This window comes from Micromonospora sp. NBRC 107095, assembly GCF_030269705.1.
Classification (GTDB): Bacteria; Actinomycetota; Actinomycetes; order Mycobacteriales; family Micromonosporaceae; genus Micromonospora; species Micromonospora parva.
On record NZ_BSTU01000004.1, the window covers coordinates 114,735 to 171,377 of the forward strand.

Sequence of the window (56,643 nt, forward strand, 5' to 3'; positions counted from 1 at the left end):
TCAGAGACGTCGTTGGAGAGCACGTACCCGGCGATGTGCGCGAGGGCGTCGGCCGGCGAGGCGAGGTAGCGGGCCCGCCTGCCGATCACCACCGCCAGCTCCACCTCCCAGTCCGTCTTCGTCGAGCCACGCGGGATCAGGACCTCGTCGTACGGGCCGACGACGGTGTTGGGCGCCTTGTAGAAGATGATCGGGTCGGTCGGCGGGGCGGCGCCCGACTCGGCGGCGTGCGCCGCGTAGTTCTGCCCCACGCAGAGCACCACCCCGGGCCGGGCGATCGGCGCGCCGACCCGCTGACCGGTGATGTCGATCTCGGGCAGGTCGGTGGCCTCGCGGACCCGTCGGACGCCGTCACCGGCGAGGAACTCGCTGTCGATGTCGGCGGTGAGCGACGACAGGTCGAGGTGCCTACCGTCGACGAACAGCACGGGACGTTCCCGCCCCACGGGCCCGACGCGCATGAATCTCACGAACCAACCTCCAGTGCGTAGGTGCGAATTGCGGTGCCGGCCAGGACGGCTGCTCGCTCGACGGACGACAGCTCCCCCAGGCAGGCGTCGAGCGCCGACCACGCCTCGGCGTATGAGGCGACGAGGTCGCAGACCGGCCAGTCCGAGCCGGCCATCAGCCGGTGCGGGCCGAACAGCTCCAGCGCGGTGTCGACGTACGGCCGGATGTCGGCCACCTGCCATCCGGGGCCGACCTCGGTGAGCAGGCCGGAGAGTTTCGCGACCACGTTGTCGCAGCCCGCCAGGTCGCGGACCGCCGTGCGCCACTCGGCGAGGCCGTCGCTGGTGATCCTCGGCTTGCCCAGGTGGTCGAGGACGAAGGTGGTACCGGGTGTGGCCCGGGCCGCCTCGGCGCAGCTGGGCAGCTGCCCGGCGTGGACGACCAGGTCGAAGGTGAGGTCGGCGGCCCCGATCGCCGCGAGGGTGGCACGCACGTCGGGGCGGGCCAGGTGCCCGGGGTCGGTGACGCCCTGCACCTGGTCGCGGAGCCCGACAAGCTTGGTCGCGCCGGGCAGCTCGCGGTAGCCGGCGAGGGTGGCGGAGATGGCCGGGTCGGTGAGCGACGCCCAACCGACCACGCCGGCGATCCGCGGCGTGCCGGCGGCGTGGGCCAGGAACTCGGCGGTCTCCTCGGCGTCGCAACGGCCCGCCTCGACCAGCACTGTCGCCGTCACGTTCGACTCGTCCAGCCGGGGTACGAGGTCGGCGACCGTGTAGTCGCGGCGGATCGACTCCAGGCCCGGCTCGGTGAGCCACTGGTAGTCGGTGGTCCACAGGTGGTGGTGCGCGTCGATGATCACGGCGTGGGCACCTCCCTCGGCAGCAGCCCCTCGGCCTTCAGGTCCGTCCACAACGCCTCGGGCACCTCCCACTCGACCATCGCGACGTTGTCGGCGACCTGCTCCGGAGTCCGGGCGCCGACCACCACGCTGGCGACCGCCGGGTGACCGAACGGGAACTGGATCGCCGCCGCCCGCAGCGGCACGCCGTGCCGCTCGCACACCGACCGGATCGCGGTGGCCCGGTCGAGCAGCGCCTGGTCGGCCGGGGCGTAGTCGTAGGGTGCGCCCGGTCTCGGGTCGGCCAGCAGTCCCGAGTTGTAGACCCCGGCGGCCAGGACCGAGATGCCTCTCTCCTGACACAGTGGCAGCAGCTCGTCGAGGCCGGACTGGTCCAGCAGCGTGTACCGGCCAGCGAGCATGAAGCAGTCGAAGTCGCCGGCGTGGGCCAGCTCGACCAGCGCCGGGGCCTGGTTCATGCCGGCGCCCACCGCGCCGATCTCGCCGGCCGCCCGCAGCCGCGCGAGCGCCGGGTACGCCCCGGCGACCGCCTCGGCCAGGTGGTCGTCCGGGTCGTGGATGTGCGCGATGTCGATCCGGTCCAGCCCCATTCGGGCCAGGCTCTCCGCGTGCGAGCGGCGCACCCCGGCGGCGGAGAAGTCGAACCGGGGCGTGAGGTCGGTGGGCTCGGCCCAGAACTCCTGCCGGTCACCACCGTCGGGGACGAGCAGCCGGCCAACCTTGGTGGAGACGGTGAACGCGTCGCGCGGCTTGCCGGCGAGGACCGCCCCGGCGCGTCGCTCGGAGAGGCCGCAACCGTAGAGCGGGGCGGTGTCGAAGTAGCGCAGCCCGAGATCCCAGGCCGCCGCGACGGTGGCGTGGGCGACGTCGTCACCGACGGCGGCGATCATCCCACCGATCGGGGCGAGCCCGAGCCCGAGCCGGGTCACCGCCACGTCGGTACGCCCCACTGTCACTCGTTCGGTGGCCTTCACGCGACGACCCCCTGCCCGTCATGGATGAACCGGATCACCGACTGGCTCATCCGCTCGTAGTCGTGGTCGTTGTCCAGTTCACCAACGATGGCGAACTCTCGCATCACCGCGATCCGGTCGGCGAGGGTGACCATCTCCGGCAGGTCCGACGAGATCAGCAAAATGGCCATTCCGCGCGCGGCCAGGCCGGCGATCAACTCGTGGAAGGCCGCCTTGGTGCGCACGTCGATGCCGACGGTGGGCTCGTCGATGATGAGCACGTCGCAGTCGGCCGCCAGCCACTTGGCCAGGCTGACCTTCTGCTGGTTGCCGCCGGAGAGCTGACCGGCGTGCTGGTCGGGCGAGGCGAGTCGGATGCCCAGCCGGTCGGCGTACTCGTCGACCAGCATTCGCTCGGAGCGGTCGCGGACCAGCCCCAGCCGGGCCAGCCGGCGCCACACGGTCACCGCTGTGTTGCGGGCCACGGTCTGGTCGAGGAAGAGGCCCTCCTCCTTGCGGTTCTCGGTGACGTAGCCGATCCGGTACCGGTGCAGGGCGTCGCCCACGTCCCGGATCCGGGCCGGCCGCCCGTGCACCCGCACCTCACCGGCGGTGATCCGGTCGAGGCCGAGCAGCGCCTTGGCCAGTTCGCTGCGACCCGCGCCGACGAGCCCGTACAGGCCGACGATCTCGCCGGGGCGGACGGTGAGGCTGACGTCGTGGTGACCGGCGGTGGTGGCGACGTGGTCGAGCGCCAACGCCGGTTCGACGTCCGCCGCGACGGTCCGGGCGGCGAGGTGCACCTGCTGGTACGCCCGGCCGACCATCAGGTCGACGATCTCCTCGCGGCTGTGCTGGGCGAGGGGTTCCGCCTCGGCGACGCTGCGCCCGTCGCGCAGCACCGTCACCGTGTCGGCGATCGCGAAGACCTCCTCCAGTTTGTGGCTGACCAGCACCGTGGCGTGACCCCGCATGGACAGTCGACGCACGATGCCGTAGAGCCGGTCGGCCTCGTCGTTGGTCAGTGACGCGGTCGGCTCGTCGAGCAGCAGCACCGTCGAGTCGGCCGACAGCGCCTTGGCGATCTCCACCAACTGCATCTGGGCCACCGACAACCGGGACACCGGCAGGTCGGGGTCCAGGTCCAGGTCGAGCAGGTCCAGGCACCGCCGGGCCTCGACACGCAGTGCCGCCCGGTCGACCAGGCCGGCACGGCGGGGCAGATGTTGCAGGCAGATGTTCTCGGCGACGCTGAACGCCGGGATCAGGTTCCGTTCCTGGTGCACCACGCCGATGCCGGCCCGCTGGGCGTCCTGCGGGTTGCCGAGCTGCACCGTACGCGGCTGCCCGTCCGGTCCGGGCAGCCGCAGCTGCCCACCGTCCGGCCGGTACACCCCGGTCAGGATCTTGATCAGGGTGCTCTTGCCGGCCCCGTTCTCGCCGAGCAGCGCGTGCACGCTCCCGGCGGTCAGGGTCAGCGTCGCCTCGTCCAGGGCGCGCACCCCGGGGAACGTCTTGACCAGTTTCTTCGCGGCCAGCACGACGCTCATCGGGTACCTCCGGAGAGCTTGTCGCGGAACTGCCCGAGCAGCACCGCGCCGAGGACCACCGCGCCGATGATGAGATCCACCCACCGCCGGTTGATGTCGAACTGCGACTGGCTCACGTCGACGAGCCGTACCAGGAAGGCCGCGAGCACCGTGCCGGTCACGCTGATCATGCCGCCGGCCAACGCCACACCGCCGATGATCGGCGCGGCGAAGCTGGGCAGCAGCAGGTCGTCGCCGATCGAGGCGTTCACCGAGCCGAAGGCGGCCACCACGATCACTGCGGCGAAGCCGGCCAGCAGCCCTGACAGGGTGTGGGCCAGCACCAGCGCCCGGTCGTTGGAGATGCCCGACAGTCGGGCGGCGAACGGGTTGCCGCCGGAGGCGAGCAGGTGCCGGCCGGGCACGGTACGACGGAAGAAGAGGGCGACCGCGACCGCGATCACGACCGCCAGCAGGAAGACCACTGGCACGCCGGCCAGCGACGCCTGCCCGAACTCCCGCAGGCCGGGCGAGTAGCCCTGGTAGGTGCCGGTGCCGTTCACCCCGTACCGCAGCCCTTCGAGGATCGTCATGGTGGCGAGGGTGACGATGAACCCGTTGATCCGGGTGAAGATCACCAACAGGCCGTTGACCAGCCCGACGACGGCGCCGAGAGCCAGCGCGGCGAGCACCGCGACCGGGGCGGGCAGCCCGGCGTCGATCATCAGCCAGCCCGAGGCCACCGCGCAGAACCCGGTGAGCACGCCCACCGAGAGGTTCATCTGACCGACGGCGAGCACCACCATCTGAGCCAGACCGATGACGATCGGCAGGGCGAGGAAGCGCAGGAACGCGTCGAGCGTGCCGGCGGTGAGCAGGTTGAAGTCGGTGGCGACCGCGAGCGCCGCGAATCCGACGGCCGCGATCACCGCCAGGGTGAACTCGTTGGTCCGGATCAGGCTCCTCATGATGGTGACACCGCCCTTCGCTCGGCGAGCACGGCCCGCAGCCGGTCCAGCGACAGCGCCGCGAGCAGCACCAGTCCGATGTAGAGCTTCAGCTCCTCCAAGGAGAACTGGAGCAGGTTGAGTCCCTTGTAGATGACCTGGGTGAGGGTCGCCCCGAGCGCGGTGCCGAGGACGCTGACCGCGCCACCGGCGAGCAGCGTCCCACCGAGCACCGGGGCCAGGAACGACGGCAGCAGGAACGACTCCCCGATGTTGGCGGAGAAGGCGCCGTTGTTGGCGGCGAGCAGGAACCCGGCCAGCGCGGCGAGCAGCCCGCTCAGCGCGTGCGCGGCGACCACCCGGCGGTGCGTGGGGATGCCGGACAGCTCGGCGGCGACCGAGTTGGAGCCGGTCATCAGGATCTCCCGGCCCAGCCGGGCACGCCGGAACAACAGCCCGACACCGAGCGCCGCGGCCACCGCGATCGGCACGACGAGCGGGATCCGGGGTCCGCAGGTGTCGCCCATGCAGTAGTCGGCGAAGGTGTCGAAGCGCAGCGCGGAGAGCCCACTCGGCTGCACCGCGAACGACACCCCGCCGGTCGCCCAGGTGTAGAGAATGGTGACCAGGCCCAGCAACCCGAAGTCGAGCGCGAGGGTCACCACGAAGGAGTTCACGCCGGTCTTGGCGATGAGCAGGCCGGCGAGCGCGCCGATGCCCGCTCCGACGACGAGACCCACGACCAGCCCGACCAGCAGCGGTACGCCGAGCCGGTCGTAGGCCAGGCCCATCGCGAAGGTGGACAGCGCGGCCATCCGGCCGACGGCCATGTTCATGTGCCCGAGCGAGAGCACGGCGAGTTGGGCGAGACCGACCACGACGTACACGCTGATGTCGGCCTGCAACGGTGCCAGCGTGAGGCGGGGGTCGAGGAACGCGGGGGTGAGCGACGAGAAGAGCACGACCAGCACGGCGATGACGATGAGCAGGCCGAGCCGGGGGTTCGCCCAGACCGGCAGGGCCCCGGTCGGGGGCCTGGGGTCCGCGACCGGGGGCACCGCCGACGCCTGCGGCGCTGTTTCCGTCTTCACGCCACCCTCCTGTCCTCGATCGCGTCGCGGTCCCAGTCGATGCCGAGGCCCGGCTCGCCGGGGGCGAGCGCGTGGCCGTCGACGATCGCGATCTCGGTCCGGGTGATCGCGCGCAGTTGCGGGATGTGCTCGACGTAGCGGCTGTTCGGCACGGCCGCGCAGAGGCTCACGTGCAGTTCCATCAGGAAGTGCGGGCAGACCACCACGTTGCAGGCCTCGGCCAGGTGGGCGACCTTCAACCACGGGGTGATGCCACCGATCCGCGCGACGTCCACCTGGACGACGCCGGCGGCCTGCCGCCGCAGGTACTCGGCGAACTGGCCGATCGAGTACATCGACTCCCCCACCGCGACCGGGATGCTGGTCGCGCGGGCCAACAGCTCGTGTCCGGCGACGTCGTCGGCCGGCAGCGGCTCCTCGAACCAGGTGAGCTGGTGTGGTTCGAGCAGCCGGGCCCGGCGGATCGCCTCGGCGGCGGTCAGGGACTGGTTGGCGTCGACCATCACGTCGACGTGGTCGCCGAGGGCGGCCCGGACCGCCCCGATGCGGGCGGCGTCCTCGGCCGGGTTCGGCTTGCCGACCTTCAGCTTGACGCCGGGCCAGCCGGCCGCCTGGGACGCCTTCGCGCCGGCGACCAGCTCGTCCTCGGTGAGGTGCAGCCAGCCGCCCTCCGTGTCGTACAGCGGGATCCGCTCCTTGGCGCCGCCGGCGAGCACCCAGAGCGGCAGGCCGGCGGCGCGGGCGCGCAGGTCCCACAGCGCGGTGTCGATCGCGGCGAGCGCCAACGAGGTGATGGCCCCGACGGCGGTGGCCCGGGTGGCAGCATGCAGGTCACGCCAGATCGCTTCCACCCGGGCGGCGTCGCGGCCGACCAGGTGCGGCAGCAGGTAGTCGCGCAGCAGTGCGAGCACGGCGGTGCCGCCGGTCCCGATCGTGTACGAGTACCCGGTGCCGTGCCCCCCGTCGGCCGTCCGCACCTCGACGAAGAGCGTCTCCTGCTTGAGGAACGCCTGGACCGCGTCGGTGCGGACGGTCTCCACGGGAATGTCGACGAGGTACGCCTCGGCCGTGGTGATGGTCGACATCAGTTGCACTTGAGCAGATCGCCGTCGAACTTCTTCCGCAGCGCCTCGGTGGTCGCGGTGCGGTCGGCCTCGTAGCCGTCCAGGTTGTCAGCGGTCACCACGAACGAGCCCGAGTCGATGGTCACCCCGGGTTCGGCCATGGTGCAGCCTCCGCTGAGCTTCATCAGGGCGTACGAGCCGACCTGGGCCTGACCGACGGGGTTCTGCAGGACGGTGGCGGCCACCGAGCCGCCGCGCAGCCCGTCGAGGACCGTTGGGTCGTCGTCGATGGCGATGACCTTGATGGGCAGCTTCGACTGGCGGACACCCTCGGCCGAGGCGACCGCCGGGTTGTAGGCGGTGTTCACGATCCCCTGGATCTGACGGCCCTTCGCGGCGAGGAGGTCGGCCACGGCCTTCTGCGCGCTCTGCAGGTCCTTGTCGATGTCGGTGACGCTCTGGATCAGGGTCACCTTGCCGCCGGTCTCGGCGACCGCCTTCTCCACGCCCGCGATCCGGCGTTGGGTGTTGGAGTCGACCTTGTTTCCGGTCAGGTGGACCAGGTTGCCCTGACCGCCCATCGCGTCGATGGCGGCCTTGGCGCCCTTGTACGCGGCGACCTCAACGTCGGTGGAGAGGCAGAAGTCGGCCTTGTTGGCGCCGGCCGGGCAGGAGGCCAGCGAGCCGACGGGGAAGCCCTGCCGTTTGAGGTCCTCGAAGGTGGAGTTGATGTTGTCGGGTGAGACGCCGAAGACCCCGAAGGCGTTGTAGCCCTGCGCGGCCAGGGACTTGAGCACGTCGTTCTGCTTGGTCTGGTCCCAGCCCGCGGTCTCGTTGAAGGTGACGTCGCCGAGCGCCAGCTCGGTCTTGGCCTTGGCTCCGGCGTCCTTCCACGGCTGGAAGTACGGGTGTGAGCCGCCGGGCACGAGCGCGACCTTGACCTGCGCCGGTTCCCGACCACCGGCCTCGGCGGTGGTGTCGCTCTTCTTCGTGCAGGCCGCAGTGGTCGTGGCGAGGGCCACGACGGTGAGGCCCGAGCCGATTCGGGACAGCATTCTGCGCGACATGTTCGTCTCCTCGGGGGTGGTGGTGCGAGACGGCGGCGAGCGAGCCTATTTCCTATAGGATGTTGCTTTGCTAGTGTGTACTCGCTCACACCGGCACAGTCAAGGGGTTGTTGAGGAGACGAGATGGCCCAGCAGGAAGCTCGCGAGGGCAAACTCCGTCCCGCCCGTCGACTCACCCTCGCCGACGACGTCTACGAGTCGATAAAGACCCTGGTCATGGACCACATCCTGCCGCCGGGCGAGCGGGTCAACATCGACGCGCTGGCCCGGGAGCTGGACGTCTCCCCCACCCCTGTGCGCGAGGCGCTCGCCCGGTTGGAAGCCGACGGCCTGGTCCGTAAACGCCCGCTGTCCGGCTACACCACCACGCCGCTGCTGACCCGTGCCGAGTTCGACGACCTGTTCGAGGTCCGGCTGCTGTTGGAGGGTGCCACCGCCGGCCGGGCCGCCGCCCACGCCTCCACCGAGGAGCGGCAGCGGATCAGCACCGAGGCGGCGGCGACGATCGACGTGGAGGCCGGCGACGGCTACCGCCGACATGCCGCGTTCACCGCGCTCGACGCCACCTTCCACGACCTGATCGCCGAGGTGGCCGGCAGCCCACTGCTGCGGGAGAGCATCACCCGGCTGCACTCCCACCTGCACCTGCACCGGCTGTACTTCCCGGTCACCGGCGCTCCGGACACCAACACCGAGCACCAACGCATCGCCGCCGCCATCGCCGCCGGTGACTCCGACGCCGCCGCCGAGGCGATGCGGGCGCACCTGACCGCCGCCCGGGAGCGCCACCTGCCCGCCTTCGACCAGCTTCCCGCAGCCGGAGCACCGCGCGACCCGGCGTGACCACCCCCGACCCGTCCGAGGAGCCGCCGTGCGCATAGCCCTCTTCATCACCTGCGTGAACGACCTCGCTTACCCGGGCACCGGCATCGCTGTCACCCGCATCCTGCGGCGACTCGGCCACACCGTCGAGTTCCCCGACCGGCAGACCTGTTGCGGGCAGATGCACGCCAACACCGGTTACCGGGCCGAGGCGATGCCGATGGTGCGCAACTACGTCGACGTGTTCGACGGCTACGACGCCGTCGTCGCACCGTCCGGGTCGTGCACCGCGATGATCCGCGACCAGTACCCGCGCCTGCATCCGCCCGCCACCTCGGTGGCCGCGCGCACCTACGAGCTGTCCGAGTTGCTCATCGACGTTCTCGGCGTCACCGACGTCGGCGCCGAGTTCCCGGAGACGGTCACCTACCACCAGACCTGTCACGGCCTGCGGATGCTGCGCCTGGGCGACCGGCCGTTGACCCTGCTCCGCCAGGTCCGCGGGATCACGCTGGTCGAGCTGGGCGACGCCGAGGAGTGCTGCGGTTTCGGCGGCACCTTCGCCCTGAAGAACCCGGACGTCTCCACCGCGATGCTCACCGACAAGTGCGCCCGGGTCCGTGACACCGGCGCACGGGTGCTGGCCGCCGCCGACAACTCCTGCCTGGCGCACATCGGCGGCGGCCTCGACCGCCACCGCTCGGGCGTGCGGGCCATGCACTACGCCGAGATTCTCGCCGGAGCCAGCTCATGAGCCAGCCGGTCGCACCCGCCACCGGGGGCGGACGGATCCGTACGCCGCTGCCCTTTCCCACCGCCGCCAAACCGGCCGTCGCCGACCCGCAACTGCGGGCCAACCTGCACCGGGCCACCCGCACCATCCGCGCCAAGCGCGCCCGGGTCGTCGACGAGGTACCCGACTGGGAGGCGCTACGGGCCGCCGGTGCCGCGATCAAGGCGGACGTCCAACGCCGGTTGCCGGAGCTGCTGGAGCAGTTCGAGGCGTCCGTCACCGCTGCCGGCGCCACCGTGCACTGGGCCCGCGACGCGGCCGAGGCCTGCCGGATCGTGGTCGCGTTGACCCGGGCCGCCGGGGCCGACGAGGTCGTGAAGGTCAAGTCGATGGCGACCCAGGAGATCGAGCTCAACGAGGCGCTGGAGGCCGCCGGGATCGCCGCGTACGAGACCGACCTCGCCGAGTTGATCGTGCAGCTCGGCGAGGACACCCCCTCGCACATCCTGGTGCCGGCGATCCACTACAACCGGGCCCAGATCCGGGAGATCTTCCAGCGTCGCATGCCCGACGTGCCGGCCGACCTCAGCGACGAGCCGGCCGCGCTGGCCGAGGCGGCCCGCGCCCACCTGCGGCGACGGTTCCTCTCGGCCCGCGTCGCCGTCTCCGGTGCCAACTTCGCCGTGGCCGACACCGGCACCCTCGTGGTGGTGGAGTCCGAGGGCAACGGGCGGATGTGCCTCACCCTCCCCGAGACGTTGATCAGCGTCGTCGGCGTCGAGAAGCTGCTGCCGACCTTCACCGACCTGGAGGTCTTCCTGCAACTGCTGCCCCGGTCCTCGACCGGCGAGCGGATGAACCCGTACACCTCGATGTGGACCGGCGTCACCCCCGGCGACGGTCCGCAGGACGTGCACGTCGTGCTCGTCGACAATGGCCGGTCCGCGGTGCTCGCCGACCCGGTCGGGCGGCCGGCGCTGTCCTGCATCCGCTGCTCCGCGTGCCTCAACGTCTGCCCGGTGTACGAGCGGGCCGGCGGGCACGCGTACGGCTCGGTGTATCCGGGGCCGATCGGGGCGATCCTGTCGCCGCAGCTGACCGGGGTGGCCGACAACGCCTCGCTGCCGTACGCGTCGACCCTCTGCGGCGCCTGCTACGACGTCTGCCCGGTGAAGATCAACATTCCGGAGATCCTGGTCCACCTCCGCCAGCAGGCACCGCATCCGCCGGCCGAACGGGCCGCCATGGGTGTCCTGTCCTGGGTGATGCGCAGCCCTCGGCGCTGGGCCGCCGCCCTGCGCCTGGCCCGGGCCGGTGCGGGACCGCTCGGGGCGTACCGGATGCGCCGCACCGGAGCGCGTACGCTGCGCCGACTGCCCTGGCCCGGGTCGGCGTGGACCCGGTCGCGCGACCTGCCGCTGCCCGGGCCGCAGACCTTCCGGGAATGGTGGGGGAAGCAGTGAGCGCACGTGACGAGATTCTGGCGCGGCTGCGGACGGCCCTGGCCGACAGCCCGCCGCCGGTGCAGGTGCCCCGCCGCTACCGCCGGGTCGACGACCGCCCCGACCTGATCGCCACCCTGGTCGACCGCCTGGAGGACTACCGGGCGGTGGTCCACCACGGCATCGACGCCCTACCCCGGCTGCTCAGCGAGGTCGACCGGCTCGCCGTCCCCGCCGATCTGCCCGCCGACTGGCTGGCCGGTTACGCCGGGCAGCTGCACCGCGACGCGCCTGCACTGTCACCGGCCGCACTCGACGACCTGGACGCGGTGCTGACCGGCTGCGCGGTCGCGATCGCCGACACCGGCACCATCATCCTCGACGCCGGCCCGACGCAGGGGCGGCGTGCGCTCACCCTGGTGCCCGACCGGCACATCTGCGTCGTCCGCGCCGACCAGGTGGTCGGTCTGCTGCCCGAGGCGCTCACCCGGCTGAACCCGCGTACGCCGCAGACCTGGATCTCCGGCCCGTCCGCCACCAGCGACATCGAGCTGAACCGGGTCGAGGGAGTGCACGGCCCACGCCGGCTGGAGGTCGTCCTGGTCGGCTCAGGAGTCTGACGACACCTGCTCGCGGGTCTCGCCCGCCGACGCCCGCAGCGGAATGCCACGCACGTTGAGCAGCATCACGATGCCCACGCCGACCACCAGGGCGATGTCGGCGACGTTGCCGACGAAGAACCCGGCGTAGTCGATGAAGTCCACCACGTGCCCGCGCGCGAACCCCGGCTCGCGGAAGAGGCGGTCCAGCAGGTGCGTCGTCGCGCCGCCGAGCACCAGGCCCAGTGCCACCGCCCAGGCCCGCGAGGTGACCCGCAGCGCCACGACCGTCACCCCGACCACCGCCGCCGCCGCGAACACCGCGAAGATCCAGGTGTACGCGGAGCCGATCGAGAAGGCGGCACCCGGGTTGTAGACGAGGCGCAGTTGCAGCAGGTCACCGAGAACGGTGATGGCCTGCCCGCCGGACAGCGCGGACTCGGCCCAGTACTTGGTGAGTTGATCCGCGGCGAGCACCACGGCAGCGATCAACACGACGACGCGGAACACCCCGGAACCCTAGCCGGTCGGCGGCGACGGTCACCACCGGCGGTGAACGCGAGCCCGTCCGTCATCGGCCTCCTTGATCAACAGGATGACGCACAGGCATGGCAATTGCCAAAGAGTGGCAACTGTGCCACCGTGATGATCAACGGTTGCGGCGTTGCGCCCACCCGACCAACGACTCCCCCACACCACAGGAGCCCTCCGTGACCCGGATGCGTCCGACCGTCCGACGCCTCGCGGCGTCGACCGCGGCGGCGGGAATGCTCGCCTTCGCCGGGTGCTCGGCCCCGGCCACTCCCGACGGCTCAGCCGGCGGTACGACGCTGGTCGTGGCCACCTCCGACGAGCCCGACGCGCTGAACCCGGTGCTCAACTTCGGCGTCGACGGCGCCGCGCTGATCTTCGACGGGCTCGTCGCCCGCGACGGTGACAACCGCCTCGTCCCCGGGCTGGCCACGGCGCTGCCGACGGTGTCGACGGACGGGCGCACCGTGACCGCGAAACTGCGTGACGGCGTGCAGTTCCACGACGGCACCACGCTGAGCGCGGCGGATGTCGCCTTCACCTACCAGGCGGTGCTGGACCCGAAGGTGGACTCCACGCTCCGCTCCGACCTGGACATGGTGGAGTCGGTGACCACACCCGACGCGGCGACCGTCGTGTTCCGGCTGCGCTACCCGTACGCGCCGTTCCTGCAACGACTCACCCTCGGCATCGTGCCGTCGAAGCTGCTCAGCGGGCAGGACATCAACACCACCGGGTTCAACCGGAAGCCGATCGGGACCGGGCCGTACCAGGTCGAGTCCTGGACGCCGGGTGACCGGCTGGTGCTCACCGCGAACGAGCGCTGGTTCGGTGGCCGGCCGACGAACGACCGGGTGGTGGTGGCGTTCGTGGCCGACGACAACGTCCGCGCCCAGCGGATGCGGGCCGGAGAGTTCGACGCCGCCGAGCTGCCGCCGAAGCTCGCCTCCGGCTTCGACGCCGACAGCGCGTACCGGGTGCAGCGGGTGCCGACCGCCGACTACCGGGGTGTGATGCTGCCGATGGGCAACCCGGTCCTCGCCGACCCGGCGGTCCGCCGGGCGCTCAACCTCGCCGTCGACCGGGCCGCGATGGTCTCCGGAATCCTCGGTGGCGCCGGCGAACCGGCGTTCGGCCCGATCCCGCCGACCTCCGAGTTCGCCGACCCCTCGATCGTCGGCAGGCCGACCGCCGACCCGACGGCGGCAGGCGCGCTGCTCGACGCGGCCGGCTGGAAACCGGGTGCGAACGGGGTACGGGTCAAGGACGGTCGACCGGCCCGGTTCACGCTGATGTACCCGGCCAGCGACACGCTGCGCAAGGACCTGGCCCTGGCCGTCACCGCCGACGCGAAGAAGATCGGCATCGAGGTCACCCCGGCCGGGCTCACCTGGGACGCCATCGATCCGCGGATGAAATCCGACGCCCTGCTGATGGGCTACGGCACGCCGTACGACCCGGACTTCGTCTCGTACAAACTCTTCAGCTCCCAGTTCGCGGGGCAGGGCTACTTCAACCCCGGCTCGTACCGCTCCGAGGTGACCGACCGGGCCCTCCAGCAGGGCCGCGACCAGATCGACCCGGCCCTGCGCAAGGTCGCGTACGCGCAGTTCCAGAAGCAGTTGGCCGCCGACGTGCCGTGGCTGTTCCTCACCTACCTGCGACACACCTACGTGCTGAAGTCCTCCGTCCAGGGCGCGGCCCCCCGGGTCGAGGCGCACGAGCACGGGGTGGCGAACAGCATCTGGTGGAACATCAACACCTGGACGCGCTCGTGACCCGCTCCGGCCGACTGGCCGGGGCCGGGGCGGTGGTCCGACGTCGACTCCTGGTCGCCGTGCCGGTGCTCGCCGCGACCAGCGTCGGCATGTTCGCTCTGGGTGCCGCCTCCCCTGTCGACCCCGCCAAGCAGTACGCGGGCGCGGCGGCCTTCACCGCCAGCGAGGAGAACCTGGCGCAGATCCGCACCAACTGGGGTGTCGACGACCCCCTGCCGGTGCAGTACCTGCGTTGGATCGGCAACCTGGTCCAAGGCGACCTGGGCTGGTCGACGAGCCGGCACGAGCCGGTCGCCTCGGTGCTCGCCGCCCGGGCCGGCTGGACGCTGCTGCTGATCGGCGTGGCCCTGGCTCTGGCCCTGGTCGGGAGCCTGCTGCTGGGCTCGTTGGCCGCGTACCGCCGGGGTGGGCTGTTCGACCGCGCGCTACGGACGGCCGCCTATGCGGTGCAGTCGATGCCGGTGTTCTGGCTGGGCCTGGCGGCGATCGCCGTGTTCGCGCTGGCCCTGGGCTGGTTGCCGGCCGGCGGGCTCACCGATGTCACAGCGACCGGCACGTCCTGGGGCGACGTGGCGCACCACCTGATCCTGCCGGTCGGGGTGTTGGCCGTGTCCCAGGCGCCGTGGTTCGTGCTGTTCGTCCGGGACGCGGTCGCGGAGAGCATGCGCGACGACCACGTGCTCGCGGCGCGGGCACGCGGGTTGCCCGGCCGGACGGTCCTGTTCGGGCACGCGTTACGGACCGCGCTGCTGCCGTTCCTCACCCTGGTCGGCACCCACCTGCCCGAGCTGGTCGGCGGGGCGGTGCTGGTCGAGACGGTCTTCTCGCTGCCGGGCCTCGGCGCGGTCACGGTCGCCGCCGCGCTGGGCAGCGACTTCCCGCTGCTGGCGGCGATCACGCTGGCCACCACCGCTGTGGTGCTGGCCGCGAACCTCGCGACCGACCTGGCCTACGCCGCCGCCGACCCGAGGGTACGACTCGATGGCTGACCTTGCTACCCGACCGCCGCTGCTCCACCTGGCCCGGTCCCGGCTGCGGCTGCGACCTGGCCAGACCGGTGTCGTCATCGCCGGTCTGGTCCTGCTGACGACCGTCGCCGGCTCGCTGCTCGCACCGCTCGTCTGGCCGCTCGACCAGAGCGCCGTCGCGCTGGACCAGACCCGGTTGGCACCGTCCTGGGCCCACCTCGCCGGGACTGACGACCTGGGCCGCGACGTGGCGCACCGGGCCGTCTACGGGCTGCGGGTCTCGTTGCTCGTCGGGGCGGTCGCCGCGCTCGTCGCCACCGTCCTGGGGGGCGTGATCGGCGGGATCGCCGGCACGCTCGGCGGCCGGGTCGACCGGATCCTGATGCGGATCGTGGACACCATCGCCGCGATGCCGCACCTGCTGCTGGGCATCTTCATCGTGGCCATGCTGCGGCCCAGCCTCGGTGCCGTGATCGCCTCCGTCGGGCTCACCCACTGGCTGTCCACCGCCCGCATCGTCCGATCCGAGGTGCTCAGTCTGCGGACCCGACCGTTCGTCGATGCCGCGATCAGTGGCGGAGCCGGCCGATTCCGGGTCCTCACCCGGCACCTGCTGCCGCACGTGCTGCCCCGGTTGGCGTTGGCCACCACGCTGATGATCCCGCACGCGGTGTGGCACGAGACCGCCCTGTCGTTCCTCGGCCTGGGCCTGCCGCCGCACCTCGCCTCACTGGGCAACATGATCAATGACGGTCAGGGGTCGCTGCTGACCGGTGCCTGGTGGGCGAGCCTGGCGCCGGGCGCGGTCATCGTCGTCGTCACTCTCGCCATCGCGGTCCTCGCCGCCCGTTGGCGTGACCGCTTCGATCCCCGGGTTCGAGCGGAGCTGCACCTGTGACCACCACCGAATCCGTTCCCGCCCCGGCGTCGCAGCGCGCCGCCACGAGTCGGCCGCTGCTCGCCGTGGATGGCCTCGGCGTCGAGTTCCGGCTGCGCGACGCGCGAGTGCGCGCCGTCACCGATCTTCACCTCACCGTCCGGGCCGGCGAGCTGCTGGCCGTCGTCGGCGAGTCCGGCTGCGGCAAGTCCGTCCTGGCCCACGCTCTGCTCGGCCTGCTGCCGGCCAACGCCACGACCACCGGCCACGCCGTCCTGCACGAGCCGGACGGCGAACCGGTCGACCTGATCACCTGCGGTCAACGCCAGCTGGCCCGGCGGGTACGCGGGCGCCTGGTGGGCCTGGTGCCGCAGAGCCCGGCCACCGCCCTGAACCCGGTCCGCACCGGACGGCGGCTGCTCGCCGAGACGCTGCGGGCGCACGGCCGCGACCGCGCCGACGCCGACCAGCTCGCTGTCGACGTCGGGCTCGACCCGGCGGACCTGGACCGCTACCCCCATGAGCTGTCCGGCGGGATGGCACAGCGGCTGGTCACCGCGCTAGCGCTGGCACCCGACCCGGCGCTGCTCATCGCCGACGAGCCCACCACCGGGCTGGACCGGCCGCTGGTCGACCACACCCTCGACCTGCTGCGCCGCCGCTGCGACAACGGCTCGGCGGTCGTGCTCATCACGCACGACCTGACCGCCGCGCGCCGGGTCGCCGACACCGTCGCCGTGATGTACGCCAGCCGCCTCGTGGAGCACCGCGACGCCGACGAACTCTTCACCGCGCCGACCCACCCGTACGCCTCGGCGTTGCTCGACGCCCTGCCGGACCGGGCCTTCCGGCCGGTGCCGGGCGACCCGCCGATGCTCACCGCGCTGCCCCCCGGTTGCGCGTTCGCGCCCCGCTGCCCGCACCGCACCGACACCTGCGCCGACCGACCTGAGCCGACACCGGCCACCGGCGGCGGCACGGTGGCCTGCCACCATCCGATCCTTTCGGGAGCCACCCCGTGACCGACACGCCACACCTGCTCGCCGACGAGGTGACCGTCGGGTACGGCCGCCAGGTCGTCCTCGACCGCGTCACGGTACGGATCGACCGGGGCGAGACGGTCGGACTGCGCGGGCCGTCCGGCTGCGGGAAGTCGACGCTGGTACGGGTCCTGGCCCTGCTGCACCAACCCGACCAGGGCCGGGTCAGCATCGACGGCACCGCCGTAAACGCCGTCCGGTACGCCGTACCGGTCGCCCTGCGGACCCGCGTCGCCGCTCTCTTCCAGAGCCCGCGTGCCGCCGCCGACCCCCGCCTGAGCCTCGCCGACCTGATCGCCGAACCGCTACGCGCCACCCGGACACCCGAGGCGGCGGTCCGGGAACGGGTGGCCGAACTCGCCGACCTGGTCGGCCTCACCGCGGATCTGCGCGGCCGACGTCCGCACGCGGTCTCCGACGGGCAACTGCAACGCGCCTGCCTGGCCCGGGCCCTCGTGCACCGTCCCGACTACCTGCTCTGCGACGAGGCCACCGCGATGCTCGACGCGTCGACGCAGGCGCACGTCGCCGCCGTCATCAGCGACTACCAGCGGACCCGGCAGGCCGGGGTCCTGGTCATCAGCCACGACCAGACCCTCCTGGAGCGCTGGAGTGACCGGATCGTCGACCTGGCCAGCACGGCACCCGCACGGGTCTGACCTCCCGGCCGACGGGTTCCCACTCAATCGGCGATGTCCACGATGACCTTGCCGTTGGCGGTGCCGTCGGCAACCAGGCGGTGGGCGTCCATCACCGTGTCGAGCGTGAACCGGCGCGCGTCCAGTCGGGGACGCAGCGCACCGGCTTCGGCCAGCGCCGCGATCTCGCGCAGGATGGCACCGTGGTGTTCGCGGCCCCGCCCGGTGAGCATCGGCAGCAGGGTGAACACGCCGGAGTAGGTGGCGCCCCGGAACGACAGCGGGGCGAGCGAGTGTGCGCCCCAGCCCAGCGCGCTGACGACGTGCCCGTGGTAGGTGCGGACCGCCGCGAACGAGGCGTCGAGGGTCGTGCCACCGACGTTGTCGACGATGATGTCGAACCCCTCACCGCCGGTGTGCCTCTCGACGTACTCGTCGACGCTGCTCGCGGTGTAGTCGATCGGCACGGCGCCCAGGCTCTCGATCACCCGCAGGCTCGCCGGCCGACCCGTGGCGTACACCTCGGCGCCTCGCGCCCGGGCGAGTTGCACGCCCACGTACCCGACACCGCCCGCACCGCCGTGCACCAGCACCTTCTGCCCGGCGTGGACCCCGGCCCGGTCGACCAGCCCTTCCCAGGAGGTGATCGCCGCCAACGGCAGCGCGGCGGCCTCCCGCATCGAGAGGTTGTTCGGCTTGTGAGCCAGCAACCGGGCGTCCACGGCGGTGTACCCGGCCAACGAGCCCGGCAGGTCACCGACTCCCCCGCACAGCCCGTACACCTCGTCTCCCGGGCTAAATCCGGTCACCTCCGCGTCGACCGCCGCGACCGCACCGGCGAGATCCATGCCGAGCACCGCGGGTAGCTGGACACGCGCGTGTGCGGCTTTCCCTGCCTGGATCTTCGTGTCGAGCGGGTTGACCCCGCTGGCGACGACCCGGACCAGCACCTGACCGGGGCCAGGGGCGGGGTCGCCGATCTCCTCGACCGTCAGCGGAACGTCGAACTCCCGCAGCACCGCAGCCCGCATAACCCTCACACTCTCCGTGATCGAGACGTCACGTGGACGCTATCTGACCGGATTGCCGGCCGGGACGCATCCTTGATGACGCATCGCGGGGCTCGTCGGAACTTTCGGCCGACCCCGCCGACCACCCGGATAGTGGCCGCCAGGGCTCGTCAGCTTTTGCCATGTGAGGAAAAAGTTCTTCACCTCTTGTAAAAAGTCTCAGCGCGGTGAGGATATTCAGATGCGTCGTCACCCTCAGATTCCTGGGCGGGTGGTCGCGGGCCTTCTCGCGATCCTCCTCGCCTCGGCGGTCGCTCTCCTCGCGTCCGCTCAGCCCGCCGCAGCTCACGGGACCCTCGCGATGTCCACGCCGGCGGGTGGCGCCACGGTGCGCGAGGCGTTGACGTCGGTGCAGCTGTTCTTCACCGAGAAGGCCGCGGCCAACGCGTTCTTCACGGTCACCGCGCCGGGTGGCATCCGGGTCGACAATGGCTGGTCGTACGGGGAGCCGAAGCCGCTGGACCAGCCGGTGCGCGAGTACTTCCTGGTCAACGGCCAGTTCGAGCCGCGTGAGTACACGACCGGGTTCCCCGCGACGGTGGCGGTCGCGCACCTGCCGGCCAAAGGTGAGTACTCGGTGAGCTACCTGTCGGTCGCCTCCGACGGCGACCCCGTACGCGGGACCCTGACCTTCCGCTACGCCGGGCCGGTGACGGCCGCGCCCAAGGGGTGGAGCCCGCCGACGACCCAGCCGGATCCGGCGCTGTTGGCCACCGCCGAGCAACACGGGTCATCCGGGCAGGTTTCGGCAGTCCCGACGGTAGCGGCCGAGACGGCGATTCCGCCGTCCGCGGCAGCGGCTGCGCCGACCGAATCGACTGACGGGAACGGCCCCGGAGCGGTCGCCTGGGTCGGGCTGGCGGTGGTCGCGGTGGCGGTCGCGGTGGCTGGATTCGTCGCCTGGCGTCGGCGGACGTCCCCCACTGGCAGACCCGCCGGCCGGGGCCGTACCGCCCCGGCGACATCCGGTCGACGCGGCGCCGGCGCCCGTCCCGGCCCCAGGACCCCCGGCACCAAGGGCGCCGGTAGCAGGATCGCCGCTGCCAAGGGCGCCCTCGCCACGACGGACAGTCGACCGCCCGCCGACCCCGGAGCATCGCCAGACCCGGACCTCGCCAGCGCGACGCCCGGATCCCGGCTGAGCAACACCGGGCTGGCATTGTTCGTCGGTGCCCTGGTGCTGGCCCTGCTCGGCGGCTTCGGGTTGGCGCGCATCAGCGGCAACGAGGGCCCGGCCGCCGACACCGCCCGGCAGCCGGCGGGCGGTCCGCCCGCCTCCGGCCCGGCGGTGTCCGCGACCGACGGACACCAACACCCGGCGGGTACCGGGCCGCACACGCACCGGGGCGACAGCGGAACAGGCGAGACGCTCGCCACCGGGACGACCGTCAGCGCCGCCGGCTTCACGCTGCAACCGCTGGAACGAACCCAACCCGCCGGGGTACGCGCCGACTACCGCTTCCGGATCGTCGGCACCGACCGGCAACCGGCGACCCGCTTCGCGGTCGTGCACGACAAGCCGTTGCACCTGATCGTGGTGGGCCGTGACCTGAGCGGTTACCAGCACCTGCACCCGACGATGGCACCTGACGGCACCTGGAGCGTCCCGCTGACGCTGGCCCGACCCGGCGGCTACCGGGTCTACGCCGATTTCTCCGTCACCACCGCCAACGGCAGCCAGCAGCCCCTGGTGCTGGGCGTCGACCACACGGTGCCCGGCGCGCACACCCCGGCCGTGCTGCCACCGGCGCAGGCGCAGGCGGCGGCCGGTCCTTACGCGGTGTCGATGACCGGTACCCCGACGGTGGGGGTGACGGCGCCGATCCACTTCCAGATCAACCGCGCCGACACCGCCGCGCCCGCCCAGTTGGAGCGCTACCTGGGCGCGTACGGGCACCTGGTCGTCGTGCGGGAGGGCGACCTCGGCTACGTGCACGTCCACCCCGAGCAGGAACTGGTCGACGGGACTGTCAAGTTCTGGCTGACCACGCCGAGTTCAGGGCGGTACCGGGCCTTCTTCGACTTCCAGGTCGACGGGAAGGTCCACACCGCCGAGTACACGATCGACGTGCCCTGAGCCTGGAACTTTCTCCGTGCTGCGGCCGACCTACCAGCCAGCAGCAATCATCGGAGGAAGAACACATGCTCAGCACCAGTCCGCTCGGTCCACGCCGCCGTTCGGCCGCGATCCTCGCCGCCACGCTCCTGACGGTGGGCGCCGCCGGATGCGGCTCGTCGGACTCCCCATCGACCCCGCAGGCGGGCCCGTCCGTGTCGACCTCGGCCAACCCGGACGGTGGTGTGCTCGGCATTCGTGACCCGTGGGTGAAGGCCGCCGACAAGGGCATGACGGCGGCCTTCGGCACCCTGGTCAACGACGGCGACAGCGACGTCACGGTGACCGGTGCCACGACACCGCTGTCGCCGATGGAGCTGCACGAGATGACCATGAAGGACGGCAAGATGGTCATGCAGGCCAAGCAGGGTGGCATCGTGATCAAGGCCAGGAGCACGCACGCCCTGGAGCCCGGTGGCGACCACCTCATGCTGATGAACCTCACCAAGCCCGTCCAGGCCGGCGACGAGTTGACCTTCACCTTGACGTTCGCCGACGGCAAGACACAGCAGTTCCGCGCCGTGGCCAAGCCGTTCACCGGGGCGCAGGAGAGCTACGCCCCGGGGCACGGCCAGCCCCTGCCCGGCATGAGCGCCACGCCGGAGACGAGCATGAGCCCGGCATCGTGACGCAGCCGCCACCTGTCCGGCCGGTGAGCAGGCGTGGCCTGCTCACCGGCGGGGCCCTGGCCGCCGGCGGAGCCCTCGCTGGCGCAGCCGCCATCGCCACGACTCGTACCGGCGGTGGGCAACCGCAGGCCGCCCCCGACGCCACGCCGGTGGCGAGCGTCGGCGGCCTGGTCGAGCCGTTCCACGGCGCCCGGCAGGCCGGGGTGGCCACCGCACCGCAGGCCCACGCGTCGTTCGTGGCGTTCACAGTGCGGGCCGGCGTTGACCGGGCCGCGCTGGGCCGGATGCTGCGGCTGCTCACCGACGACGCCGCCCGGCTCACCCAGGGCCGGCCCGCGCTGGCCGACACCGAGGCCGAACTGGGGCTGCTGCCGGCACGGCTGACAGTGACCTTCGGCTTCGGACCCGGCCTCTACCGGGCGGCCGGCGTCGAGGACCGGAGGCCGACCTCGGTGGCCGACCTGCCGTCGTTCCGCATCGACCGGCTCCAACCGGCCTGGTCCGGCGGTGACCTGCTGCTCCAGATCTGCGCGGACGACGCGATCACCGTGGCCCACGCCCAACGGGTCCTGATCAAGGACAGCCGGCCGTTCGCCACAGTGCGGTGGGTCCAGCAGGGCTTCCGGCGCAGCCCCGGTGTCGAGCCGGGTGGCCACACCCAACGCAACCTGTTCGGTCAGCTCGACGGCACCGCCAACCCGCGACCCGGCGCGCCCATGGACACCGCGCTCTGGGTGCCGGACGGCCCGGCGTGGCTGCGCAACAGCACCACCGTGGTGGTGCGGCGAATCAGCATGAACATGGAAACCTGGGACCTGCTCGGCCGGGCCGACCGCGAACTCGCCGTCGGGCGGCGGCTCGACAGCGGCGCCCCGCTCACCGGCACCGCCGAACACGACGAACCCGACTTCGCCGCCACCGGCCCCGACGGCCTCACCGTCATTCCCGACTTCTCGCATCTGACCCGCGCCCATGTCACCGACGATCGGTTGAAGATCCTTCGCCGGCCGTACAACTACGACGGCGCGCCGACGGCCGAGGGTCACGCGGACAGCGGCCTGATCTTCACGTCGTACCAGGCCGACATCGCCCGGCAGTTCCTGCCCATCCAGCGCCGGCTGGCCGACCGGGACCTGCTCAACGAATGGACCACGCCGATCGGGTCCGCCGTCTTCGCCATCCCGCCCGGATGTCCACCGGGCGGTTGGATCGGCGAGCAGGTGCTCGGATGACCGGGTCGCCGTCGCGCCCCACCGCCGTCCGGCTCGGCGCGGCGGTGCTCGCCGTCGTCGTGGCGGTGCTCATCCCGACCGGCCCGGCCTGGGCCCACAACTCGCTCCGGGCGGCCACGCCCGCCCGCGACGCGACAGTGTCGAGCGCACCGACCGAGGTCACGCTCGAATTCATGCAGCGGCTCGACCCCGCCTTCACCACGATCGTGCTCACCGACGCCGCCAAGCGGAAACTCTCCACCGGCGAACCGGTGGTCACCGGAGCGACGAGCACGGTTCAGGTGACCGACACCCTGCCGAACGGGACCTACACCGTCGCCTACCGGGTCGTCTCCGTCGACGGGCACCCGGTTCAGGGGTCGTACCCGTTCACGGTGGCCGATCCCACCTCCAGCGCCGCGCCGGTTGCCAACCTCAGCGCGTCAGCGCCCGCCCCGGCCGCCGCCGGCGCGGAGTCCGACGACGGCCCGAGCGCCGGTGTGCTCGTGGCGGGGGCCGCGCTGGCCCTCCTCGTCCTGGTGACGGCCGTTGGGCTGCGGTGGCGACGGACGGTGCGGCGCTGATCAGACGGTGATCCGCTCCACAGTGGGGCGGACCGGCAGCGACGCTCACCGCACGGCCCGGACCGGCCTGCCCGGCCTTGCACGTCTCCGGAACCAGCGGCGTCTCTCCCCCGACTACCAGTCAGGGGCCGACGCGACACCTCACCGGGCGACCAGACCAGCACGGGAAACACCTACCGGGTGACTCCCGACTCTTCCGATCGGATCACCATGTCTCTGACCGAACTGTCCGGCACGCCGACGCCGGAACCCGCCCCGACCGCCGAGAAACCGGCCCGGCCGGCCCGACGCACGTCACCGTTCGGTGCGCTGCTGCTGCGGCTGCACTTCTACGCCGGCATTCTCGTCGCCCCGTTCCTGGTGGTCGCCGCGCTGACCGGCCTGGCCTACACCACCACCCCGCAACTCGACGCCATCCTCTACGGCGACCAGCTGACCGTCGCCGAGGTGGGTGACCGTCAGCTGCCGCTGGCCGAGCAGATCGGGGCCGCGCGCAACGCGCACCCGGACGGCAGCATCACCACCGTGCAACCCGGTGCCGGCGACCAGACCACCAAAGTGGTGTTCTCCCTGCCCGAGCTTGGCGAGAACCAGCACACCGTCTACATCGATCCGTACACCGGCGAGTCCCAGGGGCAGCTCACCACCTGGTTCGGGTCCACGCCGATCACCACCTGGCTGGACGACCTGCACCGCCACCTGCATTTGGGCGCGGTGGGTGAGCACTACTCCGAGCTGGCCGCGAGTTGGCTGTGGGTGATGGCGCTCGGCGGGGTCGTCCTCTGGTGGCGTCGACGCGGCTCCGGCCGCACCGCCGCCCGGCATCTGCTCGTGCCGGACCTGTCCACCGGTAAGGGTGTCCGCCGCACCCGGGGCTGGCACGCCACCACCGGCATCTGGCTCACCGTCGGCCTGCTCTTCCTGTCGGTCACCGGCCTGACCTGGTCCCGGTACGCGGGCGCGAACTTCGCCGCCGGCCTCGACGCGCTGAGCGCCCGCGCTCCGGAGATCTCCACCAGCCTCACCGTCGGCCCCACCGACCCGGCCGAGACCGGCGGCGATCACGAGCACGGGGCCGCCGCGGCTGGCGGGGTCGTCGAGTCGGCGGCCTTCGACCGGGTCCTGTCCGTCGCTCGCGACGCGGGCCTCTCCGGTCCCGTCGAGATCGCCCCCGCGCCGCAGCCGGGCTCCGCCTGGACCGTCACCCAGGTCGACAACACCTGGCCGGTCAGGAAGGACCGGATCGCCGTCGACCCGGCCTCCGAGACGGTCGCCGCCCGCAGCGACTTCGCCGACTGGCCCCTGCTGGCCAAACTCAGCGGCCTGGGCATCCAGGCCCACATGGGGGTCCTCTTCGGCCTGGTCAACCAGATCCTGCTCGCCGCGCTCGCGCTCGGGCTGCTCTGCGTCATCTTCTGGGGCTACCGGATGTGGTGGCAGCGCCGACCCACCCGCGCCGACCGGCGCGCGCTCGCCGGCACCCCGCCCGCGCGCGGCGGTCTGCGCACCCTGCCGCGCTGGGCGCTGCTGGTCGGCATTCCGGTGGTCGTGGCCGTCGGCTGGACGCTGCCCCTGTTCGGGCTCACAGTGCTCGCGTTCCTCGTCATCGACGTGGTGGCCGGCGCGGTGTCGCGACGCCGACGACCCGCCGCGGCACCCGCCTCCCCGGCATCCGCGGGCAGCTGATCCACCGGTCCGGCCGTCCGATGACGGACGGCCGGACGCCGTGGGCGAAGACGCTCAGATCACTACCTGTTTGGTGTTCGGCAGACTGTCGACGATCGACTTCGGCACGTTGATCGTGTCGGCGATGATCTCGTGGGGCGTGTTGGCCATCCACTGCATCACCGAGATGTCCTCGAAGCGGGGATGGCGGAACATCTCCAGGAACACCAGCGGCTCGTCACCGGTGTTCTCGATGTAGTGGCCGTACGCGAAGGGTACGTACCCCACGTCACCGGCCTGGAAGTCGAACGTCCGGGCGGCGGCCTGCGCGGCGAACACGCCCATCCGTCCGGTGCCGGAGATGTAGTACTGCCACTCGTCGGTGGTGGGATGCCAGTGCAGTTCGCGCATCCCACCCGGCTCGACCTCCACCAGCGCCGCCGCCGTGGTCACGGAGGCGGCGAAGTTGGTCGAGTCGGTGATCCGCACCGTTCCGCCGCGGAAACGCTGCGGGGTCTGGGCGAGCATCCGGTGCTTGAAGCTGCGGGGGATGTCGCCGGTCGGGCTGACCACCCGGTCCTGTTGCAGTGGTGGTGGGACGTCGCCCTGGAAGATGTACTTCTCCCGCTCGGGCAGGTTCTCCATCTGTTCCGGCGTCCAGCCGAAGTTCTTGGCCAGCACGTGCCGAGGTGTGTGCGCGAAGAAGTCGCTGAGCAGGAACGTGTTGTTCTCCGAGAACGCGCCGTCGTCGAAGACCAGCAGGAACTGCGCGCCGTCCTGTAACGCCTGGATGTTGTGCGGCACACCCTGCGGAAAGAACCACAGGTCGCCCGCCTTCACGTCCTCGATGAAGTTGCGTCCCTCGTGGTCGACGGCGCTGATCCGGCAGCTTCCGCTGAGCATGTACGCCCACTCCGACTGCTGGTGCCAGTGGATCTCCCGGTACGCGCCCGGTTCGAGACCGAACTGGACGCCGGCCAACTGGGTGGCGATCGGGAGATCGCGGCTGGTGACCTCCCGGGTCCAGCCGCCCTTCTCCACCCGGGTGTGCGCCTGCGAGAACGAGAACTTGAGGTTGGGCACCAGCCGGCTGTCGGTGGTGGGCGGAACCAGCAGATCCGGGTTCTGCCGCTCCAGCGCGACGTTGCGGCCCGCGAAGGGCGGTGCGCCCTGGTCGCCGCGCCTCGGCGCGGGATCACTGTCAGCCATGATCGCTGTCTCCTCACTCGGGTTGGATCGGCTCGGGCGCGGGACCGGGTCCGCCACGCAGCCGCAGCCGCGACGAGATCCCCAGCAGGGCACGCATTCCGGGCCGGCCGTGCTGGATCGCGATCGCGACCGGGATCGCCACCGCGGTAGCCATCAGCACCAGACGGGTCCACGCCGGAGCGTGACCACCCACCCCGGTGCCGGCATAGAGGACGAACATCAGCAGTACGACCCGGAGCCGAGGCAGACCGGGAGGGTCGGTGAGCGGGGCCATGATTCGATGATCGGCGCGGAACACCGACCGTCGCATCACGTGATCGCGCCATTGCCGCACCTCAGATCCGGGACGGCGCGGGCCATTCGCCGCAATCCCGCCGGTTCGGCGATCCGGTCGCCCGTACCGTGCCGACGTGGCTAGGCTCGGTCATAGGACGGCATGTCGACGCGCCGGGTAACAACCGGGGAGAACGCCATTGTCCGAATCATCCTTCAACTCCGGAACGCTCTCGGTCGACGACATCGCCACCGAGCAACGACGGCACCGGCTATTCGAGGCCGCGGACCAGCTCCGGCTCGCCGGTCGCGGGACGGAGGCGCTCCACATCCTGGCGGCGGAGATCGCGACGAGCCGCGGCGGCGAGCCGCACCGCACCCTGGTGCTCGGTCGGATGGCGCGGACCGTCGCACTGGAGCAGCCGACCATCGCTCTCACCGGCCTGCGGGAGGCACTGAACCTCCGGCTGGACGCCCGCAGCCGCGCCACAGTGCTCGCCCTGGTCGCCACGATCGCGGCCCGCACGGGTCATCCGGACACCGACGCCCTGCTGCGCGACGCGGGCACCGCGCACGCCGCGTCGGGTGACCAGTCGTCCGCTCGCCATCTCGCCCTCGGCCGGGCCGCCCGCTCGCTCGCGCACGGCGACCTGCCGGGCGCCCAGGCCGTGCTGGCGGCCCTGGATCCGAACTCCTGGGCGGCCCGAGCCGACGCCCCGTCCATCCGGGCCGAACGGATCCTCGTCGAGCTCGGCCTGGGCCGGCACCCGGACGCGAGGACCGCCGCCCGGCAGGCGCCGGATGACGCCGACGGGCCGCTCACCGGGTTGACCGCGCTGGACTGCCTGCGCATGGTGGCCGTGGGCGAGTTGCCCGAGGCGGCCGCGCTGGCCGTCACGACGCTCAGCTCCGGCTCGGCGGACCTCAGCAGGGAGGTTCGCGCCCTGTTGGTAGCGGTGATCGGTGAGGTCCGCTACCGCCGTGGCGAGCACGACGACGCCCGCGCCATCCTGCGCGCCTGCCTCACCGAGGACCGCTGGCCCGACCGGACGATGTGGAGCCCTGCGTTCTGCGTGGCGGCCCGCGACCCGGCCCTCAGCACGCCGGCGGGCCTGCTCACCAGGGTCGTCGCCGACCTGCACCGATCGGTCCGGCCGCTGCTGCCGGTGCCGCACTTCGGTCCCCGGCTGGTACGCGCGGCGGTCGCCACCGGCGACACCCGGGCCGCCCGCCGGGTCACCGAACTGGTCGAGCTGGTGTCCACCCGTACGCCGGTGCCGCTGTGGCGCGCGCTGGCCGACCAGAGCCGGGGGTTGCGCGACGGCGACCCGGACGCGCTCCGGTCGGCGGTCGACCGGCTGCGCACCACCGCCGCCCGGCCGGCGTTGGCCGACGCACTGCTCGACCTGGCGAACAACCCTCGGCTGCGCCCCGGGGAGGCGCGCGACGCCGCGCACGAGGCGGCTGCCCTCTACGCCCGGATCGGCGCCCCCGGCGACCAGGCGACTGCCGACCGGCGCTGCGCCGACCTCAGCGGCACCCCGGGGCACCGGCCGTCGATCGACGGGCCGCCCAGCGGGGGCCTCGACGCGCTCACCCCCGCCGAGGAGCGGGTCGCCGAGATGCTCGCCGCCGGCGCCACGAAGAAGGAGGCGGCCAGGAGCCTCTTCGTCTCCTTCCACACGGTGGACACCCAGCTTCGGTCCATATACCACAAGCTGGGCATCAACAACCGGATGCAGCTGGTGCGGGCCTGGGAGCGGACCAGACGATAATCGGCTGGTGACAGTGCCTGCCGATCTGACCCCACTTGCCGAAGCCGTGGAGTGCGAATTCATGCACTCGTACGAGTCACAGGCACCCGCACCCGCGTACGCCGATCTCGGGATCGCCACCACCCGCGTCGGCGGCGGTGTCGCCCTCGGCATGCGCAACGATCCGTCCGGCGGGTACTGGAGCAAGGCCCTGGGCTTCGGCACCACCGAGCCGTTCACCGTGCAGGTCCTGGATCACGTCCTCGACTTCTACCGGGACCACGGCGTCGGTCAGGCTGTCATCCAGCTCATTCCGTCGGTCCTGCCCGCCGGTTTCGACGAGGTGGCCGCCACACGCGGGCTCACGCCGGGAAGCACCTGGATCAAGCTCGCCGCCCGGCCCGAGGACGTCACTGCCGGGCGGACCCGCCTGCGGGTCGGCCCGGTGCCCACCACCGAGGCGCGGCGCTGGGCCGATGTGCTGCTCACCGGGTTCGGCATGCCGACCGGTGGGCTCACCGACATGGTGGCCGCGACGGTCGGCCAGCCGGCGTGGCGACCCTGTGCGGCGTGGGACGGCGGTGAGCTGGTGGCGGGCGCCAACCTGTTCCTGCACGGCGAGGGCGCGGCGCTCAACGCCGCCGCGACGGCCTCCGGTCACCGTGGCCTCGGGGCGCAGTCGGCACTGATCACCGCCCGCGCCCGGGCAGCCGTCGAGGCGGGTTGCCGGTGGCTGTTCGCCGAGACCGGCAAGCCCGCGCCCGGTCAGCGGAACCCGTCGCTGAACAACCTGCGCCGGGCCGGGCTGGTGCCCCTCTACGAACGCCGCAACTGGGTGTGGCGAGCGGCGTCCTGAACCCGCCCGGGGCCGTGGGTGGGCAGCTGCGCGCCGACCTCGGCCCCGAATCCGTCGTCGATCAGGGGCTCACTCGGGCGGTGTGGCCCCCGACTGTTCGCTGACCATGTACGCCGCGTACCAGTCGGGCCAGTTGTCGTCCCGCTCCCCGGTCCGTTTCTCGTGCTCGTCGTGTGCGGCGGCCGCGCGCCGCATCGCGTCCGCCAGATCGCTCACCGAGCCGAACGACGTCAGCCCGCCCTCGATGCGCCCGGGAAGCCTGGTCGTGATCTCCTGAATCAGCCAGGTGTTGCCGTCCGGGTCGCGCAGTGTGGCGCGCGAGAAGTAGCTGCGCCGCTGCGGGTCCGGACCGTCGACCGGGCCGTCCGGGGTGACGTGGAAGACGTCGCCGACCTCGATGCCGGCGGCGACAAGGTCGGCGCGGGCCGCCTCGACGTCGGAGACGACCAGGTACGCCACTGCCGAGCCGGGTGCCGCCGGGGTGAGCCCGGGGCCGAACTGCACGGAGCACGCGGAGCCGTGCGGCGTCAGTTGCACGATGCCGGGCGGGGTCTGGTCGAGCCGCCACCCCAGCCGTTGGTAGAACGCCTTTGCCCGGTCCACGTCCGAGACCGGGATGACGAGCACCTCAAGCTTGATGTCGAGGCTCTCGAGCCGCGCCGCCGTGCTCGCGTCGGCCTGGGCAACCTTCGGGCTCATCGCTGTCCCCTTCCTGATCATCACGCTACTGTCCGCGTTCCCGCCCGGTGCGGGCTTTCCGGCATCAGTCCGACGCCATCCTGGTGGCCCTGCGCACCCCCACCAGGGCGACCAGGGCGAGGAGGATGACGGCGACGGAGTACTCGTCGGCGGTTCGTGGCAGTCCGCCGGCGTAGACCACGAGGAAGCCGGCGATGACCGTGGGGAGACCGAAGCCGACGTAGCAGACGACGTAGAGCACGGACAGCACGCTGGCGCGTTGGTGCGCCTCGACCAGCGGCATGACGGTCTTGAGGCTGCCCTGGAAGCCGCTGCCGAAGCCGACTCCCCCGAGTGCGAGACCGACGAAGAAGCCCTGGACGGACTGCGCCATGATCGCTGCCAACGTGACGACCATGCCGAGGATGAGCGTGCTGATCCCGGTCAGGATCACCGTCCGGGCGGCGGCGTTGCGCTGGACCAGAACGGCGATCGAGCCGAAGACGGCGAAGACGAAGAGGACCAGACCGCCGATCACGATCGACGTGTTCATCAGACTGCGGACGAGCGCCGGGCCGAGCGCGCCGAAGAACCCGGCGAGGGCCCAGACCGCGAAGAGCACCGGGACGACGGCCAGGACCGGCTGGCGTACCGAGCGGGGCAGCGTGATGTCCGGCCGAAGGCTGCGCCGGGCCCCGGCCATTGGTGTGACAGTCTCCGGCATCAGCGCGACCCCGACGGCCTGGATCAGCAGGATCACCAGCAGGACGAGGTACACCAGTCGCGTCGGTGCGGGCAGGAACTGGATGAGCAGCGCCGAGAGCAGCGCCCCGCTTCCGGTTCCGATGCCCGGGGCGAGCGAGTTCGCGAGGGTGCCCCGGGCCCGGTCGATGTCGAGCATGGCGGCGCCCACGGCCCCGGTGGCGGCACCGGCGGCGAGCCCCTGCACGAGGCGGGCGATCAGCAGGGCGGCGACGCCGTTGGCGAAGACGAAGACGACGAGCGCGAGGATCTGCACCGCGATCGCGACGGCCAGCACCGGCCGCCGGCCGAGGTGGTCGGAGAGCCTGCCGAAGACGAGCAGGGACGCCAGCACCGCGAGCGCGTAGACGGCGAACACCACTGTGGTCGTGACCGGCGAGAAGTGCCAGCGTTCCTGGTACACGCCGTAGAGCGGGGTCGGGGCCGCCGACGCGGCCAGGAACGACACCAGGATCGACGCGAGCAGCACCAGGGAGGCCGTCGGCGAGAGTCGGGCCCGCCCTGAGATCGACATGTCGGTGCTCCTCGGCTGCACGAAGACGGTCCGGCCTGGGCGTCGCGCCGGCCGCGCGGCCTCGGCGGCGTACCCGGCAGGCGCCGTCGTATGCCAGTTCGACCGGTTCGGCGCGGTCCGCCGCCGGGTGCGCCCGCCCCGGGAGGCGCCGAGGTACGACGTCCCGTGCCGCCGGTTCAGCCCTCGGAGTCCTGACCGCCGGCCGGGAGGCTGGCCACGCCACGGCTCAGCGCGTCCCGGAAGTCGCGGTACCGGTCCGGGCCGAGCGTTTCGGCGAGCTTGTGCTCGATCAGGTGCACGACGGCGTCGGAGGCCGCCATGAAGCTGAGGCCCCGGTCCGTCGGCACGATCAGCTTCGCGCGGCGGTCGGCCGGGTCGGGCGTACGCCGGACGTAGCCCAGTCGCTCCAACTCGTCGAGGATCGCGCCCATCGTCTGCTTGTTGCGCCCGGCCAGCCGGGCCAGCTCGCCGGGGCGGGTGCCCTCGGCGTCGAGGTAGGCCAGGACCGCGCCGTGGCGGGGCCGGACGTCGTCGAAGCCCTGCTCCGCCGAACGTCGGAAGATCTCCCGCTGGACGCGGGCCGAGAGCTGCACGGCCAGGATCCCGAGGTCAGGGTCCTGCTCTTTGAGTGTGCTGCGCTTCATAATTTGGTCCAATCATTGGACTGTACAAGTTATGGACTATATCGTCGTCGGCGGCGACCGGTGGTCCGACCTCGGTCCGCCTGACCGAAAGGATGACCATGACCATTCTGATAACCGGGGCGAACGGCACCGTGTCGAGGGAGGTGCTGCGGGAGTTGGCCGGCAAGCAGCCGGTCCGCGCGCTCGTGCGGGACGCGTCCCGTACGCCAGGCCTCGACGGGGTCGACTACGTCGTCGGCGACCTGGACCGCCCCACCACGCTGACCTCGGCGTTCGAGGGCGTGACGACGCTGTGGCTGCTGATGCCGATGGGTCCGCTCGCGCCGAGCCAGAGCATGAACGCGGTGTGGGCGGCCCGGCAGGCCGGCGTACGGCACATCGTCCGACTCTCCGCGATCGGCGCCGCGCACGACGCGCCGACCCGCAACGGCCGATTGCACGCGCTCTCCGACGCGGAGCTACAGGAGTCGGGGATCCCCTGGACGATCCTGCGGCCGAGCCACTTCATGCAGAACCTGCTCGCCGCCAAGGCCGGTGAGCACCTCTTCGGGCTCTTCGGTGACGCACGGGTCGGCCTGATCGACGCCCGGGACATCGCCGCCGCGGGTGCGGCCATCCTCGCCGCACCCGAGCAGCACCAGGGCATGATCTACACGCCCACCGGCCCGGAGAGCATCACGCTGGACCAGGCGGCACAGGAGATGGCCCGTACGCTCGGCCAGCCGGTGCGTTACGTGCCGCAGAGCCCGGAACAGACGCGCGACGGCCTGCTCCAGGCCGGCCTCGACCAGTGGTCGGCCGAGGTCCTCGCCGAATACCGGGTCGCCTACGGTTCGGGGTGGGGTGACTTCACGAACGACCATGTCGAGCGGATCGTCGGGCGGCAGCCACGGACCTTCGCCGACTTCGTCAGCGATCACCGTGAGCAGTTCGCGAGCGTCTGACCCGTCGACAGTTCGGCGCTGGTGCCCTCCGGCGCGATCGCACCGGAGGGCACCCGGGCTCCGACGCACCGGAGGTGCCGCGGGTCAGTGCTCCGGCCGGCCCTCGTCGTCGGGCACCATCGTCGAGTCCCGCTCGGTCGTTCGGAAGCGCTCCTGGTAGGCGCGGGGCGACACCCCCACCCGGGCGAGGAACATCCGGCGCAACGTCTCCGGGCTGCCGATGCCGACCTCCCGGGCGCAGGCGGTGACCGACTTCCCCGCGTGCAGCAACCGGATGGCCGCGTCGACCCGTACGCCCTCCACGTACTTGCTGGGGCTGCTGCCCAGCTCCTGTCGGAACATCCGGGATAGGTGACGGGGGCTCACGTGCGCCCGGGCGGCGAGAGCCGGCACCGAGTGGTCGTCGGCCGGGTCGGCAGCCACCGCGTCGATCACCTGTCGCAGCACCGGTGTGCGGGGTCGGGGCAGGGCGAGCGACGGCGAGAACTGCGACTGGCCGCCCGGCCGTTGCAGGAAGACGACGAGCGACTGGGCCACCGACCGGGCGATCTCCGCACCGTGGTCGCGCTCCACTAGGGCGAGCGCGAGGTCGATGCCGGCGGACACGCCGGCGGAGGTGAAGATCGTCCCGTCTCGTACGAAGATCGCGTCGCTCTCGACGCGGACCTGCGGGAAGGCGGCGGACAGCAACCGGGCGTGCTGCCAGTGCGTCGTCGCCCGCCGACCGTTCAGCAAACCGGCGGCGGCCAGGACGAAGGCGCCGGTGCAGACCGCGGCGGTGCGACCGGCGGCACGGGACAGCGTCGCGGCGGCAGCGGTGAGTTCGGCACTGATCGGGCGCACCGCCAACGCGTCGCCGCCGACCACGAGGGCGGTTCCGACGTCGGTCGCCGCGTCGACAGCACCGTCGACCTGAACGAGGAGACCCGTCGAGGCACGGACGGCGGCGCCGTCACTGGAGCGCACCTCCAGCTCGTAGCGCGCGCCGAACTTGGCGGCCTCGGCGAAGACCTCGAACGGTCCGGCGAGGTCCAGCATCGTCATTCCGTCGAAGACGAGGGCGGTGACCCGATGCACCCCTGCCGTCCCGCTGCCCACCCGCCGACCCCCTCCGGTGTTGTCCTGATCTGAGGGAAGCATGGCAGACAGGACAGGGCAGCTGGCCGGTCCGGCGGGTGACGCTTGACGCATCGGAGCCCGGCCGGGCTCCCCGACCGACAGGACAGTGATGAGCCACACAACGATCGCCGGCGTCCAGATCCCCGACTCGCGGCTCGCCGTCGACGCCACCGAACTCGTCCGCGAGGCCACCGACGACCTGCTGTTCCATCACTCGCGGCGGGTCTTCCTCTTCGGCACGCTGCAGGGCCGGCGGCTCGGCCTGACGGCCGACCCCGAGCTGCTCTACGTGGGAGCGATGTTCCACGACCTGGGACTGACCGAACGCTACCGCCGCGACGATCAGCGCTTCGAACTCGACGGCGCCGACGAGGCACGCCGCTTCCTGCTGTCGAACGGCATCGGCGAACACGAGGCCCGCCTCGTCTGGGAGGGGATCGCCCTGCACACCACGCCCGAGGTTCCGTACCGGCTGGAGCCCGAGGTCGCCCTGGTCACCGCGGGCGTCGAGACGGACGTGCTCGGAATCGGCTACCACGAGTTGTCTCCGGCCGACATCGCGGCGGTCACCGCCGCACACCCGCGGCCGAACTTCAAGCGGGCCATCGTCGACGCCTTCGCCGCTGGTTTCCGGCACCGGCCGGACACCACCTTCGGGACCGTCAACGGCGACGTGCTGGAGCACCGGGTGCCGGGCTACCGCCACATCGACTTCGTCCGGGTCATCGAGGACTCCGCCTGGCCCGAATGACCCCCCTACAGCTCGGGGTGGCCGAAGAGGCCAGGTAGCCCGCCGGTGTGCACGAAGACGAGCCGGTCGCCGCGCGGGAAGCTGCCGGCCAGCAGCGCCGCCATCGCCCGACCGGTGTACGTCGGGTCCAGGAAGATCCCCTCCGTACCGGCGGTTATCTCCAACGCCGCCCGCACGGCGTCGGTCAACGTGCGGTACCCAGCACCCACCTGGGAGCCGTCGATCCGCAGCGCGTCCGGCTCGACCTCGCCGACGAGCAGCCCGGCGACTGTCGCCCGGGGGTCCGGCACGGCGCCGACATCAACACCGATCACCCGCTCCGCGCCCAACTCCCGCACCAGGCCGGCCATCGACCCGCCGGAGCCGAGCGCCACCACGACCTCGGCCCCGTCGATGGCCGGCAGTTGGGTACGCAGCTCCCGGGCGCAGTCCACGTATGCCTGGACCGACTCGGTGGAGGTGCCGCCGAACGGGATGACGTACGCCGAGCGTCGCTCCGCCTCGGCCGCCACCACCTCGGCGAGCGGCCGGTCCCCGGCCCAGACGATCTCCGCCCCGGCGAGCCCGTCGAGCACCAGGTTGCCCCGAGGGCTCTCCGGGGGCGGGCCGGCGAGCACCAGCACGCAGGAGAGGCCGAGCCGCGCGGCGGCGGCCGCGGTGAGCCGGGCGTGGTTGCTCTGCGGCGCACCTGAGGTGAGCACCGTGCGGGCGCCGACGGTGATCGCCTGCGCGCAGGTGTACTGGAGCTTGCGGATCTTGTTGCCGCCGCCGCCGAGGCCGGTGAGATCGTCACGCTTGAACCAGAGCTCGGCCAGCCCCAGCCGGGCGGCGAGCCGGGGCGCGGCCTCCACCGGCGTGGGCCACGTACCGAGGGAAACGGGTGTGATCATCCGTGCAGCTAAGCACCCCGCGGCCCGACGCGCAGCTCCCTGGCCGCAGGCGGCTGCTGCGCGGCTAGGCCCGACGTGCTACCGCCCGGGGCAGCGGACCGACGTCCGCGTGGCGACCGGGGCGCAGCGCCGCGTGCCGTTGCCCGGGGCCAGCCCCGTCGCGAGCGGCGAGCGCGTCGGCCACCGCTCCGGTGGCGAACGCGTAGACGGACTTGTGCATGATGTCGATGACGAGTTCGGGGCGGGGCCAGGTCAGCGGCGGCGCGCCGACGCCGGTGGCGTTCTCCAGGATCTGGTCGTTGCTCAGGCGCAGCGCGGTGAACATCGTTGAGGCCCAGACGCCGCGCAGCCCCGCCTGCGCCATGACGCTGCGCAGCACCCCGACCAGTACGCCCTGTCCGTAGTGCATGGTCAGGTTCTGCCAGCGGGGCTGCCGCCCGGGGGACTCCGGCAGGCCGGTGAGCCTGGCCAGCACCCGGGCCGGCACGTAGGAGTCGGGGCGGCCGGTCACCCGCTGTTCGAGCTTCTCCGCGGCCGTCATCACCACCGCTCCGGCCAGACCCGCCACCAGTCCCTGCCACACCGCTCGCTTCAGCATGAGTCAGCCCTACCCGCCGGGCCGACGTCCACACCCGCGAGTCGTCAGCGGACGTCTCGGCCGGCGGCCATTTGGTTTACCACCGTTCGAAGCGGGTACGGTGGCGGTTGGGTCAAGACATGCGCCCTCCAGTGGTCAGTCCTGTTCGTGCACATGCACGGCAGGTCGACCATCCTCGTCGAGGGCGGAGATAGCATGTGATCAACCAGACCCCCCTTTCCCTGCCGGCACCTCCTGACGTCCCGACTGATCAAGGCGCCGCCCTCGTCGAGCCGATCCTGTCGCTGACCATGAGCCACGACGGCCCCGTCAGTGTGATCAGCGTTGTCGGCGAGATGGACATGAGCAACGCGCATCTACTCATCGAGTTGGTGGAGCAGCTCTGCCGCGCCCCCACACCACAGATCGCCCTGAACCTGTCAGCAGTTCGCTTCCTCGGGGCCCATGGCATCAGCGCGCTGCTCCGGTCCGGTCAACTGGCCGCCCAGGCCGGGGGCCGGCTGACGCTGCGCGATCCCTCGCGGTTCGTGCTCCGTGTCCTCGGCGTCACCCGATTGCTGCGGCATCTCGAACGTTGTGACACGTCGACCCCGACCGGTGCTCGCAGCAGTGGCATCGTCCCGCCACCTCCCCGCCGTGCCGCACCGCCCCATCAGCCCTTCAGCCCGTCCGTCGCCGACCAGCCCTAGACGGCACGGCGACAGTTCCCCCCGATAGAGGAGAGACATGTTCAATCCACTGGACCACAAGGGAATTCCGCTCGAGAACCAACTCCGCAACTGGCGTGAGCTGAACGTCGAGCCGATCGATCCGGAGGCGGTCGACCCGTACACCCGGTGCCGGATCATCACCATGAACGGCATCGAGGTGGAGGCGATCAACTTCCAGCACCAGTTCGCCCGCAACTGTCCGGACCAGGAGCTCCGTCGGCAACTTGCCTATGTCCGGTACGTGGAGAGCCAGCAGCAGCGGGTGGTGAACTGGCTGCTGCCCGGTGTCGCCAGCGTGCTGGAGACGACGCTCGGCTACGAGCAGGTCGCCGTCGACCTCACCGCCTGGGTGGCCCGCCACGAGCCCGATCCCTACCTGAAGCAGGCGTACGAGTTCGGTGTGCTGGAGGACTTCGACCATCTGTACCGCTACGCCAACCTCTACGAGATGGTCGAGCGTCGTAAGGCGGAAAAGATCGTCGACGGGCTCACCGAGGTCATGCCGGGCCGGCCGACGGTGTTGGAGCACCGGCACCCGTTCGACGAGATCCGCACCCCCTACGACCGCAACTCGGTGGACCCGCGCTCGAAGCTGCACGCGCTGACGATCCTCTCGGCCGAGCAGCAGGTCATGTTCTACTACATGAACGTCGGCCCGCAGTACATGGAGCCGATCGCGCGCCAGCTCTACCAGGAGATCAGCCTGATCGAGCAGGAGCACGTCACCCACTACGAGTCACTGTTGGACCCGGGCGAGAACTGGTGGGAGCGGCTGCTCACCCACGAGTACAACGAGTGCTGGCTGTACTACTCCTTCCTCCAGCAGGAGAGCGACCCGCGGATCAAGGCGATCTGGGAGCTGCACCTGCAGATGGAGCTGGCCCACCTGCAGCAGGCCGCCGACCTGCTGCGCCGGCACGACGGCCGGGAGCCGGAGGAGATCGTCGGCAGTGTCGGTCTCCCCGAGCCGCTGACCTTCGAGCCCAACAAGGACTACCTGCGCCACCTGCTGGACACCCAGATGGACCTGACGAAGCTCGGCGAAGGCTACGTCCGCGAGGCCCACGAGCGTTTCGAGTGGATGCAGCAGCAACTGCACGACGGCCAGCAGCCGCCGAGCGAGCAGGTCATCGACCTGCATCGGGAACGCTTCGGCGACGAGTACCGCATCGAGACCGAGGGTCCACACCCGGTCGAGGCCCTGCGCACCAAGGGAGGAAGCCATGCCTGACGCCGGCACCCCGGCCACGCCAGGGCCCGAGGAGGACGTGGTAGACCTGCTGCTCGCCCAGCACGCCCAGATCGAACAGCTCTTCCTGCTGGTCATCGGCGGCACCGGCGACACCCAGCGGGACGCCTTCGACGATCTGGTCAAGCTCCTCGCCGCGCATGAGACCGCCGAGGAGGAGATCATCCACCCGCTCGCCCGGACACTGCCGGGTGGGGGCGGGGACGCGATGGTCGACGACCGGCTCGACGAGGAACGGCAGGCGAAGGAGACCCTGCAAGCCCTGATCGAGGGTGGCGTCGACGCCGACGGGTTCGACACCGGCATCGTCCTGCTGCGCGAGGCGGTGCTCCTGCACGCCCGACACGAGGAGCGCTACGAGTTCCCCCAGCTTCGCCAGCACGTACCGGTCGATCGGCTCCGTAGCCTCGCCGCGGCCGTTCGGGCGGCGGAGGCATCCGCGCCGACCCGGCCACATCCCAGCGCCCAGTCCGCGAAGGGCAACCTGGCCGCCGGCCCGGTGCTGGCGGTCGTCGACCGGGTACGCGACGCGGTGCGCAAGCCTTCGAAGAGCTGACTGGGATGACAGGGTCGCCTGCCTCGTGCGGGCGACCCTGTCATCGCGCAGTGCGGCGTCGGGGGACAGCCACCCCGAGAGTCATCCCCGAGCCTTACCGACCGCCTGGGCGACAAGGGTCTCGGCGACCTCGCGCACCTTCCGGTTGGTGTCCTGAGAGATCTTCGACAGCAGCGCGAACGCCTCCTCCGGCGAGCACCGCCGGCTCCCCATGATGATCCCCTTGGCCTGCTCGATCACCGCCCGATTCCGCATCGCCTCCTGCATCTGCGCCGCCGTCGTGGCGGCGTTGTCATACAGGTGCGCATTGGCCAGGGCCACCGCCGCGTACGCGGCGAAGCCTTCCGCACTGGCCACCGAGGACGGCTCGAACGCGTTCGCCGAATCGCTGTAGACGTTGAGCGCACCGACCACCGACCCCTGGATGGGGAGCCCGACCGAGAGGGAGCTTCGCACCCCGGCGGCCCGAGCCCTCTCCGCCCAGGCCGGCCAGCGATCTTCGGTGGCCATGTCCGGCACCGAGATGGTGTCACCGCTGGCGGAGGCATCCAGGCACGGGCCGCGGTGCTGGTCGTACTGCCACTCGTCCAACTGCCGGGCCAACTCGCCGGTGAACGCCCCGGTCCAACCGACGCGACCTCGAACCAGGGTGACCGTCACCTCCCTCGTCCCGGGAATGCTCCGGTTGGCAAGTTCGGCGACCCGGAGCAGCATGTCGTCGAGGCTGATCTCGTCGAGTCTGACCCGGCCCAGTTCGGCCAGCGCCTCGGCGGGACTCATGGTCGGCAGCGTCATGGCAGTACGCCCTCCTCGATCGGCTCCGCCGGAATGGGAGGATTCCGGCATGGCCGGCGCCTCGGCAGAAGCCCGGCCGCTCCCGCTCCAGGGCGGTCGTCAGCAACAGTGGTCCTACCCCCTGAATCACCCACTGACACCATGCTCAGGGCCTGGCGGCCTGCGTGTCCGCCGAGCAGGACGGCGGAGCGCAGCATCACCGGCGAGCGCCAGTCATCCGGCAGCGAACGTCCGTCCCGCGCCGTTTGCTCCCCGGTAATCTGGACGGTCATGGCCACCATCCGCGACGTGCGTCGGGAACTCGCCAGCCTCGCCGATCCAGGTCGAGCCGAGGCGTCGAGCCGGTTCCTGCAGATGGTCGCCGGTGGGTACGGAGAGGGTGACCGGGCCATCGGGGTCTCCGTGCCGGACCAGCGCACGGTCGCCGCCCGCTACTGGCGTGACCTCACCGTGGCCGAGACGACGCGGCTGCTCAGCGGTGACGTGCACGAGGAGCGGCTGACCGCGCTCTTCATCCTGGTCCGCAAGTTCAGCACTGGCGACGAGCGGGAACGCGGCCAGATCTTCGACACCGTCCTGGCCAACACCTGCCACATCAACAACTGGGACCTGGTGGACTCGTCCGCGCCGTACATCGTCGGGCCCTGGTTGATCGACCGGGACCGGAGCGTCCTGGACCGGTTGGCCGGGTCGAGCCTGGTGTGGGACCGCCGCATAGCCATCATGGCGACCTTCGCCTTCATCAAGGTCGGTGACTTCGAGTGGACCTTCCGACTCGGGGACCGGCTCCTGCACGATCCGCACGACCTCGTCCGCAAGGCGGTGGGCTGGATGCTGCGCGAGGTGGGCAACCGGGACAGAGCGGCGGAGGAGGAGTTCCTCGCCCGCCGCTACCGGGTGATGCCACGGGTCATGCTGCGGTACGCGATCGAGAAGTTCGAACCGCGGCGTCGTCGCGACTACCTGTCCGGCGCCGTCTAGACGCGCCCAGCCAGCGTCAGGGCTTGCGGCCCACCCCGCCGAAGGCGTCGATGTCGACAGGCGTGTCGACCGCGTCGTCGGGTCGCCACTGCGGGCACGGCACGACGCCGGGCGCGACCAGCTCCAGCCCGTCGAAGAAGCCGGCGATCTGCTCCGGCGAGCGCAGCGTGTACGGAGTCGCCCCGCTGTCGTTGTAGTCGTCCTGCGCCTGCTGCATCTCGGCGCTGATCAGGCTCGTGCCGTCGTTCAGTGAGAGGTAACTGCCGCTCGGCAGCGCCGCCACCAGCTGCCGGGTGATCGAGCGGGCCGTCTCGTAGTCGGGCACGTGGCCCATCACGCCACTGAGGATGAGGCCGATCGGCTGCGCGAAGTCGAGCGTCTTGCCAGCCTCGGCGATCACCGCCGCCGGGTCGTGCAGGTCGCCGTCGATGTAGGCGGTCCGTCCCTCGGCGGTGCCCACCAGCAGGGCACGGGCGTGCACCAGCACCAGCGGGTCGCTGTCGACGTAGACGATCCGCGCGTCCGGTGCGATCCGTTGGGCCACCTCGTGGGTGTTGTTGGCGGTCGGCAGCCCGGTGCCGACGTCGAGGAACTGGCGGATGCGGGCATCGGCGGCGAGGAACATGGTCGAGCGGACCAGGAACTGCCGGGAGGCCCGGGCCACGTCGACGACGCCGGGGAAGACCTGCCGGTACTGGTCCCCGGCCTCGCGGTCGACAGCGAAGTTGTCCTTGCCACCGAGCCAGTAGTTCCAGATCCGCGCCGAATGCGGCACCGACGTGTCGATCTTCTGTGGACTGCCAGCAGCACCGGCTCCGGGCCGGCCGCCCGTCGACATCTCCTTGGTCACGACGAAACCCCCGTATGTATGCGTACGCGACGGTGTCCCCGGGACGGCCCAGGTGGAGGAAGTGACCGCCCGTGACCGTGCCACGGTATAGAAGGTCGGGGATCCGCACCACACCCGGCCGCTCCACAGCAGACCCTTCGGTGTCACCCGCTCACGCTGAGCGGACGGTGCGCACCGTCAGCTGAGCAGCGTCCCTCCCGGGAGGGAGGGCGGTCCCCTGCCAGCGGGGTTCGCCCACCACCGGACGCCGGAAGGATCGGGTGCATGGCGGCATCGACACCAATCACCGGTCGGGGTGCCCACGGGCTGACGTACGCAGTGCTCGGCTGGGCCGTGGCATACGGGGGCGTACGTCTGGCGTGGACGATCGGCGAAGCTCCGGAGTTCGGGCGGCTGGGAGTGGACCTGCTCGGTTTCACCGGCTGGTGGTCGGTGCTGTTGTGCGCGGCGGCGGGCGGGCTGGCGGTTGCCCTGGAGTGGGTGCCGACCTGGCGGCCCGCCCTCGCGGGGCTCGCCTGGACGGTCGCCGGGTCGCTCGTCGCGGCGGCCGCGATCCTCCTGCCGGAACTGGTGGGCTTCCTGCTGTTCACCGTCGGCCCGTACTTCGATTCGACGGCGTTCGCCAGCCGGCTCGGTTGTGTCACCGGAGCGGTCCTGCTCGGTCTGACCACCGCTCGCTACCAGCGGCGCACCCGGGGCGACTGCCCGGACTGCTGCCGGACCGTCCGGCCGGGTGCGCGGCGCTCGACGCCCGCGCGGTGGGCGCGCTGGGCCGCGTACGCCGCGGTGGGTGGTCTCGTGACCCGGTTCGCGGCCCAGTTCGTGGTGGGATTCGACAGCGTCGATCAGGACGCCTCACTGCTCGGGCTGGAGATCGGGCTGGTGCTGGCGGGAGTGCTGTTGCCGCTCGCGCTGGTGCACCACTGGGGTGAGGTCTGGCCCGGTTGGGTGCCGCTGGTGGCGGGCCGCGCGATTCCTCGGCTGCTGCTGCTGGTGCCCGGCTTCGGGCTCGGCGCGGGCATCGTGGCCTACTTCGGCATGGGGATGGTGCAGGTGATCTCGGGCTCGCCCAGCGAGTTCTCCGACGCGTTCCTGTGGGTGGCGATCTCGGCGTACCTCGTCATGGGGTTGGGTCTGGTCGTCGCGTCCACCGACTACCACCTGCGCACACGTGGGAAGTGCGGGACCTGCGGCCGGTAACGGCACCCTCCGGTCCCAGCCTCAGCGCATTGACAGGATTCGTTATCCGAATACACTTCCTGGGATCAACACCTGGGAGCGCTCCCAACTCTCCACCGTCCGACCGTCGCTGAATCTCACCGCAGACGAGCCCTCCCGAGGCGTGGATACCACCACCATCTCCGGAGGAGACTCATGAGAAGAAGACGAGTGACACACACCGCCCTGGTGTCGGCCGGCACCGTCCTGCTGGCGTCGGCGGCGGTCGCCGTGGCGGTGCCGGCGGGAGCCGCGGCGGCCGGCTGTTCGGTGAACTACAGCGTGTCGTCGCAGTGGCAGGGCGGATTCGGCGCGAACGTCACCATCACCAATCTCGGTGACGCGGTGACGAGTTGGACACTGACCTGGCGCTACGACGCCGGACAGACGGTCACGCAGGCGTGGAACGCGACGGTGACCCAGAGCGGCGCCGCCGTCACCGCCAAGAACGTCGGCTACAACGGCGCCATCCCGACCAACGGGACGGTCTCGTTCGGTTTCAACGGCTCGTGGACCGGCAGCAACCCCGAGCCGGGCACGTTCTCGTTGAACGGGGTGGCCTGCACCGGTGGCACGGGGCCCACCGAACCGCCCACCACCCCGCCGACCACCACCCCACCCCCGAACGGGCCGGCCGACATCACGGTCAACAGCGCGACCCGGTACCAGACGGTCGACGGCTTCGGGGCCGCGCAATCCATCTGGGGCAGCGCATGGTCGACAACTGACACCCAGACGTTGGTCGGGATGGGCGCCAACCAGTTGGGGTTGTCCATCGTGCGCACCGGCCTGTCACCGGTTTCCAGCGAGTGGGCCACGCACGTGAACTCGTTGAAGACGGCGAAGTCGTACGGGTCCAACGTGAAGATCCTCGCCTCGCCGTGGACCGCCCCGGCGGCGTGGAAGACGAACAACAGCCGGGTCAACGGCGGCAAGCTGAAGACGGACTACTACGACGACTACGCCAACCACCTGAACAGCTACGTGCAGTACATGCGCGGCCAGGGCGTGACCGTCGACGTCACGTCGGTGCAGAACGAGCCCGACTGGCACCCGGACTACGACTCGATGGACTGGAGCGGCACCGAGCTACGCACCTTCGTCCGCGACCAGGGCGCGAGGGTGCAGAACACCAGGCTGATGGTCGCCGAAGCGGTGAACATGAACTACACCTTCACCGACCCGACCCTCAACGACGCGACCGCCCGCAACAACATCGGCTACATCGGCGGGCACCTGTACGGCACCGAGGAGTCGGGCCGGCTGCGGCCGTACTCCCTGGCGGAGCAGCACAACAAGCCGGTGTGGATGACCGAGTGGAACCTGCACGCCGCCGACGGGGGCGGCTCCAACATCTGGGGCAACCCCGCCAACACGGCGGTCTGGAACGAGACGCTGGACGACATCATGCGCACCGTGCACAAGTCGATGGAGGCCAACTGGAACGCCTACATCTGGTGGTACGGCAAGCGCTACTACTCCTTCATCGGTGACGGCGAGTCGGCGTTCGGCACCGTCGCGGGCGCCCCGCTCAAGCGCGGGTACGCCTTCTCCCAGTACGCCAAGTACGTGCGCCCCGGCTACCAGCGGGTCGCCCTGACCAAGAGCTCGAAGGCCTCGCCGCTGGAGGTGACGGCCTACCAGGGCGACGGGAAGATCACCCTGGTGATCCTCAACCGTTCCAACAGCGCGGTCAACAACGCCGTGATCCAGGCACCGCAGAACGTCAGCCGGGCCGAGCACTACCTCACCTCGCAGAACGCCAACGCGGCCAGCCAACCGACCACCGTCAACGGCGGTCAGGCCACCATCAACGTCGGCGCGCGCAGCATCTCCACAGTGGTGTTCACCCTCTGAGCACCTGGACCATCGTGGTCTCGGGAGCCCTGGCCACAGGCCGGGGCTCCCGCCCGTTCGCGCACCCCGGCACCGCTCACCGGTCGGTGCGGGTGGGTGGCGCCGTGCTCTGCCGTACCACGAGCTTGGGGATGACCAGCGGTAGGCGCTGCGGCACGGTGTCGTCGATGGCCTGGGTGACAGCGGTGATGGCCCGGCGACCGACAGCATCGAAATCCTGCTGGACCGTCGTCAACGGCGGGATGAGGTAGGGCGCCTCGGGGACGTCGTCGAATCCGACGACGGAGATGTCGTGTGGCACCCGCCGGCCGCGCTCGTGCAGCGCACGCAGCACGCCGATGGCCATCTGGTCGTTGGCGGCGAACACCGCGGTGGTCGCGCGCATCGCACCGATCCGCAGCCCGGCGACGTAGCCGCTGTGCGCCCGCCAGTCGCCCTCGACCGGCTCCGGCGGGCGCAGGCCCGCCGCACTCATCGCCTGACGCCAACCGGCGAGGCGGGCGCGGGCCTCGGCCCAGTTGAGCGGGCCACTCACGTGCACGATCTCCCGGTGCCCCAGATCGAGGAGGTGTTCGGTGGCCATCCGGGCACCGAGCACCTGGTCGACACCGACGGTCACGCTGGCCCGGGACAGGTCGCCCTCCACCACGACGAAGGGGACACCCGAGCGCGTCATCCGCACCACCTCGAGCGCCTCGTCGTTGCCGGCGATCATCACGACGCCCTCCACGCCCACGCGCATGAGGTGTTCGGTGGCGTCGCTGAGCGCCCGTACGGTCACCTCGGAGAGGCTCACCGAGGTGGCGAAGTAGCCGGCCGCGCGGGCGGCGTCCTCGACGCTGCGGTGGATGCTCGTCGGGCCGAACAGCGTCCGGGCCGTGCCGATGATGCCGATCATCCCGGACCGCCCGCGCACCAACGCGCGGGCGGCCGTGTTGGGCCGGTAGTCGAGCCGACGGATGGCCTCGAGGACCCGTTCCCGTGTCTCGCGTCTGATGCTGGGCGCCCCGTTGATGACCCGGGACACCGTCTGATGTGACACGCCCGCCAGGCGAGCGACGTCGGCCATGACCGGTGGCCGGTCGGCCGCTGTCACAGCGGCCTTTGCGTGAACTCGCACTGGCGGCCCGTCCGTTCTTCCATGGGATCAGTTCCTCGTGGACCTCGTCCGTCCGTGGTCGTCAGTGTGAGTGACGGGGCACCGCGCTGCCGCTGCCGCCGACGAGAAAGTCGAGGTCGGCGCCGCTGTCGGCCTGCAGGACGTGCTCGCTGTACAGCCGTACCCAACCCCGGTCGGCCACCGGCTGCGGAGGCTGCCAGGCGGCGCGGCGCCGGGCGAGTTCCCCGTCGTCGACCAGGAGATCCAGCCGGCGCGTCGGAACATCGACGGAGACCAGGTCGCCGGTACGGACAAGCGCAAGCGGGCCACCCACTGACGCCTCCGGTGCCACGTGCAGGATGCAGGTGCCGTAGCCGGTACCGCTCATCCGGGCGTCGGAGATCCGCACCATGTCCGTGATGCCGTCGGCGAGGAGTCGTCGTGGCATGGGCACGTTGCCCACCTCCGGGAAGCCGGGGTAACCCCGTGGGCCGGCGTTGCGGACGACGATCACCGTGTCGGGGGTGACGTCGAGGTCCGGGTCGTCGGCGGCGGCGACGTACTCCTCGATCCGGTCGAAGACCAGCGCCGGGCCGGTGTGGGTGAGGAGGTTCGCGGAGGCGGCGGAGACCTTCAGTACCGCCCCGGACGGCGCGAGCGACCCGCGCAGCACCACGGTGCCCGAGCCGGCGGGCTGGAACGGCTCCTCCAGGGTGCCGATGACGTCCCGGTTCCAGCACTGGGCGCCGTCGACGTTCTCCGCCACGCTCCTGCCGCTGACGGTGACGTGATCCATGTGCAGCAGCGGGGCCAACTCCTTCATCACCACCGGAAGGCCGCCCGCGTAGGCGAAGTCCTCCATCAGGTACTTCCCGGACGGCATGAGGTTGACGAGCATCGGCACGTCGGCGGTGAGCGTGTCGAAGTCCGCCAACGACAGCGGGACGCCGAGGCGTCCGGCGATCGCGAGCAGGTGGACGACCGCGTTGGTGGAGCCGCCGATCGCGGCGTTCACCCGTACCGCGTTCTCGAACGCCTGCCTGGTGAGCACCGAGGACAGCCGTTGGTCCTGTTCGACCATGGCGACGATCCGGCGTCCGGCGGCGTGCGCGAGCGCGTACCTCCGCGAGTCGACCGCCGGCACGGCGGCCGCCCCCGGCAGTTGCACGCCCAACGCCTCGGTCACGCAGGCCATCGTGGAGGCGGTACCCATGGTCATGCAGTGACCCCGGCTGCGGGACATGCCGACCTCCGCCTCGGAGCAGTCGGCAGCGGTCATCCGGCCGGCCCGCATCTCCTCGGTGAAGCGCCACACGACAGTGCCCGAGCCGATGTCCTGACCCCGGAACTTGCCGTTGAGCATCGGGCCGCCGGTCAACATCAGGGTCGGCAGGTCGACGCTCGCCGCTCCCATCAGCAGACCGGGGGTGGTCTTGTCGCAGCCGGAGAGCAGGACCACCCCGTCGAGCGGGTTGGCGCGGACCGACTCCTCCAGCTCCATCGCCAGCAGGTTGCGGTACAGCATGGTCGTGGGTCGCATGAGCGGCTCACCCAGACTCATCGCCGGAAACTCCAGCGGCAGGCCGCCGCTCTCCCACACCCCCCGCTTCACCGATTCGGCCAGGTCGCGCAGGTGGGCGTTGCAGGGCGTCAGCTCCGACCAGGTGGTGGCGATGCCGATCACCGGGCGACCGTCGAAGACGTCGTCAGCGAACCCCTGATTGCGCATCCAGGACCGATGGATGAATCCGTTGCGGCCCTCCGCACCGAACCACTGCCCGCTGCGCAGCGGTCGATTCGTCGTCGACATCAGCACACCTCTCTGTCATCCGTCCGGCCGCGTCCAGTGCGGCGATCCATGCGCGGGTAATGCAATGGCCGGTGGCACCGGCGTGGTTACCGGAGACCTCCGACGGACAGGCCGCCGCGCCAGTGTCGTTGGAGGCTGAAGAACGCGATGATCAGTGGGATCACGGACACCAGGGAGCCCAGGATGATGAGGCTCCACAGCGAGGTGGTTCCCGCGTTGTTCGCGGAGGCGATCCCCTGCCAGAGGCCGAGGCCGACGGTGACCGGGAAGAGCCGGTTGTCGGAGAGCATGGCCAGGGGCAGGAAGTAGTTGTTCCAGGACGCCACCGCCGACAGCAGCAGCACGGTGACCACCGCGGGACGCATCAGGGGAAGGGCGATCTGGAAGAACGTCCGCATCTCCCCCGCACCGTCGACACGCGCCGCGTCCAGGAGCTCGTCGGGCACCGCGTCGCGCGCGTACACGTGCATCAGGTAGACGCCGAACGGGTTGAGCAGCGACGGGAGGATCACCGCCCAGACCGTGTTCGTCAGGCCGAGCCGGGAGAACATGATGAAGGTCGGGATGACCAGGGCGGTGGCGGGCACCATCAGCGCGCCGAGCACGACGGCGAAGCTGAAGCGCCGGGCCGCGAACCGGTACTTGGCGAAGCCGTAGCCGGCCATCACCGCCAGGACCGTGGCGCCGACTCCACCGGCGATGGCGTACAGGGTGGAGTTGAGGATCCACCGCAGGTAGATGCCACCGTCGTAGGTGAAGAGCTGCCTGAGGTTGCCGAGGTAGTCGATCTGGTCGGTGAACCAGAGGGTGTTGCCGCCGCCGAACAGGCCCGGCGCGTCCTTGGAGCTGTTGACGATGACCCACCAGAACGGTACGAGGAAGTAGATCACCAGGAAGCCGAGCAGGATCTGCATCGGGAGATAGCGCTGCGGTCTGCGGGCGCCTGCGCGGACGCTCGTGTGGTCGGTCATCAGAGGAAGCTCCTCCGCTTGCGGGTGAAGAACAGGAAGGCGTACACGCAGATGAACACGATCCCGCCGAGGGCGAAGGAGATCGCGGACCCGTAGTTGAAGTTGGCGAGCGAGAACGCCTGCTGGTACGCGTACATGTTCGGTGTGAAGTCCGAGCCGATCGCGCCTGCGGCGAGGTAACGCAGGATCTGCGGTTCGTTGAAGAACTGCAGGGTGCCGATGAGCGAGAAGACCAGGATCAGGATCAGCGCGGGCGCGATCAGCGGGATCTTGATCCGCGTCGCGATCTGCCACCGCCCGGCGCCGTCCATCCGGGCCGCCTCGTAGAGCGTCGGGTCGACGCCCTGCAGGGCGGCGTACAGGATGATCATGTAATAGCCAGCCCACTGCCAGGTGACGACGTTGAGCAGCCCGTAGAAGATCAGGTCGCTGCTCAGGAAGTCCGGTGCGGTGGCGCCGAAGAGCCCGAAGATGTCGGTGAGCGGGCCGAAGCCCTTGCTGTAGAGGAACCCCCACATCACCGCGCCGATGACCGTCGGGATCGCGTACGGGAGGAAGATCATGAGGCGGGAGAAGCGGGCGAACAGGGTGGTCACCGAGTCCAGGATGAGCGCCATCGCGAGCGCGATGATGATCTGGACCGGGATCGAGACGAGCGAGAAGCGGATGACGAACCACGCCCCGGACAGGAAGCTCGGGTCGGTGAACGCCTTCACGTAGTTGTCGAAGAGGACGAAGCTGGTGCCGCCGATCAGCTTCTTCTGGAAAAGGCTGAGATACAGCGCGTACGCCAGCGGCGCGATGAGGAACGCCAGGAACACGACCCCGAACGGCCCGACGAAGAGCCATCCCATCAGGTGCTCGCGAAGGTGTACCTTGCCACGGATCTCGCGCGTCTCAGGCGGTGTACGCGCTGCGCGCTTCTCGGTCAGGGATGTCATTGTGGTCTCCGGGACGTGGACGCTGAGGGGGATGGTGGGCCGCCCGGTGCCGGCGCGGCCCACCCAGCCGGTCACTGAACGGTGAAGCCTTGTTCCTTGGCGTACTTCGCCACGTCCTCCTGGAGCCGGTCGGCAGCCTGCGATCCGGTGATGGACCCCTTGATGACCTCGCTGACCTGCTTCTCCATGGCGTCCAGGTAGTACTGGCCGAAGGGGGCGTACTGGACGCCCTTGTAGGCGTCGGCGGCGGGGACGTAGACCTCCTTGTTCGCCTGCTGGCCACCGAAGAACGCCACCTTCAGGTCGACGAAGGCGGGATCCTTGAGCGCCGTGAGGTTCAACGGGAAGATGATCTGGTTGGTCCAGCCGTCGGTGAGCGACTCCTTGTCGGCGTAGAGCCCGTAGGCGACCTTCGCGGCCAACTCCGGCTTCTTCGCCTGCTTGGTCACCGAGAACGCCGACCCGCCCCAGTTCACCTGCACCGGGTTGGCCAGGTCCCACTGCGGCAGCGGCGCCACCGCGAACTTGCCGGTGTCCTGGCCCTTGCCGACGCCCGCGCCGGTGAGGTAGCCGGGTGCCCACGCCGCCGAGATGTACGTCGCGTAGTTGCCGTTGATCACGCCGGAGATGTACTCCGGGGTGAACTGGTTCTCCGTGCCGACCAGGCCCTTCTTGGCCAGGCCACCCCAGTAGTCCAACACGTCCTTGGACGCCTGGTCGTTGAGCTTCACACCGATCGCCTTCGGCTGCGCCGGATCGAAGGTGAAGGGCGTGGCGCCCTTCTGGATCTGGAGCGCCATCAGGACCGCCGGGACGTTCGCGCCGAAGTCCCCGAAGAGTGGACCGCCGGCGTCCTTGACCTTCTGCGCGGCCTGCTCGTACTCGGCCCAGGTCTTCGGTGGGGTGACCTTGTACTTGTCGAAGATGTCCTTGCGGTAGATCATGCCCATCGGGCCGCCGTCGACCGGCACGCCGTAGACCGCGTCACCGACCGACACGTCCTTCCAGGCACCCTCGCTGTAGTTGGCCTTGACCGCGTCGTAGCCGTACTGCTTGATGTCGACGAGCGCGCCCTGGATCTGGAAGGTCGGGATCCGGTCCGCCTCGACCATGATCACGTCGGGCGCCCCGGTGCCCGCCGAGATCGCCGTCTGGAACTTGTCGTACTCGTCCCCGCCCTGCCCGACGTTGGTCCAGCAGACCTGCACCTCGTTGTTCGCCTTGTTGAAGTTGTCGACGACGAGTTGGGTGTTGGGGTACCACCCCCACATCGTCACGACCGGCAGGTCCTTCTTGGTGATGGTGTTCGTGCAATTGCTCGCGTCGCTGCCGCCCTCGTCGGACGAGCAGGCCGCGAGGCCGGTCCCGACCGCGAGCATGGCAACCGTGGCGAGTATCCGTCTTCTCTTCATTGAGGTGGTTCCCTTCGGGTGGCGGTGCGGAGGGGTCGGCCGTACCGTGGCGGGCGCCACCGGGGCAGGAAACCTGCTCCCGGTGGCGTCGCCTGGAACGGCTCCTAGCGCTTGAACAGACGCGGCGCCAGGTCGATGAGGTTCTTCTGCCACACGTCCCAGCCGTGCGGCCCGGGGGTGACCCCGTCGAACTCGTAGCGGATACCGAGGTTGTCCATCGTGGTCAGCGATGCCATGAAGCTCGGGTACACGAAGTCGGTCTGGTCACCGACGTACACGCGCAGCATCCTGGTGCCGTTGTTGATCGCCGCCGCGTCGACGCCGGTGCTGCTGCCGAAGCCGGCCGAGAACGCCGCCACGTAGGCGAACTCGCCCGGGAAGGCCTTCAGCACCCCGAACGCCTGCCCGCCGCCCATCGACAGGCCGGCGAGGGCCTGCTGGGACGGGTTGCTGGAGATGTGGTAGCGGGATCGGGCCGTCGGGACGATGTTCTCCCGCAACTCCCGGTTGAAGTTCGAGGAGTTGCCGTTGCCCATCACGACCACCATCGGCGTGAGGTCGCCGTCGAGGAACTGGTGGTCGAGGATCTGCTTGGCCCGGCCCATCTCGACCCAGTCGGTGTAGTTCTGGCCGCCGCCGTGCTGCAGGTAGAGGACGGGGTACGGCTGCTCCCGGCCCGGGTCGTACCCCGGCGGGGTCCACACCAGCGCGGTGCGGTCCTGACCGGCCACGGTGCTGGAGTAGGTCATGCTCTCGACAGTTCCGCCCTGACCGGCGGGCACGTCCGACAGCAGTCGAGCGCCGGGCCCGGGGATGAGGAAGGTGCTCCACATCGGTTCGGTGGTCACCTTCGTCGGGTTGGAGGTGTCCTTGACCGCGACCCGGTCCACGATCAGCCGGTAGTAGTAGAACCAGGGCTTCAGTGGGCCCACTGTCGCCCGCCACCGGTCACCGTCGCGGTGCAGCGGCAGTCGCAGCCAACTGCCGCCCGGCGCGACGTTCGCCCAGACCGTGACGTGCTGGGCGGCGGTGAAGTCGGTGGTCGTCTCGAAGGTGACGAACCCGTCCTCGGTGACGAAGGGTGTCGGGGTGGTGCCGGCCGGCGGTGGCGTGAACTCCCGCTTGAGCGGCTGGTGACCAGGGCTCGGCCCGTGGTCCCGCACGTCGCGGAACAGCCGCGGCAGGAAGTCGACGAGGTTCTCCTGCCAGGTGGTCCAGTTCGCGCCGCCGTCCGGGTTGACCCCGTCGAACTCGAACCTGACGTCGGCGCGGTCCAGCGCCTTCGTCAGCCGGTAGGTGGCGTTGTACGCGGGGTCGGTGACGTTGCCCGTGTACAGGCGCAGCAGCTTGACGCTGCGGTTGATCGCCCTGGCGTCCTTCCGGTCGATATCCGGAGCCGAGCTGCCCGAGAACCAGCCGACGTGACCGAACTGGCCCGGCTTGGTGAGCGCGGCCCGCAACGCCTGCGTGCCACCGTCTGACACACCCGCTATCGCCTGGTGCGCCGGGTCGCGAAGGACCCGGTAGGTGTCGGTGACCGCCTTGCGGAGGTCCTTCACCTCCCTGTCGTCCGAAACGTCGGCGTTGTTCATCACCACGACCATCGGGCTCATCGCGCCCGCGGCCGAGAGGTTGTCGAGGATCTGCTTGGACCGACCGAGATCGAGCCAGTCGGTGGCGGCGACACCGTCACCCGACTGCAGGAAGAGCGCCGGGTAACCCTTGTGGCCCTTGGCCGCGTAACCCGGTGGTGTCCAGACCACCGCCGAGCGCTGCGCGTTCCCGGTGCGGTAGGTCAGCGTCTCGATCTTTCCGCCGGTGCCAGCTGGCGCGTCGACCAGCCACCGCGCCGAGTCACCAGCGACGAGGAAGGTGCTCAGCAGCGGGTCGGAAGCGACACCGGTGCTGTTCGTCGGGTCCTTGATGGTCAAGGTGTCGTCGGCGGTGAGCTGGTAGTTGTACAGTCCGGGCTCCAGCGCGCCGAGAACGCCCGACCAGACGTCACCCCGGCGGGTCAGACCAAACTCCGCCCAGCTGGCGGACGGCCCGAAGTTCCCCTCGACGACGACCTGCGAGACGGTGCCCAGCTTCTCCTGGACGTACGCCGCCGGGACGGTGAACGAGGCGTAGCGGTCCTCGGAGACGTCCAGCCACGGCGTGTCCGCCGCTGCTGGCTGCGGCGCGAGGAGAACCGCCGCGGTGGCGATGACTCCGGCGGTGAACGCCGCCGAGAGCCGTCGACGTACGCCCGGACGGCGTAAGCGCCCATGATACTGTTCGGTAGTCACGCTCCACTCCTTTCATGTGCCGGCAGCGGATGCGACCCGACTGACCGGCTCAACTCAACGGTGGATCTGGCCGTGTGTGCTGCGTGCACCTCCTTCAGGCTGCTGCCACGGGCACAGCCGACCTGATCGCCCTGTCGGGAGCGATCAGGCTTGCGCGTCCATGGGCGGATGTCATGGTCGTGCCGCGCTCGTTGGTGGTGCGGTCGAGCTGCGCACGACGAGGCTGGTCGGGAGCACGATCTGGCGTGGCTCGTCCCACTCGCCGGTCACCAGTGACTTCAGCATCCGGGCGGCTTCGTAGCCCAGCTGGTACATCGACTGGTCCACAGTGGTCAGGCCTGGCTCGGTCGACGCCGACTCGGGAATGTTGTCGAACCCGACGACGGACAGGTCCCCCGGCACGGAGAACCCCAACTCCCGGGCGACCTCAAGGACCTTGAGGGCCATTCCGTCGCTCGCCGCGAAGATCGCCGATGGTGGGTCCGGTCGTTGCAGCAGGACCCGCGCCAGGGGGGTCGCCGACTCCGGGTTGAAGTCCCCTCGACCGATCAGCGTCGGGTCGAACGGCACACCGGCGTTGGTCAGCGCGGCCCGGTATCCCTCCTCCCGCGACCAGGCCGAGGCCAGACTGTCGCGCCCGGCGATGAACCCGATGCGCCGGTGGCCCAGCCCGAGCAGGTGCTCGACCGCGGTGGTGGCGCCCGCGAGGTTGTCGGCCATCACCGACGGCGCCGTCGAGCCCCGCACCGGGTCGATGGCCACGACCGGCGTGCGGCTGCGGACCTCACCCCAGGGCGTGACGACGATGCACCCGTCGGTGAGGGTGCCGGACAGCCGGGTGAGGTGCCGCTGCTCCCAGCCCTCCGAATAGGAGCCGTAGAGGTCGCTGTTGGCGTAGATGATCAGATCGAAGCCGGAGCGGCTCAGCGCCTTCATGACGCCCTTGAGCACCTCTGCCGTGTACGACTGGAAGCTGTGCGCGACGAGACCCAGAACGTTGGTGCGGCTGCGCCGGAGACTGCTGGCCACCAGACTCGACTCGTAACCGAGTTGGTCGATGGCGGATCGAACCTGAGCGACCGTGCGAGCGCTGACGCCGTAATGACCGTTGACGACCCGCGAGACGGTGGCGGTGGAAACGCCGGCGACTCGGGCGACATCACTCATTGTTACCGGCGCATTGGCTTCAATCATGCCCGCTCTCTCTGGACTGCAATCGTTATCGGTTACGTTTCCAGGATGTTGCCAACGTAACGGAGAACGATTACGAGCACAAGACCTCTTCGCCCATAGTCGACAGTGGAGAAGAGGCCACTAACCGCATGTACGCAAGGGCGCGGTGACCATCAGTTGCCGTGCCGGGAACGCGATCGGCGCACTCTCCCGGCGGACGAAGCGGCGCCCCGTTTTCCGCACTGGTCCTACTCGTTGACAACGGGACGGCACGCTGTGTCAAGAACCATTCCCGGGACCGGGTGAGCGATCACAGTTGTCGAACTTCTGCCGTCCCGGTAAACACCTTCGGCGTCGGCTGGCCCGGGTCCGCGGTGATGACGAAGGTGCCGGCGTGGGTGTGGTCGGCAGCCGAGAAACCGACGTACACCTCGATCTGCCCGGCCTCCACCGCGTAGGCCATGCTCCGGTCGTAGAAACCGAGCTGGCCGGTGGGGAGCGCGAACCGCACCGCCGCCCGCACACCGGCGGGCAGCGCGACACGGGCGAAGGCCTTCAGCTCCAGCACCGGCCGGGTGATCGTCGCCTGCGGGTCCCGGACGTAGAGCTGCACGACCTGCTCCCCCGCCCGCTGCCCGGTGTTGGTGACCGTGACCTCGACCCCGACGCTGTCCCCGGCGCGGACCTGCGCGCTCTCCACCACGGCGTCGTCGATCGCGAACGAGGTGTACCCGAGGCCGTGGCCGAAGACGTAGCGCGGGGCGACCGGCGAATCCACGTAGTCGCCATGCCAGTGCGACCGTCCGCCGGAGACCTTGTGGCCGTAGAAGACGGGGATCTGACCCACACCACGGGGGTACGAGATGGGCAGCTTCCCGCTCGGGTTCACCTCGCCGAGGAGCACCTCGGCGATCGCCCGCGCCCCGGTCTCCCCCGGCAGCCAGGCCATCAGCACCGCGGCGCACTCCTCGTGCAGGACGTCACTGCCGACAGGTCGGCCGGCGACGAGCACCGCCACGACGGGCGTACCGGTGGCGACGACGGCCCGGACCAGCTCTTCCTGCACGCCCGGCAGGTCCAGACTGGAGCGGTCCCGCGACTCCCCCGTGGTGGTCCCGAGCGTCACCCCCGAGCGGTCACCCAGCACCAGCACCGCGACGTCGGCTGCCGCGGCCACCGCGACCGCCTCGGCGAACCCCTCCGTCGACGGATCGAGCACGTCGCAGCCCGGGGCGAAGCGCAGCCGCTCGCCGAGCCGCGCCGCGAGTTCGTCGCGCACCGTCGGCACCCCGCCGATGCTCTCGTCGATCTCCAGGTCGTCCGGGATCGTCATCATCTCGCCGAGCAGCCCGCGCCGCTCACGCGCGGCGATCAACGCCTCGATGTGGGCCACGAACGAGTAGTCACCGAGCAGGTGCCGGGCGTTGTCCGCGTTCGGGCCGATGAGCGCGACAGTTCCGGCCTCCCTGAGCAGCGGCAGGACGCCGTCGTTCTTGAGCAGGACGATGCTGCGGCGGGCGATCTCCAGCGCCACGTCCCGGTGCCGTTCGGCGTTCACCGTCGTCGTGGCCGCGTCCTCGTCGACGTACGGGTTCTCGAAGAGCCCGAGTTCGACCTTGTGCCGAAGGACCCGCGAGACCGCCTCGTCGAGGTGGGCCTCGCTGACCTCGCCGGCGTCCAGGGCGCGGCTGAGGGCGTCCGCGTACGCGTCCGTCGCCGGCAGCTCGACGTCCACGCCCGCGCCGAGACCCACCGCCGCGGCCTGTTGCTTGTCCGGGGCGAAGTGGTGGTACGTGTGGAGGTCGTTGACGGCGAAGTAGTCGGAGACCACGCTGCCCGTGAAGCCCCACTGCCCACGGAGCACGTCGGCGAGGAGTTCCTGGTTGGCGTGGCAGGGGACGCCGTCGAGCTCGTGGTAGCCGGCCATCACCGACTGGAGCCCACCCTCGCGGACCGCCGCCTCGAACGGGTACAGGTACACCTCGCGCAGCAGCCGCGGCGGCAGATGCGCCGGCGCCCAGTTCAACCCACCCTCGGACGCCCCGTACCCGACGAAGTGCTTGGCGGTGGCGAGCACACCGTCGGTCAGGTCGGCGCCCTGTAGGCCCCGGACGAACGCCACCCCCATCCGGGACACCAGGTACGGGTCCTCGCCGTAGGTCTCCTCCGTCCGGCCCCACCGTGGGTCGCGCGCCACGTCCAGCACCGGTGAGAGGCCCTGGTGGCTGCCCATGGCGCGCATCTGGGCGCGGACGGCGTCGGCCATCTGCCGGTTGAGCTCGGGCGCCCAGGTGCTCGCGACGCCGATCGCCTGCGGAAAGATGGTCGCCTCGCGGGCCATCACCCCCGAGCAGACCTCCTCGTGCACGATCGCCGGGATCCCCAGCCGGGTCTCGGTCACCAGGAACCGCTGGATGGCGTTGGCGGCCTGAGCCACCTGCGCTGCCTTCAGGCTGGTCGCGCCCGCGACGCGGGTGACGTGCCCCAGACCGTGCGCCAGCACCGGCCGGGCCCGCTCCGGCGCGAACCGCCCGCTCTCCAACAGGGTGAACGCCCACGTGCTGCCCAGTTGCGCGAGTTTCTCCTCGCGGGTCATCCGGGCCAACAGATCCGACACCCGTTCGTCGACGGGGGCGTTCGCGTCGGTGTAGGTCGCCTCGATCGCCGGCTCAACACTGGTCACCCGGTCACCCCAATCACCGCGACAAGCTGGTCCTGATATTGATCCAGGCGCCGTGTTCCCTTACGTAAACGTAATCGGTAACGTTTACATCGATCGACAACGTAATCGAGGGCGATCACGTTGTCCAGAGCTCACACCGCCTCCACCACCCCTCGGTCTCGGCGCTCGGGTAGAGATCTCCGCGTCGTACCGCGCACGAAGGGAGCCAGCCCTGAACACCCACCCCGACAGCGCGCCGGAGCACGTCGTGAACACGGCCCGCCTGACCCTGGACCCCCGCCGACGCGTCGCGCCCGTGCCACGCCGGCTCTTCGGCTCGTTCGTCGAGCACCTGGGTCGCTGCGTCTACACCGGAATCTACGAGCCGGGCCACCCGAGCGCCGACGCCGACGGCT

At 70.8% G+C, this 56,643-nt stretch carries 53 protein-coding genes (2 of these 53 running past the window's edge); 25 read left to right on the plus strand and 28 right to left on the minus strand.

The genetic code is table 11. From position 1 onward, the window contains the following. The 8 genes in view from QSK15_RS20475 to QSK15_RS20510 are tightly spaced (each overlapping or abutting the next) and all read right to left on the minus strand, a layout consistent with a single transcriptional unit that may run on beyond the window. Positions 1–470 carry the 5' portion of a fumarylacetoacetate hydrolase family protein gene (locus QSK15_RS20475; protein ID WP_285795763.1) on the minus strand. 370 nt of this gene lie to the left of the window's left edge, so the window shows 470 of its 840 coding nt (coding positions 1–470); its start codon is at positions 468–470; the stop codon falls past the left edge of the window. Continuing rightward, complete coding sequence (locus QSK15_RS20480) at positions 467–1,309, minus strand: amidohydrolase family protein (RefSeq protein WP_285795764.1); 843 nt, start codon at positions 1,307–1,309, stop codon at positions 467–469. The genes QSK15_RS20475 and QSK15_RS20480 overlap by 4 nt, the downstream gene beginning before the upstream one ends. Next, on the minus strand, positions 1,306–2,283 hold the full coding sequence (locus QSK15_RS20485; RefSeq protein WP_285795765.1) for an aldo/keto reductase: 978 nt from the start codon (positions 2,281–2,283) through the stop codon (positions 1,306–1,308). Before QSK15_RS20485 ends, QSK15_RS20480 begins: the two co-directional genes overlap by 4 nt. Next, a complete protein-coding gene (locus tag QSK15_RS20490; protein ID WP_285795766.1) occupies positions 2,280–3,812 on the minus strand; it encodes a sugar ABC transporter ATP-binding protein in 1,533 nt (510 codons plus the stop codon). The genes QSK15_RS20485 and QSK15_RS20490 overlap by 4 nt, the downstream gene beginning before the upstream one ends. Further along, positions 3,809–4,759, minus strand: a complete 951-nt coding sequence (locus tag QSK15_RS20495; protein WP_285795767.1) for an ABC transporter permease — start codon at positions 4,757–4,759, stop codon at positions 3,809–3,811. The genes QSK15_RS20490 and QSK15_RS20495 overlap by 4 nt, the downstream gene beginning before the upstream one ends. Beyond that, a complete protein-coding gene (locus QSK15_RS20500; protein WP_285795768.1) occupies positions 4,756–5,829 on the minus strand; it encodes an ABC transporter permease in 1,074 nt (357 codons plus the stop codon). The genes QSK15_RS20495 and QSK15_RS20500 overlap by 4 nt, the downstream gene beginning before the upstream one ends. Further along, positions 5,826–6,914 (minus strand): mandelate racemase/muconate lactonizing enzyme family protein, encoded by a 1,089-nt coding sequence (locus QSK15_RS20505; protein WP_285795769.1) that lies wholly within the window; start codon positions 6,912–6,914, stop codon positions 5,826–5,828. The genes QSK15_RS20500 and QSK15_RS20505 overlap by 4 nt, the downstream gene beginning before the upstream one ends. Next, the gene (locus QSK15_RS20510; RefSeq protein WP_285795770.1) at positions 6,914–7,960 is read right to left on the minus strand and encodes a sugar ABC transporter substrate-binding protein; all 1,047 of its coding nucleotides are present in this window, start codon (positions 7,958–7,960) and stop codon (positions 6,914–6,916) included. The genes QSK15_RS20505 and QSK15_RS20510 overlap by 1 nt, the downstream gene beginning before the upstream one ends. A gap of 123 nt (positions 7,961–8,083) precedes the next feature. Here QSK15_RS20510 and QSK15_RS20515 point away from each other — a divergent pair, with 123 nt between their 5' ends. Genes QSK15_RS20515 through QSK15_RS20530 form a run of 4 tightly spaced genes read left to right on the plus strand, consistent with a single transcriptional unit; the run spans position 8,084 to position 11,577 of the window. Next, positions 8,084–8,803, plus strand: coding sequence for a GntR family transcriptional regulator (locus QSK15_RS20515; RefSeq protein ID WP_285795771.1), 720 nt, complete (start codon positions 8,084–8,086; stop codon positions 8,801–8,803). Positions 8,804–8,831: 28 nt separating this feature from the next. Further along, complete coding sequence (locus QSK15_RS20520) at positions 8,832–9,536, plus strand: (Fe-S)-binding protein (protein WP_285795772.1); 705 nt, start codon at positions 8,832–8,834, stop codon at positions 9,534–9,536. Next, the gene (locus QSK15_RS20525) at positions 9,533–10,978 is read left to right on the plus strand and encodes a LutB/LldF family L-lactate oxidation iron-sulfur protein (RefSeq protein ID WP_285795773.1); all 1,446 of its coding nucleotides are present in this window, start codon (positions 9,533–9,535) and stop codon (positions 10,976–10,978) included. Before QSK15_RS20520 ends, QSK15_RS20525 begins: the two co-directional genes overlap by 4 nt. Further along, the gene (locus tag QSK15_RS20530) at positions 10,975–11,577 is read left to right on the plus strand and encodes a LutC/YkgG family protein (RefSeq protein ID WP_285795774.1); all 603 of its coding nucleotides are present in this window, start codon (positions 10,975–10,977) and stop codon (positions 11,575–11,577) included. The genes QSK15_RS20525 and QSK15_RS20530 overlap by 4 nt, the downstream gene beginning before the upstream one ends. On the opposite strand, the gene QSK15_RS20535 is transcribed toward QSK15_RS20530, so the two are convergent. Next, positions 11,566–12,066, minus strand: coding sequence for a signal peptidase II (locus tag QSK15_RS20535; protein WP_285795775.1), 501 nt, complete (start codon positions 12,064–12,066; stop codon positions 11,566–11,568). The genes QSK15_RS20530 and QSK15_RS20535 overlap by 12 nt on opposite strands. A 209-nt stretch (positions 12,067–12,275) precedes the next feature. Here QSK15_RS20535 and QSK15_RS20540 point away from each other — a divergent pair, with 209 nt between their 5' ends. Genes QSK15_RS20540 through QSK15_RS20560 form a run of 5 tightly spaced genes read left to right on the plus strand, consistent with a single transcriptional unit; the run spans position 12,276 to position 17,409 of the window. Next, positions 12,276–13,865, plus strand: a complete 1,590-nt coding sequence (locus tag QSK15_RS20540; protein ID WP_285796191.1) for an ABC transporter substrate-binding protein — start codon at positions 12,276–12,278, stop codon at positions 13,863–13,865. Beyond that, the gene (locus QSK15_RS20545; RefSeq protein WP_285795776.1) at positions 13,835–14,854 is read left to right on the plus strand and encodes an ABC transporter permease; all 1,020 of its coding nucleotides are present in this window, start codon (positions 13,835–13,837) and stop codon (positions 14,852–14,854) included. The genes QSK15_RS20540 and QSK15_RS20545 overlap by 31 nt, the downstream gene beginning before the upstream one ends. Beyond that, positions 14,847–15,731, plus strand: a complete 885-nt coding sequence (locus QSK15_RS20550; RefSeq protein WP_285795777.1) for an ABC transporter permease — start codon at positions 14,847–14,849, stop codon at positions 15,729–15,731. The genes QSK15_RS20545 and QSK15_RS20550 overlap by 8 nt, the downstream gene beginning before the upstream one ends. Beyond that, positions 15,728–16,732, plus strand: a complete 1,005-nt coding sequence (locus QSK15_RS20555; protein ID WP_285795778.1) for an ABC transporter ATP-binding protein — start codon at positions 15,728–15,730, stop codon at positions 16,730–16,732. Before QSK15_RS20550 ends, QSK15_RS20555 begins: the two co-directional genes overlap by 4 nt. After that, the gene (locus QSK15_RS20560) at positions 16,729–17,409 is read left to right on the plus strand and encodes an ABC transporter ATP-binding protein (protein ID WP_285795779.1); all 681 of its coding nucleotides are present in this window, start codon (positions 16,729–16,731) and stop codon (positions 17,407–17,409) included. Before QSK15_RS20555 ends, QSK15_RS20560 begins: the two co-directional genes overlap by 4 nt. Before the next feature lie 23 nt (positions 17,410–17,432). Here QSK15_RS20560 and QSK15_RS20565 read toward each other — a convergent pair whose 3' ends face one another. Next, the gene (locus QSK15_RS20565) at positions 17,433–18,419 is read right to left on the minus strand and encodes a zinc-dependent alcohol dehydrogenase family protein (protein ID WP_285795780.1); all 987 of its coding nucleotides are present in this window, start codon (positions 18,417–18,419) and stop codon (positions 17,433–17,435) included. Positions 18,420–18,639: 220 nt separating this feature from the next. On the opposite strand from QSK15_RS20565, the gene QSK15_RS20570 reads away from it, so the two are divergent. The 5 genes from QSK15_RS20570 (at position 18,640) to QSK15_RS20590 (ending at position 24,684) form a co-directional block, all read left to right on the plus strand. After that, positions 18,640–20,535: a DUF8832 domain-containing protein gene (locus QSK15_RS20570; RefSeq protein WP_285795781.1), complete on the plus strand. Its 1,896-nt coding sequence runs from the start codon at positions 18,640–18,642 to the stop codon at positions 20,533–20,535. Positions 20,536–20,600: 65 nt separating this feature from the next. Next, positions 20,601–21,203 carry a copper chaperone PCu(A)C gene (locus QSK15_RS20575; RefSeq protein ID WP_285795782.1) on the plus strand — a complete coding sequence of 201 codons (603 nt, stop codon included), beginning with the start codon at positions 20,601–20,603 and terminating at the stop codon, positions 21,201–21,203. A gap of 23 nt (positions 21,204–21,226) precedes the next feature. Further along, positions 21,227–22,435: a Dyp-type peroxidase gene (locus tag QSK15_RS20580; protein WP_285795783.1), complete on the plus strand. Its 1,209-nt coding sequence runs from the start codon at positions 21,227–21,229 to the stop codon at positions 22,433–22,435. Beyond that, entirely contained in the window at positions 22,432–22,998 is a 567-nt protein-coding gene (locus QSK15_RS20585) for a copper resistance CopC family protein (RefSeq protein WP_285795784.1), read from the plus strand. The genes QSK15_RS20580 and QSK15_RS20585 overlap by 4 nt, the downstream gene beginning before the upstream one ends. A 210-nt stretch (positions 22,999–23,208) precedes the next feature. Continuing rightward, positions 23,209–24,684 (plus strand): PepSY-associated TM helix domain-containing protein, encoded by a 1,476-nt coding sequence (locus QSK15_RS20590; protein WP_285795785.1) that lies wholly within the window; start codon positions 23,209–23,211, stop codon positions 24,682–24,684. A gap of 54 nt (positions 24,685–24,738) precedes the next feature. On the opposite strand, the gene QSK15_RS20595 is transcribed toward QSK15_RS20590, so the two are convergent. Next, positions 24,739–25,872, minus strand: a complete 1,134-nt coding sequence (locus QSK15_RS20595; protein ID WP_285795786.1) for an oxalate decarboxylase family bicupin — start codon at positions 25,870–25,872, stop codon at positions 24,739–24,741. 13 nt (positions 25,873–25,885) lie between these two features. Further along, the gene (locus QSK15_RS20600) at positions 25,886–26,146 is read right to left on the minus strand and encodes a hypothetical protein (protein WP_285795787.1); all 261 of its coding nucleotides are present in this window, start codon (positions 26,144–26,146) and stop codon (positions 25,886–25,888) included. A gap of 199 nt (positions 26,147–26,345) precedes the next feature. Here QSK15_RS20600 and QSK15_RS20605 point away from each other — a divergent pair, with 199 nt between their 5' ends. After that, on the plus strand, positions 26,346–27,920 hold the full coding sequence (locus QSK15_RS20605) for a helix-turn-helix transcriptional regulator (RefSeq protein ID WP_285795788.1): 1,575 nt from the start codon (positions 26,346–26,348) through the stop codon (positions 27,918–27,920). A gap of 7 nt (positions 27,921–27,927) precedes the next feature. Next, positions 27,928–28,755: a GNAT family N-acetyltransferase gene (locus QSK15_RS20610; RefSeq protein ID WP_285795789.1), complete on the plus strand. Its 828-nt coding sequence runs from the start codon at positions 27,928–27,930 to the stop codon at positions 28,753–28,755. A 69-nt stretch (positions 28,756–28,824) separates the two neighbouring features. Here the strand turns inward: QSK15_RS20610 and QSK15_RS20615 are convergent, their stop codons facing one another. The 3 genes from QSK15_RS20615 to QSK15_RS20625 all read right to left on the minus strand — a co-directional run bounded on the left by QSK15_RS20615 (position 28,825) and on the right by QSK15_RS20625 (position 31,353). Beyond that, positions 28,825–29,454 (minus strand): VOC family protein, encoded by a 630-nt coding sequence (locus QSK15_RS20615; RefSeq protein ID WP_285795790.1) that lies wholly within the window; start codon positions 29,452–29,454, stop codon positions 28,825–28,827. A 64-nt stretch (positions 29,455–29,518) separates the two neighbouring features. Continuing rightward, complete coding sequence (locus QSK15_RS20620; RefSeq protein ID WP_285795791.1) at positions 29,519–30,709, minus strand: MFS transporter; 1,191 nt, start codon at positions 30,707–30,709, stop codon at positions 29,519–29,521. 176 nt (positions 30,710–30,885) lie between these two features. Continuing rightward, positions 30,886–31,353, minus strand: a complete 468-nt coding sequence (locus tag QSK15_RS20625; protein WP_285795792.1) for a MarR family winged helix-turn-helix transcriptional regulator — start codon at positions 31,351–31,353, stop codon at positions 30,886–30,888. Positions 31,354–31,451: 98 nt separating this feature from the next. On the opposite strand from QSK15_RS20625, the gene QSK15_RS20630 reads away from it, so the two are divergent. Then, the gene (locus QSK15_RS20630) at positions 31,452–32,297 is read left to right on the plus strand and encodes an NAD(P)H-binding protein (protein WP_285795793.1); all 846 of its coding nucleotides are present in this window, start codon (positions 31,452–31,454) and stop codon (positions 32,295–32,297) included. Between the two features lie 84 nt (positions 32,298–32,381). On the opposite strand, the gene QSK15_RS20635 is transcribed toward QSK15_RS20630, so the two are convergent. Next, entirely contained in the window at positions 32,382–33,437 is a 1,056-nt protein-coding gene (locus tag QSK15_RS20635; RefSeq protein WP_285795794.1) for a GlxA family transcriptional regulator, read from the minus strand. A gap of 88 nt (positions 33,438–33,525) precedes the next feature. On the opposite strand from QSK15_RS20635, the gene QSK15_RS20640 reads away from it, so the two are divergent. Then, positions 33,526–34,167 (plus strand): HD domain-containing protein, encoded by a 642-nt coding sequence (locus tag QSK15_RS20640; protein ID WP_285795795.1) that lies wholly within the window; start codon positions 33,526–33,528, stop codon positions 34,165–34,167. 5 nt (positions 34,168–34,172) lie between these two features. Here QSK15_RS20640 and QSK15_RS20645 read toward each other — a convergent pair whose 3' ends face one another. Beyond that, complete coding sequence (locus QSK15_RS20645; RefSeq protein ID WP_285795796.1) at positions 34,173–35,057, minus strand: pyridoxal-phosphate dependent enzyme; 885 nt, start codon at positions 35,055–35,057, stop codon at positions 34,173–34,175. A 64-nt stretch (positions 35,058–35,121) separates the two neighbouring features. Further along, positions 35,122–35,655: a hypothetical protein gene (locus tag QSK15_RS20650; protein WP_285795797.1), complete on the minus strand. Its 534-nt coding sequence runs from the start codon at positions 35,653–35,655 to the stop codon at positions 35,122–35,124. A 197-nt stretch (positions 35,656–35,852) separates the two neighbouring features. Here QSK15_RS20650 and QSK15_RS20655 point away from each other — a divergent pair, with 197 nt between their 5' ends. Genes QSK15_RS20655 through QSK15_RS20665 form a run of 3 tightly spaced genes read left to right on the plus strand, consistent with a single transcriptional unit; the run spans position 35,853 to position 38,170 of the window. Continuing rightward, positions 35,853–36,344 (plus strand): STAS domain-containing protein, encoded by a 492-nt coding sequence (locus QSK15_RS20655; RefSeq protein WP_285795798.1) that lies wholly within the window; start codon positions 35,853–35,855, stop codon positions 36,342–36,344. Positions 36,345–36,381: 37 nt separating this feature from the next. Continuing rightward, positions 36,382–37,596: a hypothetical protein gene (locus tag QSK15_RS20660; protein WP_285795799.1), complete on the plus strand. Its 1,215-nt coding sequence runs from the start codon at positions 36,382–36,384 to the stop codon at positions 37,594–37,596. Further along, the gene (locus tag QSK15_RS20665) at positions 37,589–38,170 is read left to right on the plus strand and encodes a hemerythrin domain-containing protein (protein ID WP_285795800.1); all 582 of its coding nucleotides are present in this window, start codon (positions 37,589–37,591) and stop codon (positions 38,168–38,170) included. Before QSK15_RS20660 ends, QSK15_RS20665 begins: the two co-directional genes overlap by 8 nt. A gap of 81 nt (positions 38,171–38,251) precedes the next feature. Here QSK15_RS20665 and QSK15_RS20670 read toward each other — a convergent pair whose 3' ends face one another. Then, on the minus strand, positions 38,252–38,965 hold the full coding sequence (locus tag QSK15_RS20670; protein WP_285795801.1) for a GAF and ANTAR domain-containing protein: 714 nt from the start codon (positions 38,963–38,965) through the stop codon (positions 38,252–38,254). 270 nt (positions 38,966–39,235) lie between these two features. On the opposite strand from QSK15_RS20670, the gene QSK15_RS20675 reads away from it, so the two are divergent. Then, positions 39,236–39,946 carry a DNA alkylation repair protein gene (locus QSK15_RS20675; protein ID WP_285795802.1) on the plus strand — a complete coding sequence of 237 codons (711 nt, stop codon included), beginning with the start codon at positions 39,236–39,238 and terminating at the stop codon, positions 39,944–39,946. A 16-nt stretch (positions 39,947–39,962) separates the two neighbouring features. On the opposite strand, the gene QSK15_RS20680 is transcribed toward QSK15_RS20675, so the two are convergent. Further along, entirely contained in the window at positions 39,963–40,784 is an 822-nt protein-coding gene (locus QSK15_RS20680; RefSeq protein ID WP_502889641.1) for an SAM-dependent methyltransferase, read from the minus strand. A 276-nt stretch (positions 40,785–41,060) separates the two neighbouring features. Here QSK15_RS20680 and QSK15_RS20685 point away from each other — a divergent pair, with 276 nt between their 5' ends. Further along, complete coding sequence (locus QSK15_RS20685) at positions 41,061–41,996, plus strand: hypothetical protein (RefSeq protein ID WP_285795804.1); 936 nt, start codon at positions 41,061–41,063, stop codon at positions 41,994–41,996. A 174-nt stretch (positions 41,997–42,170) separates the two neighbouring features. Continuing rightward, positions 42,171–43,871 (plus strand): cellulose binding domain-containing protein, encoded by a 1,701-nt coding sequence (locus QSK15_RS20690; RefSeq protein ID WP_285795805.1) that lies wholly within the window; start codon positions 42,171–42,173, stop codon positions 43,869–43,871. A 76-nt stretch (positions 43,872–43,947) separates the two neighbouring features. Here QSK15_RS20690 and QSK15_RS20695 read toward each other — a convergent pair whose 3' ends face one another. The 8 genes from QSK15_RS20695 to QSK15_RS20730 all read right to left on the minus strand — a co-directional run bounded on the left by QSK15_RS20695 (position 43,948) and on the right by QSK15_RS20730 (position 56,248). Beyond that, positions 43,948–44,940, minus strand: coding sequence for a LacI family DNA-binding transcriptional regulator (locus QSK15_RS20695; RefSeq protein WP_285795806.1), 993 nt, complete (start codon positions 44,938–44,940; stop codon positions 43,948–43,950). Between the two features lie 112 nt (positions 44,941–45,052). Then, positions 45,053–46,780 carry an IlvD/Edd family dehydratase gene (locus tag QSK15_RS20700; RefSeq protein ID WP_285795807.1) on the minus strand — a complete coding sequence of 576 codons (1,728 nt, stop codon included), beginning with the start codon at positions 46,778–46,780 and terminating at the stop codon, positions 45,053–45,055. Positions 46,781–46,866: 86 nt separating this feature from the next. Beyond that, entirely contained in the window at positions 46,867–47,751 is an 885-nt protein-coding gene (locus QSK15_RS20705; RefSeq protein WP_285795808.1) for a carbohydrate ABC transporter permease, read from the minus strand. Then, positions 47,751–48,692 (minus strand): carbohydrate ABC transporter permease, encoded by a 942-nt coding sequence (locus QSK15_RS20710; RefSeq protein WP_285795809.1) that lies wholly within the window; start codon positions 48,690–48,692, stop codon positions 47,751–47,753. Before QSK15_RS20710 ends, QSK15_RS20705 begins: the two co-directional genes overlap by 1 nt. Before the next feature lie 71 nt (positions 48,693–48,763). After that, positions 48,764–50,104 (minus strand): ABC transporter substrate-binding protein, encoded by a 1,341-nt coding sequence (locus QSK15_RS20715; RefSeq protein ID WP_285795810.1) that lies wholly within the window; start codon positions 50,102–50,104, stop codon positions 48,764–48,766. A 104-nt stretch (positions 50,105–50,208) separates the two neighbouring features. Continuing rightward, on the minus strand, positions 50,209–52,392 hold the full coding sequence (locus QSK15_RS20720; protein ID WP_285795811.1) for an alpha/beta hydrolase: 2,184 nt from the start codon (positions 52,390–52,392) through the stop codon (positions 50,209–50,211). 171 nt (positions 52,393–52,563) lie between these two features. Beyond that, positions 52,564–53,586, minus strand: a complete 1,023-nt coding sequence (locus QSK15_RS20725) for a LacI family DNA-binding transcriptional regulator (RefSeq protein WP_285795812.1) — start codon at positions 53,584–53,586, stop codon at positions 52,564–52,566. Between the two features lie 289 nt (positions 53,587–53,875). Further along, positions 53,876–56,248, minus strand: coding sequence for a glycoside hydrolase family 3 N-terminal domain-containing protein (locus QSK15_RS20730; RefSeq protein ID WP_285795813.1), 2,373 nt, complete (start codon positions 56,246–56,248; stop codon positions 53,876–53,878). 247 nt (positions 56,249–56,495) lie between these two features. Between QSK15_RS20730 and arfA the strand changes: the two genes are divergently transcribed. Further along, a protein-coding gene (gene arfA, locus QSK15_RS20735; RefSeq protein WP_285795814.1) for an arabinosylfuranosidase ArfA crosses the window boundary here: on the plus strand, positions 56,496–56,643 show its beginning. 1,376 nt of this gene lie beyond the right edge of the window; 148 of the gene's 1,524 nt are visible here — the first part of the coding sequence; its start codon is at positions 56,496–56,498; its stop codon lies off the right edge, out of view.

Coding starts and splice junctions, on each gene's coding strand:
- QSK15_RS20490 (WP_285795766.1), bottom strand. CDS start 3,812: ATGAGCGTCGTGCTGGCCGCGAAGAAACTGGTCAAGACGTTCCCCGGG.
- QSK15_RS20495 (WP_285795767.1), bottom strand. CDS start 4,759: ATGAGGAGCCTGATCCGGACCAACGAGTTCACCCTGGCGGTGATCGCG.
- QSK15_RS20505 (WP_285795769.1), bottom strand. CDS start 6,914: ATGTCGACCATCACCACGGCCGAGGCGTACCTCGTCGACATTCCCGTG.
- QSK15_RS20510 (WP_285795770.1), bottom strand. CDS start 7,960: ATGTCGCGCAGAATGCTGTCCCGAATCGGCTCGGGCCTCACCGTCGTG.
- QSK15_RS20515 (WP_285795771.1), top strand. CDS start 8,084: ATGGCCCAGCAGGAAGCTCGCGAGGGCAAACTCCGTCCCGCCCGTCGA.
- QSK15_RS20525 (WP_285795773.1), top strand. CDS start 9,533: ATGAGCCAGCCGGTCGCACCCGCCACCGGGGGCGGACGGATCCGTACG.
- QSK15_RS20540 (WP_285796191.1), top strand. CDS start 12,276: ATGCGTCCGACCGTCCGACGCCTCGCGGCGTCGACCGCGGCGGCGGGA.
- QSK15_RS20550 (WP_285795777.1), top strand. CDS start 14,847: ATGGCTGACCTTGCTACCCGACCGCCGCTGCTCCACCTGGCCCGGTCC.
- QSK15_RS20565 (WP_285795780.1), bottom strand. CDS start 18,419: ATGCGGGCTGCGGTGCTGCGGGAGTTCGACGTTCCGCTGACGGTCGAG.
- QSK15_RS20570 (WP_285795781.1), top strand. CDS start 18,640: ATGCGTCGTCACCCTCAGATTCCTGGGCGGGTGGTCGCGGGCCTTCTC.
- QSK15_RS20575 (WP_285795782.1), top strand. CDS start 20,601: ATGCTCAGCACCAGTCCGCTCGGTCCACGCCGCCGTTCGGCCGCGATC.
- QSK15_RS20585 (WP_285795784.1), top strand. CDS start 22,432: ATGACCGGGTCGCCGTCGCGCCCCACCGCCGTCCGGCTCGGCGCGGCG.
- QSK15_RS20590 (WP_285795785.1), top strand. CDS start 23,209: ATGTCTCTGACCGAACTGTCCGGCACGCCGACGCCGGAACCCGCCCCG.
- QSK15_RS20595 (WP_285795786.1), bottom strand. CDS start 25,872: ATGGCTGACAGTGATCCCGCGCCGAGGCGCGGCGACCAGGGCGCACCG.
- QSK15_RS20600 (WP_285795787.1), bottom strand. CDS start 26,146: ATGGCCCCGCTCACCGACCCTCCCGGTCTGCCTCGGCTCCGGGTCGTA.
- QSK15_RS20615 (WP_285795790.1), bottom strand. CDS start 29,454: ATGAGCCCGAAGGTTGCCCAGGCCGACGCGAGCACGGCGGCGCGGCTC.
- QSK15_RS20620 (WP_285795791.1), bottom strand. CDS start 30,709: ATGTCGATCTCAGGGCGGGCCCGACTCTCGCCGACGGCCTCCCTGGTG.
- QSK15_RS20625 (WP_285795792.1), bottom strand. CDS start 31,353: ATGAAGCGCAGCACACTCAAAGAGCAGGACCCTGACCTCGGGATCCTG.
- QSK15_RS20630 (WP_285795793.1), top strand. CDS start 31,452: ATGACCATTCTGATAACCGGGGCGAACGGCACCGTGTCGAGGGAGGTG.
- QSK15_RS20635 (WP_285795794.1), bottom strand. CDS start 33,437: ATGCTTCCCTCAGATCAGGACAACACCGGAGGGGGTCGGCGGGTGGGC.
- QSK15_RS20640 (WP_285795795.1), top strand. CDS start 33,526: ATGAGCCACACAACGATCGCCGGCGTCCAGATCCCCGACTCGCGGCTC.
- QSK15_RS20645 (WP_285795796.1), bottom strand. CDS start 35,057: ATGATCACACCCGTTTCCCTCGGTACGTGGCCCACGCCGGTGGAGGCC.
- QSK15_RS20650 (WP_285795797.1), bottom strand. CDS start 35,655: ATGCTGAAGCGAGCGGTGTGGCAGGGACTGGTGGCGGGTCTGGCCGGA.
- QSK15_RS20660 (WP_285795799.1), top strand. CDS start 36,382: ATGTTCAATCCACTGGACCACAAGGGAATTCCGCTCGAGAACCAACTC.
- QSK15_RS20665 (WP_285795800.1), top strand. CDS start 37,589: ATGCCTGACGCCGGCACCCCGGCCACGCCAGGGCCCGAGGAGGACGTG.
- QSK15_RS20670 (WP_285795801.1), bottom strand. CDS start 38,965: ATGACGCTGCCGACCATGAGTCCCGCCGAGGCGCTGGCCGAACTGGGC.
- QSK15_RS20675 (WP_285795802.1), top strand. CDS start 39,236: ATGGCCACCATCCGCGACGTGCGTCGGGAACTCGCCAGCCTCGCCGAT.
- QSK15_RS20680 (WP_502889641.1), bottom strand. CDS start 40,784: ATGTCGACGGGCGGCCGGCCCGGAGCCGGTGCTGCTGGCAGTCCACAG.
- QSK15_RS20685 (WP_285795804.1), top strand. CDS start 41,061: ATGGCGGCATCGACACCAATCACCGGTCGGGGTGCCCACGGGCTGACG.
- QSK15_RS20690 (WP_285795805.1), top strand. CDS start 42,171: ATGAGAAGAAGACGAGTGACACACACCGCCCTGGTGTCGGCCGGCACC.
- QSK15_RS20695 (WP_285795806.1), bottom strand. CDS start 44,940: ATGGCCGACGTCGCTCGCCTGGCGGGCGTGTCACATCAGACGGTGTCC.
- QSK15_RS20700 (WP_285795807.1), bottom strand. CDS start 46,780: ATGTCGACGACGAATCGACCGCTGCGCAGCGGGCAGTGGTTCGGTGCG.
- QSK15_RS20705 (WP_285795808.1), bottom strand. CDS start 47,751: ATGACCGACCACACGAGCGTCCGCGCAGGCGCCCGCAGACCGCAGCGC.
- QSK15_RS20710 (WP_285795809.1), bottom strand. CDS start 48,692: ATGACATCCCTGACCGAGAAGCGCGCAGCGCGTACACCGCCTGAGACG.
- QSK15_RS20715 (WP_285795810.1), bottom strand. CDS start 50,104: ATGAAGAGAAGACGGATACTCGCCACGGTTGCCATGCTCGCGGTCGGG.
- QSK15_RS20725 (WP_285795812.1), bottom strand. CDS start 53,586: ATGATTGAAGCCAATGCGCCGGTAACAATGAGTGATGTCGCCCGAGTC.